General features: G+C 56.5%; 48 protein-coding genes (2 of these 48 only partly in view). 15 read left to right on the top strand and 33 right to left on the bottom strand.

The features are described 5' to 3' along the window. From FE783_RS21905 to FE783_RS21885, 5 genes are all read right to left on the bottom strand, one after another. Positions 1-946 carry the 5' portion of a sialidase family protein gene (locus FE783_RS21905; protein WP_138881523.1) on the bottom strand. Its footprint begins 329 nt before the window's first position, so only the first 946 of its 1,275 coding nucleotides appear in the window; its start codon is at positions 944-946; the stop codon falls past the left edge of the window. Between the two features lie 22 nt (positions 947-968). Beyond that, positions 969-2,285, bottom strand: a complete 1,317-nt coding sequence (locus tag FE783_RS21900) for an ABC transporter substrate-binding protein (protein WP_158301966.1) — start codon at positions 2,283-2,285, stop codon at positions 969-971. Between the two features lie 836 nt (positions 2,286-3,121). After that, on the bottom strand, positions 3,122-4,153 hold the full coding sequence (locus FE783_RS21895) for an alpha/beta hydrolase family protein (RefSeq protein ID WP_138881521.1): 1,032 nt from the start codon (positions 4,151-4,153) through the stop codon (positions 3,122-3,124). A gap of 19 nt (positions 4,154-4,172) precedes the next feature. Further along, entirely contained in the window at positions 4,173-5,516 is a 1,344-nt protein-coding gene (locus FE783_RS21890) for a CapA family protein (RefSeq protein WP_158301965.1), read from the bottom strand. A 28-nt stretch (positions 5,517-5,544) separates the two neighbouring features. Beyond that, positions 5,545-6,849, bottom strand: coding sequence for an ABC transporter substrate-binding protein (locus FE783_RS21885; RefSeq protein WP_138881519.1), 1,305 nt, complete (start codon positions 6,847-6,849; stop codon positions 5,545-5,547). 182 nt (positions 6,850-7,031) lie between these two features. Here FE783_RS21885 and FE783_RS21880 point away from each other — a divergent pair, with 182 nt between their 5' ends. Further along, complete coding sequence (locus FE783_RS21880) at positions 7,032-7,895, top strand: AraC family transcriptional regulator (RefSeq protein ID WP_138881518.1); 864 nt, start codon at positions 7,032-7,034, stop codon at positions 7,893-7,895. A gap of 244 nt (positions 7,896-8,139) precedes the next feature. On the opposite strand, the gene FE783_RS21875 is transcribed toward FE783_RS21880, so the two are convergent. The 3 genes from FE783_RS21875 to FE783_RS21865 are packed head-to-tail and all read right to left on the bottom strand — an operon-like array spanning position 8,140 to position 10,514. Beyond that, positions 8,140-9,822, bottom strand: coding sequence for a b(o/a)3-type cytochrome-c oxidase subunit 1 (locus FE783_RS21875; RefSeq protein ID WP_138881517.1), 1,683 nt, complete (start codon positions 9,820-9,822; stop codon positions 8,140-8,142). 40 nt (positions 9,823-9,862) lie between these two features. Beyond that, complete coding sequence (locus FE783_RS21870) at positions 9,863-10,333, bottom strand: cytochrome c oxidase subunit II (RefSeq protein ID WP_138881516.1); 471 nt, start codon at positions 10,331-10,333, stop codon at positions 9,863-9,865. Positions 10,334-10,355: 22 nt separating this feature from the next. After that, a complete protein-coding gene (locus FE783_RS21865) occupies positions 10,356-10,514 on the bottom strand; it encodes a cytochrome c oxidase subunit 2A (RefSeq protein WP_138881515.1) in 159 nt (52 codons plus the stop codon). 788 nt (positions 10,515-11,302) lie between these two features. Between FE783_RS21865 and FE783_RS21860 the strand changes: the two genes are divergently transcribed. The 5 genes from FE783_RS21860 to FE783_RS21840 all read left to right on the top strand — a co-directional run bounded on the left by FE783_RS21860 (position 11,303) and on the right by FE783_RS21840 (position 17,689). After that, positions 11,303-12,673: a YheC/YheD family endospore coat-associated protein gene (locus FE783_RS21860; protein WP_138881514.1), complete on the top strand. Its 1,371-nt coding sequence runs from the start codon at positions 11,303-11,305 to the stop codon at positions 12,671-12,673. Between the two features lie 14 nt (positions 12,674-12,687). Beyond that, a complete protein-coding gene (locus FE783_RS21855) occupies positions 12,688-13,824 on the top strand; it encodes a YheC/YheD family endospore coat-associated protein (protein ID WP_138881513.1) in 1,137 nt (378 codons plus the stop codon). Positions 13,825-13,901: 77 nt separating this feature from the next. Continuing rightward, a complete protein-coding gene (locus FE783_RS21850; RefSeq protein WP_138881512.1) occupies positions 13,902-15,272 on the top strand; it encodes a YheC/YheD family endospore coat-associated protein in 1,371 nt (456 codons plus the stop codon). Next, positions 15,273-16,433 carry a YheC/YheD family endospore coat-associated protein gene (locus tag FE783_RS21845; RefSeq protein ID WP_238403191.1) on the top strand — a complete coding sequence of 387 codons (1,161 nt, stop codon included), beginning with the start codon at positions 15,273-15,275 and terminating at the stop codon, positions 16,431-16,433. It abuts the gene before it with no gap. 95 nt (positions 16,434-16,528) lie between these two features. Continuing rightward, a complete protein-coding gene (locus FE783_RS21840) occupies positions 16,529-17,689 on the top strand; it encodes a YheC/YheD family endospore coat-associated protein (RefSeq protein WP_238403190.1) in 1,161 nt (386 codons plus the stop codon). 49 nt (positions 17,690-17,738) lie between these two features. On the opposite strand, the gene FE783_RS21835 is transcribed toward FE783_RS21840, so the two are convergent. Continuing rightward, positions 17,739-18,689: a D-alanyl-D-alanine carboxypeptidase family protein gene (locus tag FE783_RS21835; protein WP_138881511.1), complete on the bottom strand. Its 951-nt coding sequence runs from the start codon at positions 18,687-18,689 to the stop codon at positions 17,739-17,741. Positions 18,690-18,899: 210 nt separating this feature from the next. On the opposite strand from FE783_RS21835, the gene FE783_RS21830 reads away from it, so the two are divergent. Next, a complete protein-coding gene (locus tag FE783_RS21830) occupies positions 18,900-19,136 on the top strand; it encodes a DUF6953 family protein (RefSeq protein WP_138881510.1) in 237 nt (78 codons plus the stop codon). Positions 19,137-19,233: 97 nt separating this feature from the next. Beyond that, positions 19,234-20,361, top strand: a complete 1,128-nt coding sequence (locus FE783_RS21825; RefSeq protein ID WP_138881509.1) for a PdaC/SigV domain-containing protein — start codon at positions 19,234-19,236, stop codon at positions 20,359-20,361. Positions 20,362-20,429: 68 nt separating this feature from the next. Here FE783_RS21825 and FE783_RS38695 read toward each other — a convergent pair whose 3' ends face one another. The 8 genes from FE783_RS38695 to FE783_RS21790 all read right to left on the bottom strand — a co-directional run bounded on the left by FE783_RS38695 (position 20,430) and on the right by FE783_RS21790 (position 30,219). Continuing rightward, the gene (locus FE783_RS38695; protein WP_274381456.1) at positions 20,430-20,555 is read right to left on the bottom strand and encodes a hypothetical protein; all 126 of its coding nucleotides are present in this window, start codon (positions 20,553-20,555) and stop codon (positions 20,430-20,432) included. A gap of 401 nt (positions 20,556-20,956) precedes the next feature. Then, on the bottom strand, positions 20,957-22,189 hold the full coding sequence (gene pepT / locus FE783_RS21820) for a peptidase T (protein WP_138881508.1): 1,233 nt from the start codon (positions 22,187-22,189) through the stop codon (positions 20,957-20,959). Positions 22,190-22,275: 86 nt separating this feature from the next. Next, positions 22,276-23,130: an amidohydrolase family protein gene (locus tag FE783_RS21815; protein ID WP_138881507.1), complete on the bottom strand. Its 855-nt coding sequence runs from the start codon at positions 23,128-23,130 to the stop codon at positions 22,276-22,278. Positions 23,131-23,158: 28 nt separating this feature from the next. Next, positions 23,159-25,534 carry a TPM domain-containing protein gene (locus tag FE783_RS21810; protein WP_138881506.1) on the bottom strand — a complete coding sequence of 792 codons (2,376 nt, stop codon included), beginning with the start codon at positions 25,532-25,534 and terminating at the stop codon, positions 23,159-23,161. A 341-nt stretch (positions 25,535-25,875) separates the two neighbouring features. Beyond that, entirely contained in the window at positions 25,876-28,116 is a 2,241-nt protein-coding gene (locus FE783_RS21805; protein ID WP_138881505.1) for a hypothetical protein, read from the bottom strand. After that, positions 28,091-28,429 (bottom strand): hypothetical protein, encoded by a 339-nt coding sequence (locus FE783_RS21800; protein WP_138881504.1) that lies wholly within the window; start codon positions 28,427-28,429, stop codon positions 28,091-28,093. The genes FE783_RS21805 and FE783_RS21800 overlap by 26 nt, the downstream gene beginning before the upstream one ends. After that, positions 28,416-28,949, bottom strand: coding sequence for a sigma-70 family RNA polymerase sigma factor (locus FE783_RS21795; protein WP_238403189.1), 534 nt, complete (start codon positions 28,947-28,949; stop codon positions 28,416-28,418). The genes FE783_RS21800 and FE783_RS21795 overlap by 14 nt, the downstream gene beginning before the upstream one ends. Positions 28,950-29,088: 139 nt before the next feature. Continuing rightward, positions 29,089-30,219, bottom strand: a complete 1,131-nt coding sequence (locus tag FE783_RS21790; RefSeq protein ID WP_238403188.1) for a sensor histidine kinase — start codon at positions 30,217-30,219, stop codon at positions 29,089-29,091. A gap of 176 nt (positions 30,220-30,395) precedes the next feature. Here FE783_RS21790 and FE783_RS21785 point away from each other — a divergent pair, with 176 nt between their 5' ends. Together FE783_RS21785 and FE783_RS21780 are read left to right on the top strand one after the other, a co-directional pair. Beyond that, positions 30,396-30,722 (top strand): DUF2642 domain-containing protein, encoded by a 327-nt coding sequence (locus FE783_RS21785; RefSeq protein WP_138881502.1) that lies wholly within the window; start codon positions 30,396-30,398, stop codon positions 30,720-30,722. Between the two features lie 142 nt (positions 30,723-30,864). Continuing rightward, positions 30,865-31,149, top strand: a complete 285-nt coding sequence (locus FE783_RS21780; RefSeq protein WP_138881501.1) for a Franean1_4349 family RiPP — start codon at positions 30,865-30,867, stop codon at positions 31,147-31,149. A 112-nt stretch (positions 31,150-31,261) separates the two neighbouring features. Here the strand turns inward: FE783_RS21780 and FE783_RS21775 are convergent, their stop codons facing one another. Next, on the bottom strand, positions 31,262-31,957 hold the full coding sequence (locus FE783_RS21775; protein WP_138881500.1) for a response regulator transcription factor: 696 nt from the start codon (positions 31,955-31,957) through the stop codon (positions 31,262-31,264). Positions 31,958-32,172: 215 nt separating this feature from the next. Here FE783_RS21775 and FE783_RS21770 point away from each other — a divergent pair, with 215 nt between their 5' ends. Then, positions 32,173-33,717, top strand: a complete 1,545-nt coding sequence (locus tag FE783_RS21770) for an MDR family MFS transporter (RefSeq protein ID WP_138881499.1) — start codon at positions 32,173-32,175, stop codon at positions 33,715-33,717. Positions 33,718-33,886: 169 nt separating this feature from the next. Here FE783_RS21770 and FE783_RS21765 read toward each other — a convergent pair whose 3' ends face one another. After that, entirely contained in the window at positions 33,887-34,552 is a 666-nt protein-coding gene (locus FE783_RS21765) for an HAD family hydrolase (RefSeq protein ID WP_138881498.1), read from the bottom strand. A 217-nt stretch (positions 34,553-34,769) separates the two neighbouring features. On the opposite strand from FE783_RS21765, the gene FE783_RS21760 reads away from it, so the two are divergent. Genes FE783_RS21760 through nagA form a run of 3 tightly spaced genes read left to right on the top strand, consistent with a single transcriptional unit; the run spans position 34,770 to position 37,533 of the window. Further along, positions 34,770-35,627, top strand: a complete 858-nt coding sequence (locus FE783_RS21760; RefSeq protein WP_138881497.1) for a MurR/RpiR family transcriptional regulator — start codon at positions 34,770-34,772, stop codon at positions 35,625-35,627. A 2-nt stretch (positions 35,628-35,629) separates the two neighbouring features. Next, positions 35,630-36,361 carry a glucosamine-6-phosphate deaminase gene (gene nagB / locus FE783_RS21755; protein WP_138881496.1) on the top strand — a complete coding sequence of 244 codons (732 nt, stop codon included), beginning with the start codon at positions 35,630-35,632 and terminating at the stop codon, positions 36,359-36,361. Next, complete coding sequence (gene nagA / locus FE783_RS21750) at positions 36,358-37,533, top strand: N-acetylglucosamine-6-phosphate deacetylase (RefSeq protein ID WP_138881495.1); 1,176 nt, start codon at positions 36,358-36,360, stop codon at positions 37,531-37,533. Before nagB ends, nagA begins: the two co-directional genes overlap by 4 nt. A 175-nt stretch (positions 37,534-37,708) precedes the next feature. Here nagA and FE783_RS21745 read toward each other — a convergent pair whose 3' ends face one another. From FE783_RS21745 to FE783_RS21715, 7 genes are all read right to left on the bottom strand, one after another. Continuing rightward, positions 37,709-37,894 (bottom strand): hypothetical protein, encoded by a 186-nt coding sequence (locus tag FE783_RS21745; RefSeq protein ID WP_138881494.1) that lies wholly within the window; start codon positions 37,892-37,894, stop codon positions 37,709-37,711. 167 nt (positions 37,895-38,061) lie between these two features. Beyond that, positions 38,062-39,360 carry an FAD-dependent oxidoreductase gene (locus FE783_RS21740; RefSeq protein ID WP_138881493.1) on the bottom strand — a complete coding sequence of 433 codons (1,299 nt, stop codon included), beginning with the start codon at positions 39,358-39,360 and terminating at the stop codon, positions 38,062-38,064. Positions 39,361-39,390: 30 nt separating this feature from the next. After that, positions 39,391-40,920, bottom strand: a complete 1,530-nt coding sequence (locus FE783_RS21735; protein ID WP_202916232.1) for an extracellular solute-binding protein — start codon at positions 40,918-40,920, stop codon at positions 39,391-39,393. 25 nt (positions 40,921-40,945) lie between these two features. Further along, positions 40,946-41,806, bottom strand: coding sequence for a carbohydrate ABC transporter permease (locus tag FE783_RS21730; protein ID WP_138881492.1), 861 nt, complete (start codon positions 41,804-41,806; stop codon positions 40,946-40,948). Next, entirely contained in the window at positions 41,800-42,660 is an 861-nt protein-coding gene (locus FE783_RS21725) for an ABC transporter permease (RefSeq protein ID WP_138881540.1), read from the bottom strand. The genes FE783_RS21730 and FE783_RS21725 overlap by 7 nt, the downstream gene beginning before the upstream one ends. A gap of 249 nt (positions 42,661-42,909) precedes the next feature. Then, the gene (locus tag FE783_RS37655; protein ID WP_158301964.1) at positions 42,910-44,391 is read right to left on the bottom strand and encodes a response regulator; all 1,482 of its coding nucleotides are present in this window, start codon (positions 44,389-44,391) and stop codon (positions 42,910-42,912) included. Next, positions 44,363-46,219 (bottom strand): cache domain-containing sensor histidine kinase, encoded by a 1,857-nt coding sequence (locus FE783_RS21715; protein ID WP_138881491.1) that lies wholly within the window; start codon positions 46,217-46,219, stop codon positions 44,363-44,365. Before FE783_RS21715 ends, FE783_RS37655 begins: the two co-directional genes overlap by 29 nt. 209 nt (positions 46,220-46,428) lie before the next feature. Here FE783_RS21715 and FE783_RS21710 point away from each other — a divergent pair, with 209 nt between their 5' ends. Next, positions 46,429-47,748 carry an ABC transporter substrate-binding protein gene (locus FE783_RS21710; RefSeq protein WP_138881490.1) on the top strand — a complete coding sequence of 440 codons (1,320 nt, stop codon included), beginning with the start codon at positions 46,429-46,431 and terminating at the stop codon, positions 47,746-47,748. Between the two features lie 65 nt (positions 47,749-47,813). Here the strand turns inward: FE783_RS21710 and FE783_RS21705 are convergent, their stop codons facing one another. The 7 genes from FE783_RS21705 to FE783_RS38370 all read right to left on the bottom strand — a co-directional run. Beyond that, positions 47,814-48,707 (bottom strand): helix-turn-helix transcriptional regulator, encoded by an 894-nt coding sequence (locus tag FE783_RS21705; protein ID WP_158301963.1) that lies wholly within the window; start codon positions 48,705-48,707, stop codon positions 47,814-47,816. A 418-nt stretch (positions 48,708-49,125) separates the two neighbouring features. Further along, entirely contained in the window at positions 49,126-49,254 is a 129-nt protein-coding gene (locus tag FE783_RS38690) for a hypothetical protein (RefSeq protein WP_274381455.1), read from the bottom strand. Positions 49,255-49,305: 51 nt separating this feature from the next. Continuing rightward, complete coding sequence (locus FE783_RS21700; RefSeq protein ID WP_138881488.1) at positions 49,306-50,295, bottom strand: lipoate--protein ligase; 990 nt, start codon at positions 50,293-50,295, stop codon at positions 49,306-49,308. 120 nt (positions 50,296-50,415) lie between these two features. Continuing rightward, positions 50,416-51,774, bottom strand: coding sequence for an alpha-L-fucosidase (locus FE783_RS21695; RefSeq protein ID WP_138881487.1), 1,359 nt, complete (start codon positions 51,772-51,774; stop codon positions 50,416-50,418). 125 nt (positions 51,775-51,899) lie between these two features. Next, positions 51,900-53,249 (bottom strand): ABC transporter substrate-binding protein, encoded by a 1,350-nt coding sequence (locus FE783_RS21690; protein WP_138881486.1) that lies wholly within the window; start codon positions 53,247-53,249, stop codon positions 51,900-51,902. Between the two features lie 102 nt (positions 53,250-53,351). Beyond that, positions 53,352-54,221 (bottom strand): helix-turn-helix domain-containing protein, encoded by an 870-nt coding sequence (locus tag FE783_RS21685; RefSeq protein WP_238403198.1) that lies wholly within the window; start codon positions 54,219-54,221, stop codon positions 53,352-53,354. Between the two features lie 112 nt (positions 54,222-54,333). Then, positions 54,334-57,671, bottom strand: the 3' portion of a protein-coding gene (locus tag FE783_RS38370) for a fibronectin type III domain-containing protein (RefSeq protein WP_238403187.1). It continues 2,212 nt past the right edge of the window; 3,338 of the gene's 5,550 nt are visible here — the last part of the coding sequence; its start codon lies beyond the right edge, outside the window; its stop codon occupies positions 54,334-54,336.

Raw genomic sequence — 57,671 nt, 5'->3', positions numbered from 1 at the left:
TCTCGTCGTACAGGATGTGAAACTTCATTTGGCCGCCCGGACACGGGACGAACGCGATCGTTTTCCCCGAAGGCACCGTCTCCAGCATCGTCGAGATCGTACCGTCCTCGTTCTCCACCGCCTTCGCGACGTTGGCAAACCCGGTTCCTCCCGTATGCGCCCTCATCCATAGATGGAAGGTGCGCCCTTCCGGATCGTGAAAATAATGGTTCGGGTCGGTAAACTGTACGACGTTCGTTTCCAGCCAGCCGATACGGACGGCGGGCCGTCCCGGAGCAATGCGCGCTACCGTTCCCGGCTCGACTTTGTAGAAAGGGACTCCGAAGCCGTCCAACGCATCTTCATCGATCGCATCGCGGAAGCCGAGCGTCGAAGCGAACGTCCAGCTCTCCCGCCGGGTCAGATCGTCGCTAGCGCTTGCGCGCATCAGCACGGGGGCAAGGACGCTAATGCCCCACCCTTTGTAGGCCGGATCAGTCATTTTCTCCATGACCAAGTACACGTTGCCTTTGGCGTAATGGACATTCGCCGGCGCCTGGTGCCATTTCTCGCCTTCCGTAAGCATCACCGGCCCGCTCCATGTTTCGCCGTCGTCATCCGAGCGGATGATCGTCAAATCGTTGCAATGGCCCAATACGTATACCGATCTGCCCGCAACGAAAGGTCTTCCGTGAATGAACGGAAAATCCGTCCGATGCGTCCAAGTACGGCCTTCATCGTCCGATGTAAACACCTTGCCCTGCCAAGGCTTGCCCGGCTCAAGCTCGCCCTTGCGGCCCGGCAGCCCGGCGACGCCCGCTCCCCCCAAATCCAGCGTCGCGACGATCCTGCCGCTTGGCAGGACCGCAATACCGGGACTGTAGGCGAAGATGGCCGCCGGATCGGGCGATTCATATACTTTGACGAATTCAGGGGCCAGTTCCGTTACTTTGTAATCGATAGACAAATTCGTTCATCCTTTCGCTCTATTATTTTTTTCCTTCGGCAATGATCTTGTTGATTTCCTCATCCATCTGGCGAAGCGCCGTATTAATATCCTTCGTGCCCTTTAGCACCTCGGTGTTGTACTTGTTCATTGCCGTTCGGGCTTTACTGTCGTATGGAGTCGAGACGTGGGATTTCGCTGGCGTCGATTTATAGATGGCCTGAATGTTTTTCCCTTTCAAGTACTCTACGTTTTTCCCGAATTCTTCCCTTACTTTCGAATCTTTCAGAACGGACATTTTCGCGTTTCGCGACATGTCGAGCTGCGTTTCGTCGGAAAGCAGCGCCTCCACTACTTTATAAGCTGCGTCCTTGTTCTCGCTGATCGAGGTGACTACGATTCCGTGTCCGTCGAATTCGTGCCCGATGCCCGGCGCTTCCTTGAAGCTGGGGAAGGCGGTCATATCCCAATTCAGCTTGTCGGTTACTTTCGAGATATACGGAAGCAGGTTGATTCCCGCGAACATCGCGACGTTCCCTTTCGTAAATTCACCGTAGTTGCCCGGGCTGACGAATTTTTCTTTATATCCGGGAATGTCGAAGATCGTCTTGTACATTTCATAAATTTGCTTCCACTTCTCTTTCGTTACCGCCGATTTCTCCGTTTTCGCATCGACTATGGCCAAGCCGAGAGAGGAGGCTACGCGGAACAGATGGTCCGGATCAAGTCCGCGGTATACGTTGCCGTCCGCCGTTCTCGTTACTTTGCGGGCCAGCTCGATCGTTTCGTCCCAGGTCATGCCGTCCTTCGGATAGGCAACTCCGAATTTGTCGAACAGATCCTTGTTGTAGTAAAGCACATTGAAATGCCTCGTAAACGGAACGCCGGATAAATATTGGCCGCCGCTGGCGATCTTGAACGAATCAACCGCAACCTGCTCGATTTTACCGAGATCGATATTGTGCTTCTTCAGCATGGGCTCCATGTTGTCGGCAAGCTTAGCCGAGATCACATCGTCAAACAGCAGGTTCGCTTCGAACAGCAAGTCGAATTTCTCGCCTTTGGCAAGCAGCAGCTCGTAACGATCGACCGAATACTTCTGACGGATCAGCTCCAGCGTAATGTTCGGGTATTTCTTCTTTACCGGTTCGACCACAAAACGTTGAAATTCCTCGTCCGTCACCAGTCCGGTGTCGACGATTTTCAGTGTCACCGGCTTCGTCGCGTCGAAGCCGTCCGCCGGGGCGGTTGCCTTCGTATTGCCGGATTTGCCCGTTTCGCCCGCTCCGCCGTTTCCGCAGCCGATTGCCGATACGGATAAAATTGCTGTTAATGTTAGTGAAATCCATTTTTTGAACATACGATCTCCCCTTAAGTTTAGAGTCGTGCACTTTCTTTGAAACCGCATTCATCAAGGTTTGTACGATACAACAGGGAGTAACTTGATCACCGCAAAAGCCGTCGCTGCTGGTTCCGGATCCCGATCAGCTTCATGATTTACACCTGTCGCTCACTTGTTCTTTATTGATGAACACCGTTCCTCTAGTTAAGTATAACGCTTACCCGGAACGACTTCGTTGCATTTTTTAAGGTCGACCTCCCATTTTTTATGCTTGTGCATCTGCAAAGTACGCCCGGGAACGCAAGAAGGGCTGTCCCCATAGTCACAACCGACTAAAGGACAACCCCTTCTTCACAGAACGCGACATCCGGGTAAAAGAACGAACCAAACTTCGTAATTAGCGAACTTTATTGCGCTAATCGCTTGCTGAGTGTGCGAATTCAACGGATAATGAACCCAATTTCACTATTACTGAACTTGAGTTCACTACTAGTTACTTCAGGTTCACTATTCCATCGATACGGATAAAATGGGCCCAAACAGTGAAATGAGGTTCGCAATTAAGCAAATTCGGTTCGCTGTTCGCGAACGTGTGCGGTGACGACAACTAGCGACAAGCGACAAGCGACAAGCAACAAGCGACAAGCCACCAGCGATCAGCCACCAGCGACCAGCAACCAACTACCAGCAACCAACTACCAGCAACCAACTACCAGCAACCAACTACCAGCAACCAACTACCAGCCACGAGCAACGGCCAGCCGGCAATCAGCAACTGCCTATTGCCCAATCGCCCCATAAACCGAGGCCGCTCCGCAGAACGCCTACCCTAACCTGGCCTAGCCCGCCTCCGCTTACAAATGCTCCTTCACAAAGTCCCATACTCGCTCTTTGTAGTACCGGTGCCCCCCTTGCCCGACATACAGCTCACAGCGATCGGCGGCATTCATGCTTCGGTATATAAGCTGCAGATGGGAGAAAGCTTCGCGCGTTCCTTCGATCGGGTAGATGAAATCGTTCTGTCCATGAACGATCAGTATCGGTCTCGGAGCGATCAGGCCGGCCACGTCGTACATTTCACCAAGATTCAAGATGCCCGGCACCAGGTTGCACGCGCAGTGCCGCAAAGGGACGATCGACCGCTCGAACGTGCAGAAGTACGATCCGGGTATCGCCGCGCGAATTCGTTCATCTATGGCGGCCGCGAACAAAGACACGGTGCCTCCCCCGGAATTGCCGGTGATCGCGATGCGCGACGCATCGATCTCGCTGCGGGTGGCCGCGTAATCGATCAGTCTGCCCATATCGTGCACCCGTTCGCCGATCAGCGTACGCCCGTACATGAGGGCGCTCCGCTGCAGCGACTCGCAGGAGTTCGCTTTGCCCGAAGTCATGTCCTCCTCCTGGGCCATTTCCCAAAACCCGCGCACGTCCGGGGCGATTACCGCATATCCGGCCTCGACGGCCTGCAGGGCGATATCCCGATCCCCCTCAAGCGCGCCGCTTCGCTCCTTCTCGTCCTCGAAACGGCCGACATACACTTCCTTGCCTCTGCGGCCGTGTCCATGAGGTGCAAGCACCAGCGGAAAAGGACCCTGTTTCCCGCGGGGCAGCAATAAATAGAACGGAATCGTGATCCCCTGCTCCGTGGCTATATACCATTTCTCGAGCGTATATGTATCGTATTCCGCCGTTTCCACCTTCTCGGGATGGAGCGGTACGGTTGACGCATCGATATGCCGCATGCCGAGAAGCTCCCGCAGGCTCAGGCGAAACTCGCGCTGCCAGTCGGGCAAGCTTCCGTCGGCCAATGCCTTACGATAATCAAACCGCCTTCTGTTCGATTGCGCCATATTTGTTAAATAAGCTTCCGTATTGAAATGCATGCCGGATCACCTCTACGAATTAATTTACACCGTTCCGATGCGCTTGCTGCAGCAAGCTTTCCAAATACCCGCCGTCATGTCCAGTCTCCGTGCACAGCAGCACGCCCTCGTCGTACCGGCACTTCTGCCAATGACTCACGAGCGTTTTCGCCCATTCGGGGGAATCGCCGAGTTCTCCGCGCGAAGCCCGCTTCAGACCGTTCATGAACAACTCCCGGTGGGCCGGCGTAAAAAACAAGTTGTGCAGCCTCGCTGCACTCGTCTCGGTATTTCCCGCCATATCGGCCAGTAGAGCCTCCAGATTGCGCTTCATCCCGGTCAGGCCGACGCTGTCGACGAACGCGTTCCATACGGCACGTACCGAATGCGGATCGGCGAGCAGCTCCGATACGGTGCGCAGCGTCTGCAGAAATCCGGCTTTCAACTGCCCGGTCATTAGAGACAGGCCATTTCGCTCGATGACATACGGACTGATCTCCAGCTTGGAGATGCCCGACTTATGCACGTCAAGGTGAACCAAATAACCGGTATGCTTATAGAAAGCGTCATCGTCTTGCCAGAATACAAAGTTGCCTTGGCTGTACACGATCGGCACGCCGTTATGGATCTCGATTCCTTGTGGCACGTGCGGATGGTGGGCAATAACCGCCGATGCGCCCGCCTCGGCCATTTCCCTCAAGCCGTCCACCACATACTCGGGAGGCATCGGCGCGTATTCTCTCCCCCCGTGAAAAATGACTAGCACATGATCCGACCGCGTCTTCTCATGCCGAATTTGCCGGGTCAACTCGGGAAGCTTAAAGCCGTTGGCACCAGGACCGTTATCGATAGAGCAGCAAGCCTCGCCTTCTCCGCAATTGATAATTGCCGCGGTAATGCCTCCGATCTCGATATGCAGCGGCCTCGCCGCCTCCTCGCCGGTAAGGCCCGCGCCTACTGTCTTCAGCCCCGCTTCGCGCAGCACCTCGAGGGTCCGCCGCAAGCTTTCCGGACCGTAGTCCATAATATGGTTGTTCGCCATGCAGGCAATATGAAAGGGCACCGCCGTCAACGATCGGACGGCGCTTTCCTCGGCCCGGAAATTCGGTCCCGCCTTCGGGATCGGCTGGCCGTGGGAGCCGAGAGTCGTTTCCACGTTGATCACATTCAGATCGCTATTGCGCAGAAGCGGCAGAAGATCTCCGTATACGGATAGCGGGTCGTCCCCGCTCTTCAGTTCATAACCGCGCGATGGAAGCCAATCCGACCCGATCGTAAGACGCACCGTCTTCTCCGCGCCCTCCTTCCGGCCGTTCCCTACCGCGAGGACGTCTCCCCCACTCGTCTCCGGGGTCCACACCCCAAGGTTCCAATCCGCCTTCACTCCACTTCTCTCCTCTCGTTCCATCCGACTATTTCGCCGCTTCGGTCGCGAGAAACTGATTCAGCTTCTCGTCGGCTTCTCTTAATGCCGTGTTGACATCCTTGCCTTTGTAATAATCATAAAATGCCGTTTTAAGTAAATTGCTCGCCTCGGTCGTATACCGGGGACGTACCGGGGAGTTGATCATTTTGCTTTTGAACATCCCCGCGTGGTTTTTCCCTTTGGCAAATTCAAGGTCGGCCGCGAAGGCAACTTCGAATTTTTTATCGGAGAGAGGCGACTTCCGCGCCGTCTTTCTCACCAAATTCATTTGCGTCTCATCCGACACGAGCTCGACGAGCACCTTCATCGCTTCGTCCTTATGCTTGCTCGTACTCGTGATGAAGGTCAAATGCGCATCGATATCGTTATATACGTTAGGTCTGGAAGGCAGGCTCGGATATTGCGCCACATCCCAGTTCAGCCCGTTCTTGGTCGGCTCCTCCAGCTTCGAAGTCATGTTGTTGCCGCCGTACATGGCGGATATTCGCTTCGTGTGGAAGTTGGTGTCCGGACTGATCGAGTTTTTCAATTCGGCGTCCGTCCATTCGTTGCCGGGAATCGAAATGATCAATTTGGACAGCTCGAAGATCGATTTCCATTCCGGTGTATTCAGAGTGGCTTTATTCGTCTTGGTGTCGTAGAACGTATTGCCCAATATGCGCTGAAACCGCGTGACCGCGTAGGGATCGAGCCCGCGAATTTGCGTATCGCCCAGTTTGCGCGTCATTCTTTTGCCGAGCTCGATCGCCTCGTCCCAGGTCATGCCGTCCTTGGGATAGGCGACGCCGAACGCGTCGAACAAATCTTTGTTGTAATACAAAGCGCTGAAATTCAACGCGTACGGAACGGCGTTCAGCGCCGTCGGCCCCGTCACGGCCATTGCTTGAACGACTACCGGATCGAAGCGGCTCACGTCCAATTTGTACAGCTTCGCCAGTTCCGACAAATCGTACATCAGCTTGAGATCCTGATAAGGGCCGAAGTTTCCGTTATGGGTCGTAATGAGATCGGGCGTTTCCCCCGCCGCGATCAGGTTGTTGATATTCGTCGTAGCCGTCTTCTTCACCGTAATATGCGGGTATTTCTTCTTGATCGGGTCGACGAACATCACCTGGAAATCGGAATCGCTCAGTCCGTTTCCATCCAACATCATCAAGGTTACGGGTGCTGCGGTCTCGGCCGGGACCGCCTGCGGTCCATCCGACGCCGGCGGCTTCCCGCTGCTGCAGCCTACCCATACGGTTGCGCCCATCGCGATAAGCATAACGGACACGGTCGCTCTTCTCTTCATGTTACACCCCCCGAAGAAGATGGATTAACCTGATTATGACAGCGCTTACTCAAAAATCAGTATACCGCGAATGCACCGAACGTTCTTTCCGCTATTTTGCTATCGCTCCAAAAAAAATCGCAAATCTTGCTACTATTCCGAAAAGCGTACTGCTATGATTAAAGGTAAGGGGGGACCGTACTATGCCGGAAAGGTCGAACCATTCGCCGCAGCAAGACGGAGCGGAAAAATTCACGGAAACGTTTACAATCGCGCGCAACAAATTCAGCTCCGATCATCATATGAAGGAAGCCCATTTTCACGATGGATACGAGATTTATTACTCGATGGCGGGCGAGAAAAATTATTTTATAAAGGACAAAATGTACCGGGTGTGCAAAGGCGATCTGCTGTTTATCGACCGGTACGAGCTGCACAAGGCGACATCGACCTCCCGCCTGGAGCGGGAAAGAGTGCTCGTCTATTTCAAAACGAATTTGTTCGACGCCAGGCAGCATTTGCTTCAGGACCCGCTGTCCCCTTTCCATGCCGGCTCGCCTGTACTTTCCTTGCCCGTTCATGAACAAAAATTCGTCGAAGAGCTGTTTCATAAAATGATCGAGGAATATCGCGACCGGCGCAGAAATTATTTGCTCTGCATCGAGGCGCTGCTTGCGGAGCTGCTCGTATTCGCGATCCGCTGCAACGAGAAGCGCTTGGAGAATCCCGCTTCGGACCCTAAATCGCTCCATCCGAAAATAACCGAAGCGATGCAGTATATAACGCAGCACTATACGGAGCGGCTGACGCTCGGCATGCTGGCCGAGAAGTTTACGACGAGCCCCTACTATTTAAGCCGGTTGTTCAAAACGATGACGGGATTCTCGTTCGTCGATTACATTGCCGCCGTCAGAATTATGGAAGCGCAGAAGCTGCTCCGCGATACGAACCGGAACGTCATCCGAATCGCCGAGGAAGTCGGGTTCGACAATTTGGCGCATTTCTACAAAACGTTCAAGAAGCTGGCTTTCGCTTCCCCTTTGCAGTATCGGAAGATGCACCGATGACCGATCCCCCAGAAGTGAAGAACCGCTTCGTAGCTTATTCCGTCGGAGCAGCTTTGCTGCTCTCGCAACAATAGCTTCAACTGAAACACGAATGTACTTCGCCGAATTGCATCGATAAAAGCTATTGTTATTACTTCTGGGGGAGCCCCCGATACAAGATAGCCCCACAAAGTGAAGCTTTGCTACGAACAAAAAGGCTGTCCCGAAGTCATCCTCATGACTCGCGCGACAGCCTTATTTATCTTTACCACATCTTATACCCCGGCGAACCCGGTACATCGTTACCGATCATATCCATGATCGGGATCGTGTAAGCGACGATGATAAGTACGACGCATACGCCGATCCACACACCCCAGCGTTCAAGCAGGGCAGGCGTTTTCTCCGCCGTCTCCGCCACTTCGCCGATCGGATACTCGGTGTCGCCCTTCGGCGCGCGCAGCAAGCCTACGATGTTAGCGATCATGATGACGACCGCTACGAAAAGAATCGTTCCGCCGATCGCCATCGCCACATGGTACGGCATCCACAAGATCGCGTCCGGGTGGTCGCCGTAAGTCGTATAGGCGGTTCTGCGCGGCGAACCGAACAAGCCTACCGTATGCATCGCCCCCGACATGAAGAACATACCGACGCACCATAATATAGTTTGAACAATTCCCCATCCGTTCATGCGCTTCGTTAACGTGCGTCCGGTTATCGCCGGGATGAGCCAATACGTAATGCCGAAAAACGTAAGCGCTACGCTCGTCGCTACGGTCAAGTGAAAGTGCCCGGTTACCCAAAGCGTATTATGCACGACCGCGTTCATCTGATGGCTCGCGTTGATAATGCCGCCCGCGCCGGCCGGGATGAAGATGAGCATACCCATAAACGGTGCGAAGAAGCGGACGTCTTTCCACGGCAAATATTTAAACCAGCCGAACAACCCTTTCGCGCCCTTCGATCTGCCGTACAGCTCGAACGAAGCGAACAGCGAGAAAGCCGTCATCAGCGAAGGAACTATGACCATGAACGTAAGCACGACCTGCAAATATTTCCAGAACTGGCTGATCCCCGGCTCCATCAGCTGGTGGTGAAACCCTACCGGAATCGAGAATAAGATGAACAGCATGAACGAAAGTCTGGCCAGCGCGTCGCTGAATATTTTGCCGCCGATAATTTTCGGAATGACGACATACCAGCATATATAGGCCGGCAGCAGCCAGAAGTAGACGAGCGGATGGCCGAAATACCAGAACAGCGTACGGCTCAGCAGCACGTTGATCGTATCGACCCAGCCGAACGACCAAGGGATGAGCTGGAACAGCACTTCGATCGCTACCCCGATCGTGCATATTTGCCACATGATCATCGTCGCGACCGCCATAAAGGAGAACAGCGGCGACATTTTGCCTTTATTCGTCTTCTTCCAATACCGATAGTTGTAGAACATTCCGAGCCCGCTGATCCAGCTGCCTACGACGACATGCGCCAAGGCGATGTAGAAGAACGGGGATGCTTTGAGCGGCGCATAGAACGTGTACAGGACGCTCGCCTGATTCAGCAGAATGACGACCGTGCCGATCACGGTGCCGAGAGCCATCAGACCGAATCCGACCCAGCCCATCCGGCGGGATATCGGCAGCAGTTGTCCGCCGAGCGTCTTGGAGAGCCCCGAGTATAGAAAGCCGATAATGAAGAACGTGGTGAAAATGAGCGCCATCAGCACTCCGTGGGCGGTCAGCAGCTGGTAATAGCCGATTCCCGCGGGCAGCTCGATCATCCCGCCGCGCACGAGCCCTTGCAGAACGCCGGCGATGCCGCCCAAGAACAGCGCCGCGAAAGCGAACAAAATATGGGCGAGCACGAGAGATCCGTCCCGGCGGTCGAACCGTTCCGTTTGGGGTGTTGCCTTAGAAGCAGCCGTAATAGTAGCCGTAGTCATTCCAATCGCCGTCCTTTATACGGACACGAGAACCGGTCCGTTATTTCACAACAAGAGTCGTTTTCATAAATTCGTGCCCGGTGCCGCAATATTCGTTGCACAAGATCAAATATTCGCCGGCTTTTTTGAACGTATGCGAGATATGGTTCACTTCGCCCGGCAGCACCATCATGTTGACATTCGTTCCGGGAATTTCGAAGCCGTGCACGACGTCACTGGACGTAATCGTAAAATGAACCGTCGCACCTGCGGGCACTTCCAGCGTAGTCGGAGCGTAACCGTAAGCGAATGCGGTCATGATCGCTTCATACTCGTTGTCCCCGACCTTCTTCAGAATAGGTTTATCGAACGGTGCCGTCTCGGTCACTTTCGCGGGATCGATCGCATGGCGATGGCTGCCGGGAGTCGTAAGTCCCATCGAAAACGCCATAATGCCCAGGACGATCAAGAACACGGCAAGCATTGAAAAGCCGAACGTCAGCCAAATTTTCTCCAAGCGGTGAATATGCATGCGGGTCAACCTCTTTTCGTCATTAGTTTCTGGCCATATAAAGGACGAATACGCCGAGCCAGGATACGAGCAGGAATGCGCCTAGCAGCATGACCGCCGCAAACGTTCCTTTCAATGACGGCTCGCTCCCGTGTTCCCCGGCTCGATCTTTGTTCGTCTTGTCTGATGCCGATTTCGCCATCAGGATAACCCCCTCTCTCTCACGGCCGATAGTAAGGACATAATCCGCATGTCCGCGCGGATATTAGCGTCTTTATGCTGTTATTGTATCGGTCCGCGGCGGAAGCAACTGTGATTTAGATCACCCGGCGGCTCTGCAAACGGTGAACAATTTGTTAACGGTCCTCATCTTGCGGCATTCGTCCTTGCGCATGCGAAAAAGCCCTTCGAACGGGATCGAAGGGCTTGGATTCATGAAGCCTTTTGATCGGGGATCGAAGGACTCGCGGCTTCAACGAAGCCCTTTGATGAGGGATCGAAGGGCTGGTTGCCGGATAGGACGGCGGCTATCGATAAACAACGGAACTGCATTCCGTTATTGACCGCTAAAACAAGTACACTGCCAAAATTGCGGAACTACATTCCGTTATTCAGCTTTTTTCCCGCCATCGAATCAAAAAATGAATGGTTTTACGTACCATAGTTCCGCTATAACCGAGAAATGCCGCGAAATATCCAACTTAACGGAATACAGTTCCGCTAAAAGCGATCAGGGGAATCGTTGGAGGGAGCAGCCGCCCGTTGAAGTCGTGCTGTCCGTACTTTCCGCCTCAGTCCCCACTCCCTTTTGAGCTCCTCCGAGTTGCCTCCCCCCGCACAAGCCCGCCGCAAAAAACTGTTCGTTTCGTCTAGTCCCCTCCCGCCATTCCCCGTCCATTCATTCACCAAGGGATATATGTCCTCATATGATGTGAGTAGTCTATGGAAACACGAGAAATCGCAGGATGGCGCTTCTAAAGGAGACACACCATGACCAGTACGAAACTGACAATCCATGTGCAAGGCATGGGCGGCCTGCTTCAAGATCAAACGCTGGTGCTCGGGGAGCGTGCGGCACGATCGCACAAAATCCCGTCCGGCGGAACCGTAACGCTCCGATACGGCGCATCCAAGCATCAGGTGAAGGTCGTCTCCGCCTCTCATCTAGACGGCCTCCGCATCAGCGAATCGTTCGCGCGCAAGCTGGGTCTCCATCACGGCGCCCAAATCAGCATCCGCTATAAGGCGAGCAGCAAAACGATCGAGCTCGGTCCTCTGATCGGCGTCATGATGAGCCGCGTGTACTCCGGTTCCCCGGATCGTCCGTTCGGATCGAACACCGCCTTTTGCAAAGAGCTGGTGGACACTTGCCAATCACATGGCGCATTCGTCTATTTTTTCACTGTGGAGGATATCCCTTCCGGCCATCCGCATATCGAAGGCTGGACTTATTACGGAAGGTGGCGCAAATCCGGTTTTCCGATCCCGGACGTCGTCTACAACCGGCTCACGACCCGGAAGCTGGAGAACAATCCCAGCGTTCAGCATTTCATGAAGGATGTAAAATCCCGCTACGGGACGACCGTGTTCAACGAGAAATACTTGGACAAAACCGACGTATTCGACGCGCTCAAGCAGGATCCTTCGCTTACCCGGTACTTGCCGGAGTCATACCTGTTCAAAAATTTCCAGATGCTCAAATCGATGACGTCGCGCCACCCGGTCGTCTTCCTGAAGCCGATAACCGGCAGCCTGGGGAAGGGCATTATCCGGATCAGCCGCTCGGGCAATCAGTCGTATTCGTGCCAGACGACAAGCTTGAACGGAACGATCCGGCAATCGTTCCCTACGATCGAAGCCGTGTTCTCTTCCATCGCAAGCAAGCTGAAGCAGCGGCGGTACCAAATCCAGCAAGGGCTGCATCTGATCGAAACCGGCGGACGTCCCGTCGATTTCCGCGCGCTTGTCCAGCGGAACAATACGGGAGCGTGGAGCGTCACTTCGGTAGTGGCGCGCATTGCCGGGAGCAATCACTTTGTGTCGAACTTGGCGCGCGGCGGATCGCTCAGCCGGGTGAAAGAAGCGCTGGCCAAAACGAATTTGACCGCCGTTCAGCAGCGTTCCGCAGCCGCCCATCTGCGCAAAGCGGCTCTCGATATCGCGAAAGGTATCGAGACGCAAGTGAAGGGGCATTTCGGGGAACTGGGCGTCGACTTGGCCGTCGACACGAACGGGAAAGTATGGCTGCTTGAGGTCAATTCCAAACCGTCCAAAAACGACGGAACGCCGCTTGCCGAAGGCGCAACCCGCCCTTCCGTCAAACAAACGGTGCTGTACGCCCGTTATTTGGCCGGATTTTAACGAAGGTGAGACCGATGATAACGAGAAACGAGCGGCGGAACGCGCAAACCGTCGGCATCATGGTATGCCCGAAGGCCGGGGAACCGCCTTTTGCGGAAAAAGATTATTACCGGCGGCTGACGGGGATCGGACGGAAGCTCGGATTGGACGTATTTGTTTTTTTCCCGCACAGGCTGGATTGGGACCGCAACCGGGTGGTCGGATACGCTTATGCCGCAGCCTCGAAGCGTTGGGAAAAAGGTTTTTTCCCGTTTCCGGATGCCGTATACGACCGCTGCTTCTACTCGAACCCCGGAGTATACGCCGCTTATCGGGAACCGATCCGGCGCTTGATGGCGTCTAGCGGAACGCGCTTTCTCGGATACGGTCTGAAGGGCAAATGGAACGTCCACCAGATGATGATGCGCGATGAGGCGCTGAAGCCTCACGTCCCCGAGACGGAGCTGCTGGAGCATAAGGACGATATCGTCCGCTGGCTTGACGAGAAGGGGGAGCTGTTTCTGAAGCCGCACGGCGGCAGTCAGGGCAAAGGCGTGCTTCACCTTGCGGAAACGCCGGACGGGTTCATCGCCAAAGGACGGACGTACAGAAACGAGACCGTACGGCTCCAATTCCGCTCCAAGAGCCGTATGCTTGCATGGATCGGACAATTTACGTCAGGACGCAAATATTTGATTCAGCGGTATTTGACTCTAACTACCGAAGGTGGGGACGCATTCGATATCCGCGCACTCGTGCAAAAGAACCGCAAAGGCTGCTGGGAGCTGACCGGCATGGCGGTTCGTCAAGGCGCTCCGGGAAGCGTGACGTCCAATCTGCACGGGGGCGGTCATGCGGAAGAAACCGTACCGTTTCTGCGCGACAGGTACGGCCCGACGCAAGCTGCGGCTATTGCGGCAACGGCTCACGATATCGCCCTGCGCGTTCCCGAAGTGCTGGAACAGTACCACGGCCGTCTGGCGGAGCTGGGCGTCGATCTCGGCATCGATGCGGAAGGAAAAGTATGGGTGCTCGAAGCGAATTCGAAGCCCGGGCGGTCCGCGTTCGCGTCGCTGTCCGACGAGCGGGTCCGGCTCGCCTCGATACGCAACCCGATGCTGTACGCCAAATTTATGCTCGACAGCCGAAGCGAGCGCCTCGGCCGATTGTGAGCCGGCACGACCGGTCGCTTCACCGGACGCTTCCGATGCCATCCAAGCTTCTTGCAACCTTTTAGGAGGGTAACTTCATGAGTTTGACAATGTGTACAATCCATTTCGCGGCGCGAACCGACAGGACGGTCTACGTCAGCTCCGCGCTGATGAAGTCGTTGCAGTTGACGGGAACGAAGCCGGTGACACTCAAAATGGGAAGCAAGGCGGTATCCGCTCCGATCAAAATCGTAAAAAAACCCGGCATCCATCTGTACATTCCGGTTACCGTCAAAAACCAGCTGCTCGTGCCGCGAAGCGGAACATGCATGGCCGTATCGAACGGTCCGAGAGAAATCCAGCTGGGACCGCTCGTCGGGATATTAACCAATGCTTCTACGGCAAATGCCGCCCAGCCGTTCGGTTCGCGCTCCTCGCTGTTGAAGGATTACATTAGACCGGGCAGCAAAAAATCGTTCTTTTTCGCCTTTATGCCGTCGGACGTGAACTGGACGACGGATACCGTAGTCGGATATTTTCCGACCGAGAGCGGTTGGATCCGCAAAACCGTCCCGCTGCCCGATGTCGTCTATAACCGTCTATCCAGCCGCAAGGCGGAAAAATCGCTGTCGATCGAAAACTTCAAGGAACGGTTCGTCCGGCGCGGCATCCCGCTGTTCAACTGGAGCTTCTTCGACAAATCGGATGTTTACAACTTGCTCGACGGCGACAAGGAAGCGTTCAAGCACGTACCCGAATCGCATCTGAACCCGACGCCCGAGCGGGTGCGCGAGATGCTGGATAAACACCGGTTCGTCTATTTGAAGCCGACCGGAGGCAGTCTCGGCATCGGCATTTACCGGTTGACGTATCATCCGAAGCGCGGGTACTTCGCCCGCTTCCGCCGGGGCGGCAAAAACGTGCTGTACCGCTTCTCCCAGTTTTCCGGCTTGATGAATTTGCTGAACGCGCGAAGCGGCAGACTGCGCAATTACGTCGTGCAGCAAGGGATCCGGCTGATCGAAATCGACAACTGCCCGATCGATTTCCGCTTCCACCTGCACAAGAACGGCCAGAACCAATGGGTCGTCGCCGGAATCGGGGCGAAGAAGGCCGGGAAAGGGAGTGTAACGACGCATGTGAAGAACGGCGGGCAAATTATGACGCCGGAGCAGGTGCTCGATCGCGTTTTCGGCAGCAAGGCCGACGCGATTCTGCAAAACTCCAAGCAAGCGGCCATCAAGCTTGCCGAGTCGATCGAGAAGAACAGCCCGCACATCCTGGGCGAGCTCGGTTTCGATATCGGGATCGACCAGGATGAGCAAATCTGGATGTTCGAGGCCAATTCCAAACCGGGACGTTCCATATTCAAGCACCCCTCCTTGAAGTCCCAAGGCAAAACTTCGCTCGAACTCATATTCGAGCACAGCATGTATTTGGGGAGATTCAGAGCGAGGAGGGAGGCGTAAGTGGAGATTACCTCTTCAATGGCGTTTCACCGGCCGCTGCTCGGCATCTTGACCATGGACGATCCGGAGGAATTGTTCCGGGGCAACCGCAACAATTTCATCGACCTGATCAAGACCGGTTCGGAGATGGGCGTCTCCGTGTGCGTAGTGACGGTCAAAGATTTAAAGCCGAAGCATAAAAAAATGATCGGATATATGTACGACCCGGTGGCGAAACAATTTACTCAGCAAATCATCGGTATTCCGCACGTCCTCTACAACCGCATTCCGCTTCGCGAGGACGAAGCGCTGCCCGAGGTGCAGCATACGCTGCAGGCTATTATGAAGCATTCGCAGGTTCGGCTGTTCAACCCGACCTTCTTCAACAAGTGGTCGCTGTTCGAATGGCTGAACAAAGCGAAGACGACGGCCAAATACATTCCGGCGACTCGCAGAATGACGGCCAGCACGGAGCTCGAAGGACTGTTGAAGCTGCATTCGTCCGTCTACATGAAGCCGATCAGCGGCAAAGCGGGCAAGGGCATCATGAAGGTGGAACGGGTTTTCGGCCGGCTGGACCGGAGAACGGAGTATGCGCTCAGCATTCAGGAAACGAAAGGAAGCGTCGTCTACAAGTATCCGAAATTTTCGCTGCTATGGGCGAAAGTCAAGGAAGAAATCGGTCATGAAGACTATATCGCCCAGCAGGGCGTCACGATCGTCAAGTACAAAAAACGTCAGTTCGATCTGCGTCTGCTCGTGCAAAAAACGTACAAAGGGGAATGGGACGTTACGGGTATCGGAGCCAGGCTCGCCGGCAAGCTCAGCATCACGACGCACGTGCCGCGCGGAGGCTCGATCGACGATCCGGAGAAGCTGCTAGCGGCCGGGTTCGGCACCGAGGGGGCCAAACGGATTATGCAGCGGGCGCGCAGAGCCGCTCTTGCGATCGCCCGGCAAGTCGAGAAGAAATCGGGTTATATGCTCGGAGAAATGTCGATGGATATGGGCGTCGACATTCACGGCGGCATCTGGTTTTTCGAAGCCAATTCCAAACCTATGAAATTCGACGAACCGCACATCCGCAAAAAATCGTTGGAGCGGATCGTGCAATACTCCCTCTACTTGATCCGGACGAATCAGGCCAAAACAGGCGGAGTTCCGATAGGCTATACGAATTAGCCTAACATGCGAGGCGAATCCGGACCTAAACGTCCGGATATTCCCCATCGTCCGTTCGCAGGGCTGTAAGCTACCATAAAGCAGGTGATCCAACTTTGGCGGAACCAGCGCTCGGCATTATGACCATAGCGATTAACGATATGGAGGAGCGAAGCTACTTTCGCAAGCTGATCGTACAGGCGAACAAACTCGGTTTACGGGCGTTCGTATTCACTCCTCTCGACGTCAATGCGAAAACAAACCGCATTCACGCGCATCTATACGACACCGCCTCCGGCAAATGGACCCGGGGGTGGACCGCGTTTCCTGCGCTGATATACGACCGGTGCCGGTACAAGGAATCGGAGCTCTTCCGAGCGTTCCGCCGGTTCCGGGAAACGTACACGCGGCTTATTTATATGAATCGACCGATTTCGAACAAATGGGGCATGCATCAGTTTCTGGCGAAGTCCGCCAGCATTCGCCCCTTTTTGCCGTCCACCCGCGTATATACCGATCACGACGAGCTGCTGGAGCAGTTGCGGGTGCACCGGCGCGTCTACGTGAAGCCGATTAACGGAACGGGAGGCCGCGGCATCCTGCGGTTCGACATGCAGCGGAACGGGAAAGTGCTCGTGCAGGGCCGGGAAATGAACCGGCAAATCGTCGCTCCGAAGCTCGTATCCGCCAAGATGCTCCCGGCACTTCTTTCGAACCGGAGCTTGATCAACAAATATTTGATCCAGCAAGGCATCCGCAACAAGCTGCCGGACGGACGCGTGCACGATTACCGGCTGCTGGTTCAGAAGAACGGAAACGGGGAGTGGGAAGTGACGGGCTGTGCAGGCCGCATCGGTCCCCGAACAAGCATCACATCCAACCTGCACGGCGGCGGCCAGGCGCACCCGATGGCCGATCTGCTTCGGCGCCGGTTCTCGTCCGAAGACAAAATTGAGTCGATCCGCCAAGAAGTGTACCGTCTCGGCCTTGACGTCGCCCAAACGGTCGAGAATCATTTCGGCCGGCTGTGCGAGCTCGGCATCGACATCGCGATCGATCCGGACGGCCACCCCTGGCTGCTCGAGCTGAATCCGAAGCCGGCCCGCGAAGTGTTTTCCCGCATCGGGGAAAAAGAGACCTACGAGAAGGCGATATCCCGTCCGGTCGAGTACGCTCTGTGGCTGTATAAGCAGCACAAAAGCGGAACCGCCGAGACGAAGAAGAAAGGAAGGCGCACTTCCGTGCCGAGAAAGCGAAGAGAGCTGTCGGGACGCTAGAGCGCCGCAAGCCGGAAGAGGCATATCGCCTGCTTCCGGCTTGTCGTTTTTATCGGGGCTTGCCGGACGCCGGAGCCGCCTTCCCCAGTCCGTGCGTCAGCAGCTTGGCCGCATCGGGATACACATCCTTGCCGGTGGATTGTAGCACGACGGCAATGACTTTTTTGCCGTCCCTCGCAACGGACGAGACGAGACAATAGCCCGCCTGGTCGGTGAACCCGGTTTTGATGCCGTTCGCGCCTTTGAAATAGTTGGCGCTGTCCGGTTGAAGCAGTTGGTTCGTATTGGACAAGGACAGCTTCGCGGCTGCTCCGCCCGTGCCGTTTACCGCTACAGCCTCGTAGCCGGTTGCTTGTACCGCTTGGCGGAACCGTTCGTTTTCCATCGCCGCTTTGGCGATCAGCGCCAGATCGCGCGCCGTCGAATAATGGTCCGGGTCGTGCAGCCCGCTCGGATTCACGAAATGGGAATGGGTCGCTCCGGCCTTTTTCGCCCGCTTGTTCATCAGCTTGGCAAACTCCTCCTGCGCTTCGGCCGTGCTAAGGTTCGGGTTGCCCGCCGTCTTCCGGGCGATATGGACGGCGAGCGTCCGTGCGGCGTCGTTGCCCGAAGGCAGCAAAGCCGCCTCCACCAGATCGTAAAGCTTTAACCGCTGGCCCTGCCGCAGACCGGCCCGGCTCTCCTCCGGATCTTCCGGCCTCGCTTCCGCCCCGACGGTTACAAGCTCGTCCGGCTTGCCTATCTCCAGTGCGATAAGAGCGGTCAATATTTTCGTCGTGCTGGCCGGGTATGCCCGCTCCCTGTCGTTTTTGGCGAACAGGACCGTTCCCGTGGCCGCATCGATAACAAGCGCATGCGTGGCCTGAATATCTAGGCCCGCTCCGCCGAAGGAGCGGCTGACCCGGCTCCAGACGGTCGAGGCTATCGATTTTCCTGCCGGAGTGACGGCGGCGGCGAAGCAAAGGGCGATGCAGAGCGCTCCAATAACGAATCGTTTCATTCCGTTACGATCCTTTCCTGCGGTATCGGTTAGCCCATTGTAAGGGACAATGTTTAACCGTAAGGAAAGAAATCGTTAACTTTTTCTTAACGTTCCCTAAAGTTATCTCAAGCCGCAGCATGGAGACGATGCTCTTGTGTCGCACATCCTCCCGTTTTACAATAAAGGAATGATCGAGCGGAGCTTAACTGAAGAAGGAGCGATTAATACATGGAAGTTACGGCACAGGAAGTTGCCGAATGGATGGTGAAAGAGATTAAATTTAGAGGCATTTTATACCAGAGCGAAGCGATCGCCCACGTTCGCGCCCATTTTGGAGAAGCCTTTGTCTATGTAAACGAGAATGGAAATCCGTCCTTGTCCAAAGAAGTGAAGAAAGCGTTCCGGAAGCTGCATAACGGCAAAATCGCTTGGGACCGGGACGGCTTCTTCTGGGGATGGACTTGAGAATCGGGCGGATCGAACCGGAGCTGCTTGAGGTACGTCTATTTGGGGTAAATGGAAGTATGGGGCGTTTGGTCCGTACGGGTAAGGAGGAGAACAGATGAAGCTGAAAAGAAGCTTGACCCATGCGGCGCAGCGGACTAGACGCGGCGCGCTGCTCGCTTTTTGTGCGGGGGTTATGATCGTCACCGCTCCGGCCGCCGTCGGGCTATCGCCTGTCCGTGTGCAGGCGGAAGCGTACAGCCCGCTCGCGATCGTCTCGCAAACGATAGTCATCGACGGAAAATCGGCCGCGCTTCCGACCGCCAACGTTGACGGCGATACTTACATCGGATTGCGTTCGTTAAACGAGGGACTCGGCCTCACGACCGGATGGAACGCGGAGACGCGTACGGTTACCGCGAGCGGACGGGGACGAACTTTGACTGTGGAAGCGGACACCGGCACGTATTCGATGAACGGGCAACTGCTCCATGGACTGCCGGCCATCTTGCAGGACGGTTCCGTCTATATGCCGTTAAGATTTTTGCTGGAATTAATGGGCTACGGCATTTCCTATGATCCCGCATCGCGCGTGATCGGCATCGAGACGATCAAGGAGAACGCTCTTACGATTGAGACGGGTACGATCGCGGAAGAAGGGGACAAGCTGTCGCTGAAGGTCCACTACCCGCAACTCGCCGGGTATGCCGATGCGGACGTGCAGCGGAGGATAAACGCTTTTCTGAAAGAAGAGGCCGAAACCCACGCCAAATGGGGCAAAGGCGAGCTGGTCGGAGCGGCCGCCGCCAATGCGGAAGCCGAAGCCGAAGCAGGCGACAAGCGGCTGTCGATTCCGCCGGTTAGCTACGAAGGTACTTATACGATCACTTACAACGATAAAGATCGGCTCAGCCTTTACGTCGATTATTATATCTATACGGGCGGAGCTCACGGATTGACGATTCGGCAGCCTTACACGTTCGACTTATTGACGGGTAAGCAGCTGTCCCTGAAGGAAGTCTCGAAAGGCAAAGCCGACTATGTGGCGATCATCAACGACGTGATTCGCACGCACATCCGCGAACTGGATTTGCCGATGCTCACGCCGTTCGAGTCGATCGAGCCGGAGCGGGCGTTTTTTCTAAAAAACGACGCGGTCGTCATTTATTTTGAACAGTACGAGTACACGCCTTATGCGGCGGGAATGCCTGAGTTTGAAGTACCTTTTGATGCGTTTGGAAAGTAGGGAGAACATAGAACACCCGGACCTTGGAGGTTCGGGTGTTGTTTTGCAAGCAGAGCCGCTGTATCGGATTAGGGTAGGAACGTTTCCGTGAAGCTTTGGATGATCAGAAAGGGCAACGCACCGATCGAAACAAGCGCCATCATCATTCCAAACAATAAGGACTTTACTGCCTGAAGCGGTTTTAGTGCTTTCATAGAAGCTCATCTCCCGTTTTGGAATAATCACATTATAAAGCTTATGTAACCCCCGATCCTTAAAGTAACCTTAAGTGCACATTAATTTTGGTTCGCACAACCTGAGTCTCGGTGTATAACGGAAAAAAATGTCCTTATCTGAGCCATAATTGACGTTGGTACAAAAATAGCGGAAGAAATTGTACTTATTTCCGCCACTATGGTCGTTATACGGCGCTGAAAGCCGGATAAACCCCCAAATAAGGTCGATTTTTTCCGCTATTATTTGGAAAAGGGCTCAAACTAGCGAGATAACGTCGAAAATTTCCGCTAAATCTCGCCGCACGCCAATAAAATAACACCCGAACCCCTTGTAGAGGTCCGGGTGTTATTCTATGTACCGCTTCCCGAAAGCCCGGTGGTTAAGCCCGACTCTCGAACAGCTTAACCATCTCCAAAATAACCTGAGTCGCCTTCACCATGTTGTCTACGGAGACGTACTCGTACCGGCCGTGGTAGTTCTCGCCGCCGGTAAACAGGTTGGGCGTCGGCAGGCCCATGTAGGACAGCTGCGAGCCGTCCGTTCCGCCGCGGATCGGCCGGATGACCGGCTCGATGCCCAGGCTCTCCATCGCCTGCCGGGCGATATCGACGATTTCCATGACGGGCTCGATTTTCTCGCGCATGTTGTAGAATTGATCCTTGATTTCAAGCTGGATGCGCTCTTCCCCGTAGACCGCCCGGAGCTCCCGCACGATGCTTTCCAGTTCCGCCTTCCTTGCCGCAAACCGCTCGCGGTCGAAGTCCCGGATCAGGTAATGCAGCTTCGTTTCTTCAACGTCCCCTTTAATGGAAATCAGGTGAAAAAAGCCTTCGTATCCTTCCGTATGCTCGGGAGCTTCCTCGGCGGGCAGTCTCCGGTTAAGCTCCATCGCGATCTTTGCGGCATTGACCATTTTGCCTTTGGCCGTACCGGGATGAACGATTTTGCCCTTGCACGTAATGCGCGCGGCGGCCGCATTGAAGCTCTCGTATTGCAGCTCGCCGAGCGGCCCGCCGTCCATCGTATAAGCGTATTCCGCGCCGAAGGCGGATACATCGAAGCGATGGGGCCCTCTGCCGATCTCCTCGTCCGGCGTAAACGCGACACGGACTTTGCCGTGCTTGATTTCCGGATGCCGGATCAAATAAGCCATGGCGGTCATAATCTCGGTCATGCCGGCTTTGTCGTCGGCTCCGAGCAGCGTCGTGCCGTCCGTCGTGACGAGCGTATGGCCCGCATACCCGGCAAGCTCCGGGAAGTCGCGCGGGGACAGTACGATCGACAACGCTTCGTTCAGCACAATGTCGCCTCCGTCGTACCGATCGACGACCTGCGGCATGACGCCCGCTCCGGTAAAGTCGGTAGCCGTGTCAAGATGGGCAAGAAACCCGATCGTCGGCACGGGCTTGTCCGTATTGGCGGGCAAGGTAGCCATGACGTAGCCGTTCCCGTCCATCGTCACTTCCTCCATGCCGATCCCCTTCAGCTCCTCGACCAGCATCCGGGCCAGCGTCAATTGCCCGGGCGTGGATGGACACGTCGCACTTCCGTCATCGGACTGGGTGTCCACCTGCACGTAGGAAACAAATCTCGCTATGATCTCGTCTTTCACGTCGCTCAGCTCCTTCTACGACCATTGTACTTCAATGCGCGACGCTTGGGAAATCGAGTCCCACCGGCTTCGGCGTCCGCTGTCTGTCAAGGAACGAGAGCAAGCGAGTTACGGAAATATATCTTATCCATCACATCGGACGGAAGCTCCAGCGTCTGAAGAAACTGCTGCAGCTTGTTATCCCAAATATCTCTGCCGTACAGGACACGGTCCTGGAATTCGAGCAGAAATTCCTTCGTAAAAGACGCATCCCGGGTCAGCGCGTTCAGCCCCGAGCCGGCCGACAAATCGCAGTACAGATTGTCGCAGGCGCGCATCAGCTCCGTCACTTTGCCGCCCGGCACAATCGGCCCCGTCGGGTAGCTGTGCTGCGCATACAGATCGTCGCCGGATATATGCGCCCAGAAGCCGGGACCATGTCCGAGGAACACCGTATCCGGACATTGCCGGATCGCCCGCTCGAACGCTTCGATGCCTCCGCCGTACCAGTAGCCCGGAGCCGCGTAAGGTCCGCCTCCGCCATGCCCGTAATTGACTTCGACGATTACGGGCAGCCCTCTTGTGCCGCAATACCGGAAAACCGCAACCGCGTCCGGGTTGTCGTACATCATCCGCAGCATCACTTCGCCGTAGACGCGGACGCCGTACATTTCGATCGCCGCCTCCAGCTTGCCCAGCGCATGCGGCTTCCTCGGATCCGGCGCGTAGCCGAGCACGAATTTGTCCGGGTGCTTCTGCACGCAGGCCAGGCAATTGTCGAACGGAATCGGCCCGTCTCCGTTCCCCCATGTCATGCGGTGGTAGCCCGGCGAGTATTCGAACTCCGGCGTTTCCAGCGTAAGCAGCCAAGTCCGGTCGATATTGTGCATCCGCATGTTGTCCAATATCGCATCGCAGTTCATATTCAAATAGTTCGGATGATTGTGCGAATCGATGATCATATTCCCGCTCGCTCCTCTCGTTAATCCGCTACCACTTCGAAGATCCTGACGATTTCCCGCCGCCTGACGAGCCGCCGCCCCAGCCGGCGCTGCCGGAAGAACGCCCGCCGCCGCCCGAGGAGCCTCCTCCGCCCGTGTTGTTCCGGCGTCGCTCCTCTTCCATATGCCTCAAATAATCCTGCTCCATTTGGGCGATGATGCCCCGCCCCTCGGTAATGCGCCGGGCCGCCTCCTCGAACAGCCCCGTCGCGATGAGCCGTTCGACCTCGCCCTTCAGTCCGGCATAAGCCGCCGTATAGCCGGTCATATTGATCGTTTTGCCATACCGGTCGAATCGTATCGTGTAGTCAGCGTGCAGTTGGCTGTAAAGCCGCATGGACTCGGCCTTCTCCCTGGCAAGGCGTTCCACCAGAGAGGACAAGCTGTCCGCCAGCGCAACGAACGATTGCAACCTTTCCTCCAGCCGATACAAGTCGACAGTCCGGCTATGCACGCCGCCCTCGATAACCCGAATCGCCGTCTCGCCATCCGCGATCATCTTATCCGGAGAATCGATCCGGACTTGAAGCTGTTGGAAATCGGCGGCCGCTTGATGGAAACGGCGCTTGCCTTCGCCAAAACGATCGATCGCGGTACGAAGCGCATCTTCCAGACTTTCGCGGTAACCGAGACATTGCTCCCGAACATTCCGCGCCTCCGAGAGCACCCGGTTCGCCCGCTCGCTGCGGTCACGGGCAAGCCGGTACGACTGCACGCCCGGATCAAGCGCGCTTCGGACTTCCGCGAGCAGACGATCCAGCTCTTCGTTCGCCTGCTTGATCTGCGTCCGTCTTGCACTCTGTTCCCCGAGGTGAACGTCGGCAAACCGCTCCGCGAGCTTCGACTGCTCCGACTCGAACTTGGCTTCGAACTCCATTGCTTCGCCAAGAAAATGCTCCATATCGCGCACCACGTCGGCGGAATAATCCCGGTTCGCGATCATCTCCGCCACCACGTCGATCGCCTCTTGCAAGCCGGACTCGACCGCATCCGAGCACGACTTCGCCCCCGCTGCATCACCCGCCTCGATAAACGCCGCGAGCCCGGGCAGTTCCGATTCCGCCCTCCGGAGAATCCGGAACGGATCGGCGTCGCTGAGCAGCAGACGTTCGCGCTGCACCGTATGGCGCAGCTCTTCCTCGCGCGACCTAAGCCGCGGAATATATTCCGGGTAACGCTTTGCAAGCGTCCTCAGCAGCTCCACGGCAGCCTGAAGCTCATCGAACAGGCCCTGCGCCTTCTGTGCGAGAGCGTCGGCCTGCACGAAGTCGAACTCATCCAAATTATCGGCTTCCGCCAATGTCGTTCCCGCTTGCTCCAATTGCCGCTTCAGAACGGATAGAGGGTAGGACGTTTCCTTCCCCAGCGTTTCCACGGCAAGGCCCGCTTCGCCGGCTTTTTCCTTTACCCGTCCTACGGAATGTCTCGCTTCCGACGATAGCTTCTGCAGCTCCTCCAGCCGTGCGCGGGCTTGCCCGGCCCGTTCGGCATGCGCTTGAATGTCGTTGCGGACCGTTCTGGCGCCGCGTTCGTTTTTGCCTGCGGTCATGAGGGCGACTCGCTGCTGCTCCAGCCGTTCCTGCAGCTCCTGGGACTGCTTCTGCAACTCGAGCGCCTCCAGCTCCAGGGCAGCGACCCGCGTCTTCGTCTCCCCCTGCATGAAGCCCATCTCCAATTCCTTGAGCAGATCCGACACGATCAGACCGCTTATGGCGGACTCCGCTTCCGCAAGCACCCGTTTTCCCTCGCCAAGCAGCTTTCTCGCCCTTGCCATGCAAAGCAGCTGCCTGACCATTAGCAGCACGAGCAGCACAACAAGGATACCGATTGCAATGCCTGCCACCGTCTTGGCAGACATTCCCTTGCTCCCCGTTCCGGACGACGGGGCTGGCGAAGACAGATCATTGACATAGTTTCCGACGGCGATAACGCCTTCGGCCACTTTACCGCTGCCCGCGAGCGGTACGAAGGCTCGCTCGACGATGCCTTTCGCATTGCGTGCGGCGCTCGACGACACCCGGCTTTCCAGAGCCGCATTCTCGTACACGAGATGGACGAAGTTCGGCTCGACCGTCACAACCAGCATCAGCTGGTTCGGCTTCAGCTTCCAGCCGTCGTATGCGTCGTTCGCCAGCTGCTCCCCCGCCTTCTCGGTTAATCCTCTCGCGGTAAGCACATTCACTTCATAGCCGCGGTTTTTCATGCTATCCGCGATTTTCTTCGCATCCCCCGGCGTAAAAAGACCGATCGGATCGGTTACAATCCCGGTCTGCTTGGGCAATGCCGCCGCATAAGCCGTCAAATGGGCAAGCGTCACCGTCAGCAGCAGCATGAAAACAATTCCCAACGTTCTGACTTTACTCATCTCATTCCCCTTTCGTACGCTTTCCTGCCTAAATTATAACAAAGAAAGTTCTTCCAGTGATGTGCAAATCCTGCAGACGATCGAGACTTCGGGTCCGCCGAAATGGAAAATAGGCAGGTAATATCGGCCGTAACAAGCGCAAACGAAAACTATACTGGAAAACATGTATGTAATTCCGCTGCAATCGGGCGATTTCGGCAAAAGTTTAGAAAAAAGATGGAACTTTTCCAGTTAACAACGGGAGAATCGAGAAAAACGTCTCCTTTAACTGTACTTTTTCCATTTCGTGCGAAAAATTGAAAGGCGCCGCCGTTTCCCGGCGACGCCTCATCTAGTACAAGCTAGTGCACTCCCATGACGGCTTGGATGAACGCTTTCATGGCAGCCTTGTCGGTGGACGCCAGCCACGAGCGCAGATCGTCCGTTTGCCCCCGGAAATGCAAGTCCAGCTTCCCGTTCAATTCCTCGAAGTACGAGGCGGCCCCATCGGCTTCCGCTCGAAGCGACGCCACCAGCTGCCGCCAATCCCGGGTCGGCGGTCCGAACGAGCGCTCGGGATAAGCTTCGGCCATCTGCAGGGCGGATTCCGCCGACCGTTCCACATAGAGCAGCGCCGATATATAGTTGCCGATAAACCGGTGACTGCCGTCCGCTTTCAACGCCTTCTCGAACGGGATTAACGCCTCCGCATACTTCCCTTGCTTCATCAATGCGGTAGCGTAAATCGAAGTTTCGTAGGAGGAGAGAGGCTGCTCCGACAGCCGGGTGTACAGGGCGTACATGCCGTTAAATGCAGACCAGTCCCGTTTCTCGTAATAATAATGCATAAGCTGGCTTGCATAACCGGGACGAGGATACAGCTCGGCCAGCTTGGCCAAATAAGGGTGCGCCTCGTCCGCGAACGATCGGTCACCCGTTACCGCCGCTTTCGCAAACAGCAGCCGGCTCGTCATGCGCAAAGCGTGAATATCGCCCGGATCGTCCGCAAACGCTTTCCTATACGCCGCAAGGGCCTCTTCGAATCGCCCTTCCGCCGTCAACTTGTCGGCATCCGTCATCGTTCGCTGCCGCACGAAGAAAAACGGAAGATTGCCGATGGAATCGTCGTCCAGCCGGTAGCCGTTGCTTCTCGTAATGAGCTTGTCATTCCCGTCGTAAGCTTCGACGCTCCAGAAGAAACGGGTGCCGGGATCGGCAAAACCGAGTATCGTTGCCGGATCGATCGTTGACCACTCCCCGGCTTTCTCGTAAGAAAGCCCGAACTGCTGGTCGTACAGTTGCTCGACCGGAATGCGAAGACGGTTCTCCGTAACATGCGTACGCAGCGAAGTGCTGCCGGTACCCTGCCTGATCTCGATGCCGACGTTCACATTATAGTAGGCGGCGCCCTCTACTTTCCGCCATTGGAAGTCTATCGTCGGTCCGGTTACGGTCGTCTGGTTGACCGGTGACTGCTGCTCGATCAGAGGCTGCAGCGAGACCGGCAGCTCCACGTCGTTCCGGCCGTCCACATCGATCCAGTCATCCAAGCCAACGGGCCATGTCCAGCCGCTGATCTGGTCGAAATCGAGTCCCAAATAAAGCTGGTAGCTGCCCGGGACGACGCTGTCGAACGCAAAGCGCCCGTTCTCGTCCGTCACGGCTTGATAAGGATCGTTCTCGGAAACGCTCTGATTCACGATGCGTGCTTCCCGCAAATAAACGCCCGTTCGGGAAAGCGGAGTACCGTCGCTGCGCTTGACCGCTCCCGAAACCGAGGACGCCGAAGCCGCTTGCCGGTCCGCCTCCAGCACCAGCCGCTCCCGCAGCCGGATCGATTGCTCCAGACGAATCCGATCGCCTTGGGAGGACTGCCGCTTCTGCATTTCGTCCAGCTCGGCTTGCACGCGCTTAAGCGATTGTTGCAAATCGCCGCCGCGAACGATCAGCCGGGCTCTCAGCTCCGCGATTTTATCGTTCCATTGCGTCTCGCCGCCGCCGAGCCGCGATGTCAGCTCAGCAAGCATCGTTTCCGCCTTTTCCAGACGCCCGGCGTCCCCGGCAATTTCGGCCGCCCTCATAGCCAGCTCATGATGCATATTGGCGTACCGCTCCCCGGATAACCGTTTTGCCGCTTGCTCCAGGGCGGCGATCGCCCGTTCCGTCTCGCCTCCGAGCATATAGCAGTAAGCGAGATGCTTCGCGGCCCCGAGCCAATACCCGTCCACCGGGGCCCGGGCCACATAGCTTTCCAAGTACGGGATCTTCTCGGCGCTGCCGAACAGGTTCTCTTTCCCGTTATGATGCATTTGGGTGAAGCCCGGTCCTGCGTACAGATCGAAATCGGAGGCGCGCGGCTTGTCGGGCGTGTAATCGATCATGTAATCGCGAATAAGCCGCCATTTCTGCTTATCCGTAATCCATGAGCCGTCAATCGCCTCCCGGATCGCCTCCCGGCCCCTGAAGTCTTCGGCCGCGGCTTGCTTGCGCGTGAGGTACAGTTCCGACTGCGGGACGATGACGCCCGTCAGCAGCGGAACGAAAGCGCCGGCCGCAGCTATAGACAACACAAGGTGCTTAACCTTTAGTCTGATTTTCAGCATTCGCCACCGCCTTCTCGAAGTCATCCTTCCAATACGTATTGCCCCCTGCTTCGACAAGCTGACGGTTTCTCGGCACGGCGCTCTCTTGATCCGGGGTCGCGGCATGATGGATGGCGAGCATCGCAAGCAGAACGGTTACGGCCGCCCCGCTCGGTACGACGGGAATCTCGATGTCTTTGTTCCAAATCGCGCGAATGTGCTCGGCCCATGTACGAGGATGCGTGCGGGCGAGCACGCCGTCGGTTTTCGTAAACTGCAGGCTGCCGAGCTCTTCGTCCAATCGTTTTTTTACCGTTTCCTTAGGAGTCTCCACTGTAGTCCGCCCCCTCCTCCAAAATCCGCTTCAAGCGGGCTCTTCCTCTTGCGAGACGCGCCTTGACCGTGTTCTTGTTGCATCCGAGCTGCTCCGATATTTCCTCAATGTTCATTTCGTTAAAGTAGTACAGCGTGATCGCTTCCCGGTATGGATACGCAAGCTGCTGAATCGCGTCGGTCAGTCGTTCGCTGCGCAGCCCCTGCAGCAGCCGTTCCTCCGGACCGGGCTCCGAACCGTCTTCGAGAAGCTGCTCCATCCGGGGAAAGGCAAACAACCGCCTCCAATCCCAAGTCCGCTGCCGCATCCGGCACCGGTTGACGACGATTCGGGTCAGCCAGCTTCTCAGCTTAAGCGGGTTCTGCAGCTGCCCGATTTTGTAATACGCGGTCACGAACGTGTCCTGCACCGCTTCTTCCGCCGCATGACGGTCCTTGACGAGCAGAAAGGCCGTTCTGAGCAAATAATCGCCGTACTGCTCCATAAGCGCCTGCAGCGCCGCTTCGTCCTGCCGCTTCAATTGCCCGACGACGTCCAGTCCGCTCCCCCCTCTCCCCTAAACAAGATGCGGCTTCCCATAATCCGGTTGCAGGAATCGTGAAAAGTTACAAAAAAAATAATAAAACCTCCGGAAGCTGCTCCCGAAGGTTTCCTTCACATTATTTGCCCGGGCTCGCCGCACCGAGCGGCAGTTTGATTTCGAACACGGTCCGGCTCCGGTCGCTCTCGGCCCGTATCGACCCGCCGTGCAGCTCGATGATTTGCTTGGCAATCGCGAGGCCGAGACCGGAGCCGCCCGTATCCTCCGATCTGGACTTTTCCACGCGGTAAAACCGGTCGAAGATGTGCGGCAAGTCCTGCGGCGGAATCGGATAGCCGTAGTTGACCACCTCGGCGACGGCCTCTTTGTCGTGAATCCGGACGGTTACGTCGATATAGACGCCTTCCTTGCCGTAATTGACCGCGTTGGCCAGCAGGTTGTCCAATACCCGCGCCAGCTTGTCCCCGTCGGCTTGGATCATGACCTTGTGCTTCGGGAACGAAAGCCGGATCTCCATGCCGGCCTGCCGCATTTCGTACTGAAATTGGGCGGTCAGCTGCCCGATCATCTCGACCAGATCGAGGTCCGACTTCTTTAACGACAGACCGCCTCCGGTCAGGCGGGTATATTCGAACAGGTCGTCGATGAGCGCCTGCAGCCGTTTCGATTTCTCATAGGCGATATGGACGTAATGACGCAGCTCCACCTCGTCCCGGTAACGGTCTTGCTCGATCAGCCCGAGATAACCGGCAATGGAAGTGAGCGGCGTCCGCAAATCGTGGGATACGTTCGTGATCAGCTCGCTCTTCGTCCGCTCGGCGCGGCGTTCGTCTTCGATCGATGTTTTCAACTGCTCGGACATTTTGTTCAAATTGCTGGCCAGCTCGCCCATCTCATCGTTATACCGTACCGGGATGCGCTCGTCGAAATGCCCGTTCGCGATGCGCTGCACCGCTTTCGTGATGCGCACGAGGTACAGGATGCGCCTCCGGCTCAGCACGAAAATGTAGATGACGAAAAAGAAAATGCCCGCCACGACGATGACAACCGGCGCTCCGAACATGCTATCCAGCTCTCGGGCAATTTGGAACAAGATGCGGATATTCAGCTCGTTCAAGATGAATATGACGAAGAACACCCCGACCAGGCTTAAGGCCGAAAAGGCCAGGCTCATCACGAACAGAGCGATAATTTTCCAGCGGAGGCTGTAAAACAATTTACCGATCAAATTCTCTCGACCAACTCTCACGGGACCGACATGACTCATAGCCCATTATGCCACAACGTTTTTTAGAGTTCCAATGAATCATGTATATTGCCGACAGGGTGACAGAAACACCGTAACTGATCATTTGTCACAAGAAATGGGTATTTATCATATCGTGTAGAAGAGTTTACCACCTATGGCAAAGGAGCAACAATAACGTGAACAGATCCTTGTATTACGGCTATTCTCAGGCTTATGCCCCTATTCCCAATCAACCCTATTACCGAAACGAGCCCGAGCAGCCGAGAGATAGTGGCGCATTACCTAAAAATGTTATGTATATTACAAGTGTAGAACCGAAAATGATCGAGCATCTGACGATGCACAAAGGACAAAAGGTCTGCATTGTAACAACCGCCGGCAAGCTCGAAGGCATGCTAGAAGATGTATTCATCGATCATGTAACACTGGAGTCCCATGGAAAAAAGCTTCACATTCGGCTGGGCGAAATCGTGTATTTCGAGAAAGCCGAATCAAAAAAATAAGAAGCCGGGCCGGATTCCATGTCCGGCTCTTTTTTGTTCATTATTATCAAATGATTCCTTAAGCCACCCTTACTGTAAAGTTTCTGTAAGATCCGCTTAGTAAGATGATTACGATTTTATCCAATTATAAGGAGGTTTTCCCATGGCCGTACAAGATTTGACGAAGCTGGTCGCGCATGCGCTGAAGGACGACCAGTTCCGCCAACAGTTAATCGCAAATCCGGAAGAAGCTATCCAATCGGCAGGATTCCAGTTGTCGGAAGAGGAACTCGAGGCCGTCAAGAACGTCGACCTCGGACTCAGCGAAGAAGAGCTTGAAGAGCGGGTGAGCAAAATGTGGGGTGCTCCGAGCACTATCGGCTCGGCAATCATGCCCAATAACATGATGGACAGTGCGGGACTAAAGACCGTCTCCGCTTTCCGTTAATCGTTTGCGGTACTGACGGACCTCCATTATCGGAGGTCTTTCTATATAGGCTGTGAGCGAGTCGAAGACAGACGTCTTTCGGCTATTTTGTTGTCTTCTTGGCATACGCTGCTTACCGGTCAAACTTATAGCCTACCCCCCACACCGTATGAATCCATTTCTGCCCCGAATCCTTCTCCAGCTTGTCCCTCAGCTTGCTGATATGAACCATGACCGTCGTAAAGGTGGGAGAATACGGCTCGTTCCACACGTGCTCGTAGATGAGCTCGGCGCTGAATACGCGTCCGGGCTGGCTCGCCAGCATGTAGAGGATGCCGAATTCGATCGAGGTGAGATGGATCGGCTTGCCGTCCATCGTTACGCTGTGGGTCGCCTTATCGATCTCGAGAGAGTCGAACGACATAACGTTCGCGCTGCGCGCTTTATTCGCTCTTACATTCAGCCCGTAGGCGCGGCGTATGAGAGAACGCACCCGGGCGAGCAGCTCCAGCGGATTGAACGGCTTCGCCATGTAGTCGTCCGCACCGCTCATCAGACCCATAATTTTATCCATATCTTCGGTTTTCGCGCTAAGCATCAAAATCGGAACGGTCTGATCCGCCCGAATTTGCCGGCATACCTCCAACCCGTCCAGACCGGGCATCATAATGTCCAGAATGACGAGCCGCGGATCTTTGCGCTTCAGCAGATCGAGCGCTTCCCGGCCGTTGCAGGCTTTAATGACCTCGTAGCCTTCGTTGAGCAAATAAATCTCTATCAGATTGGCTATCGCCTGATCGTCGTCGACAATAAGAATCGTTTCGTTCACTCCGCTTGCCTTCCTTTCCGCTCAATGCCCCCCTGCTATCATAATCCATAAATATTGCCAGCGGCAACCGCACTTCGATTCGGCTTGCCTGCCGGACGCGCAAGCGGGTAATTTTTTATTTTAACGGAAATTTATATGGATTCCGGGCAACAATTGAATTATAGTAAGAGTTCGAACCGTTTTTTGAATTCCTTTTAATTCCAAGAGGTGAATGTATGGACCGCAATCAAACGAAAATCAACTGGGTCGTGGCCGGCCTGCTCCTCGGCATGTTCGTCGGGGCGCTCGACCAGACGATCGTCTCCACGGCAATGCCTACGGTCATTACGGAGCTCGGCGGCTTCGAGCATTACGTGTGGGTGTTCTCCGCCTACATGATCGCTACCGTCGTGGCCACGCCCATATTCGGCAAGCTATCCGACATTTATGGCCGGAAATTGTTTTTTCAGCTCGGGCTTGTTCTGTTCCTGATCGGTTCGGTGCTTTGCGGCATCGCCGGCAGCATGACGGAGCTGATCGTTTACCGGGCGATTCAGGGGATCGGCGGCGGCGCTTTGATGCCGATCGCTTTCGCCGTCATCTTCGATATTTTCCCGCCGGAGAAGCGCGGCAAGATGAACGGCTTGTTCGGTGCCGTCTTCGGGCTGTCCAGCGTGTTCGGCCCTGCACTGGGCGCTTACATTACCGACTATATCGATTGGCGCTGGGTGTTCTACATCAATTTGCCTATCGGCCTGGTCGCCATTGCGCTCATGCATTTCGGCTATCGCGAGAAAGCCGCCCACCGCAAGCAGAAGATCGATTGGGCCGGCGCCACTACGCTCGTCACCGCCATACTCAGCTTCATGTTCGCAATCGAGCTCGCCGGCTCGGACACGTACGCTTGGGGATCGTGGCAAATTATCGGCCTGTTCGCCCTATTCGTCGTCTGTTTCGCGCTGTTCCTTGCGGCCGAACGCAAGACGGCCGATCCGATCGTCGAACTGAAGCTGTTCAAAAACCGGCTGTTCACGGCCAGTCAGGCAATCGGCTTTCTGTACGGCATTATTATGGTGTCCGGAGCGACGTATATTCCGCTATTCATTCAGGGCGTCTACGGCGAATCCGCGAGCGCGGCCGGCCAGACGCTGACCCCGATGATGCTTGCGGTTGTCGCGAGTAGCGTGCTCGGCGGTCCGATGGTCAACAAAATGTCGTATCGGAACATTATGCTGATCTCGACGATCATTTTGGCCGGAGCGATGGCGCTGCTCGGGACGATGACCGTGGACACGCCCCGCTGGACCGTTACGCTCTACATGGTGCTCGTCGGACTCGGCATCGGCGTCAACTTCGTCGTGCTGAACATTTCCGTGCTGCACGGATTGCCCGGACAATATAAAGGGGCGGCCATCTCGCTCATTACGTTCTTCCGGACGATCGGCTCGGCGCTCGGCGTCACCGTGCTCGGGGTACTGCAGAAGGTCGACTATAAGTCGCGGATCGAGTCGGTGTTCCCAGACCCGGCGCAAGCCGCACAATTTTCCGATCCGAAGGCGCTGCTCATTCCGCAAGTACGAAACACGCTGCCGCCGGAAGTCGTTCAAAGCGCCACAAAGGCTTTGGCCGGTTCGATTTCGTATTTATTCCTGGCGTCCATCCTGATCATCGCCGTCGGCCTCGTCTTCGTCTTGATGCTCGGCAAGGCGAGAATGGAGCTTCCGTCCAAAACCGCTAAGGAAAACGGAAACCTGGAGCCGGGCCCTGTGGGTCATATGTAACGTAATAATAATGACAGCCTGTGCGAGAGCGAGATGCTCACTCACAGGCTGTTTTTTTGCTAAGAGTTGGCATACGCTGTTATTTTCTTCTATAGGGCATTAAACGCTTAACGCATACGAAAAGGGCATCCGAAGATGCCCCTTTCGTCATTGTTACGATAACTTTCCCCTACTCCACCAGCTCGAGTATTTGCGCAAAATCCGTAATGATCATATCCGCGCCTTCCAGCTCGCTGTCCTTGCCGAATTGGGCGTACTTGCAGCCTACGACGGGCAGGCCGTTGCCTTTGCCCGCCTCGACGTCGGACGAGCGGTCGCCGACCATCCACGCCGACTTGATCCCGTGATGCTCGAGCAGCAGCTTGACCAGATCGACTTTGGAGCGGGTTTGGTATTCTCCCGCACTGTACAGTCCGGTAAACAGCTCACCCAACCCTTTCAGCCCGATAACATCCTTTACATATTGTTCGAGCCCATTGCTCGCCACAAACAATTTGACCCCTTTTGCATGAAGCGCCCGCAGCGTTTGTTGCACCCCGGGGTAAAACGTTCCGTCCCCCCGCTTCAACCCTTCCACCTGATGATGCAGCAGCAGCTCGTCCGCACGGCGGCGTACTTGTTCATCGGCATCCGGGAGCACCCTTGCCCAAATGTGCTCGAGCAGCATGCCGAGACTGCTCAGGATGAGCTCCTTCGGCGGCGTTCCTTTGGTGTAGCTTCCTTCCCGGTTCATTTGCTCGAACGCAGCGTCGTAGGCGGGAAGCAGCAGCGTTTCCGTCTGGAACAACGTTCCGTCGAGATCGAACAGCATCGCTTCCGGACAAGCTCGTTTCATGGTTGACAGTCTCCTTTTGCAATCGTCTATTTAAGGAAATAATAACTATCAAAGCATGATCGGGGCGTTATGTCAATGCAGTCGTACCCGATTGCCGGGCGGGTGCCGGTCTTTCCGCGGCCGTATCGTTCCCTACTAGCAAAGAAAATCATTTTCATGTAGAATAAAAATATACAAAAATTATTTTCGTCGGCAAAAGAGGTGAGGAGCCGCCGTCATGTCCGATTTATTGAGATCGATCCGCGAGCAAATGCCGAACTTGAACCCGAAGGAGCAGGCGCTTGCCGCTTTTATAGCCGATCATCCGCAGCTCGTCGTGCGCCTCGGCATAACGGAGCTGGCCGACCAATCCCAGACGAGCGCCGCGACCGTGTCCCGGTTCTGCAAAAACTTTCACGCCGGGGGCTTCTCGGGCTTGAAAATGCAGCTGGCTACCGAGCTCGCCCTGCAGCCGACGGCCGAGTCGTACCAGGACATCGTCGCCGGCAACACGCTGGAAAGCATAGTCGCCGCCATGGAAGCGAACCATATCCGCTCCATATCCGATACATCCCGCCTGCTCGATCCGAAGCAGCTCGAGCAAGCTCTCGGCGCGCTTCGCGGCGCCGGTCAAATTGATATTTACGGAGTGGCCACCTCCGGTGTAGTGGCGCAGGACTTCTACCAGAAGCTGATCCGGATCGGCAAGAAAGCGACCGCCTTCTCCGACCCGCATATGCAGATTACTTCGGCCTCGGGCCTAAGTGAAGGAGATACCGCCTTCGCCATCTCCTATTCGGGCGAAACGCCGGAAACGATCGATGCGCTGCGGTGCGCCAAGGAGCGCGGAGCGACGACCGTGTCGCTGACCAAGTTCGGACCGAACACGCTTTCCGCCCTCGCGGACATCCCGCTGTACACTTCGTCGCTCGAGGAGGGCATGCGCCGCGGCGATATGGCGTCGCGGATCGCGCAGCTGCACGTCATCGACATTTTGTTTACCGGCCTTATCAGCGAATCGTTCGACGACTACGTGCCGAAGCTGGAGCTTTCCTACCAGATGGTCAAAAAATACCGCAAAGAAAAAGGGAGATAGTCATGAACATTTTAACATTCCGCTCCAATGAAGAATTGAACGAAGCGGGCGCCGGCATCATTACCGGGCTCGTACAGACGAATCCGAGAGCCGTGCTCGGCTTGGCCACGGGAGGAACCCCGGTCGGCATTTACGAAGAAATCGTCAAAACGTACCGCAAAGGAATGGTCAGCTTCAAATCGGTTACGACGTTCAATCTGGACGAGTATGTCGGCATTCCGGAAGATCACCCGGAGAGCTATCACGCTTACATGAAGCACCATCTGTTCGGGCATGTCGACTTGTCACCCGAGCGTACGCACATTCCGAACGGCAACGCCGCCGATTTGGAGCAGGAGTGCGCCAAATACAATCAGCATCTGGAAGACGCCAAGCAAATCGACCTGCAGCTGCTCGGCCTCGGCCATAACGGCCATATCGGCTTCAACGAGCCGGACCACGCGCTCGTCAGCGGCACGCACATCGTCAAGCTGAAGGACGAAACGCGCGAAGCGAACGCCCGCTTCTTCGATTCGATCGACGAAGTGCCGACGCATGCGCTCACGATGGGCGTAGGCACGATCTTGAAAGCCAAAATGATTCTGCTCGTCGTGCGCGGCGCGGACAAAGCGGAAATCGTGCATAAGGCTCTTACCGGTCCGATCACGACCGAATGCCCGGCATCCCTGCTGCAAACCCATCCACACGTCGTCGTCTTGCTGGACACCGCATCCGGGAGGCTCTTAAACGCATGAACGGAAAAGTAATCATAACGAATGCAAACATCGTAACCGAAAACGAAGTGATCGAAGGCGGCTTCATCGTTCTTGCCGGTGGAAAAATCGAGTCGATCGGCCGTACAGCGTCCGAAATCGAGGCGACAAGTGCGGAGACGATCGACGCCAAAGGCGGCTGGGTGTTGCCCGGCTTCGTCGATGTGCACGTGCATGGCGGATACGGGGCCGACTTCATGGATGCGAGCCGGGAATCGCTCGATACGATTACGAAGTTCCACGCCGGACACGGAACCACGTCGATCGTGGCAACGACGCTGACCGGACCGAAGGATCATTTGGCGAAAGTATTGGACGTCGTGGACGATTACCGTGCGGGCGCCATGCCATACGCGCAAGTGGTCGGCGTCCATCTGGAAGGGCCTTTCATCAACGTAAAATATAAAGGCGCGCAAAACCCGGCCTACATCGTGCCTCCGCAAAAAGAATGGCTCGAGGAATGGGTTGCGAAGCATCCCGGCCTGATCCTTCAGCTGTCGCTCGCCCCCGAGACGGAAGGCGCTCTCGAGCTCATATCCTGGCTCCGCCAAAACGGCATCAATGCCGCCGCGGCCCATACGGACGCTACCTATGATCAGGTGATCGCCGCCGCCGATGCGGGACTCAACCAAGCGGTGCATACGTTCAATGCGATGACCGGACTGCATCACCGCAATCCCGGCACCGTGGGCGCCGTCATGAGCGACGACCGCATCCGCGCGGAAATTATTGCGGACGGCCATCATGTGCATCCGGCCTGCATCCGTCTGTTGACGAAGACGAAGACGGAAGACAATCTGATCATGATTACCGACGCCATGTCGGCCGCAGGCTTGGAAGACGGCATCTATGATTTGGGCGGCTTGGCGGTCAACGTGAGCGGCGGCGTCGCCACGCTGAAGGAAGGCAACAGCTTGGCCGGCAGCACGCTGACGATGATCGGCGCGCTCCGCTACGTCACGGACAAGGTCGGCGTAACCGTACCGCAAGCCAGCCGCTATATGAGCGGCAACCCGGCCCGCCAGCTCGGCATTTTCGAGAGGACGGGCAGTCTCGAAGCCGGCAAGCAGGCCGATGTTTTGCTTGTCAGCCCCGACCTTGCGCTGCAGCGCATCTGGGTGCTCGGCAACGAAATCGAGCCGTTCCGGGGATAATCCACCCGGAAGAGCCTGTAAGGACCGAAGCCATAACGGCTCTCGGTCCTTCTTTTCTTTTACTATTCCCCGCCAGATATGAAAATAACAGGATCGGCGAAAAGAAAAGACGACCGGATGGATGATTCCATTCGGCCGCCTTTCTATGTTGTCACTATGGTCGACTACATCTACATTACTTGCCCCACAACGTTTTGATGCCTTTGTAAATAAGCGTGCCCGAGAACAGGATCATAGAAAGAACGCCTACGCCGTCAATGATTTGTTCAACGCCGGACAAGAACGTGCCGCTTAAGGGCAATTCCGTAAGCACATATCCGCCCAGAATGCCTCCGACGTAAGAAAGGAGCTGTTTGTCCATGGATCTCCACCTCCCGTCCGTTAGATACTGCCAGTGTATGCAGGTTCGTCGTCGGATGCTTGGACATAAAGACCCATCATATCGCCCTCTCATTCCCAAATCTCGCAACTAAAAGAAAGAGACCGCCACGAAGAATCGCATACGGGCAGTCCCTGTCGTTTCTTCTATTATCCCGCCGCTCCGGGGACAGCGTCTCCGGATAAACCGAGCACCGCACCCTGCCGGGTGAGCGCCTCCTGCACCTGGCGGACATCGAGCTCGCGCGGCTTCACTTGCCCGGTCGCGCACAGCGCCGCAGCCGTACCGGCCGCTTGCCCGATCGCCATCGCGATCGGCTGCACCCGGATCGCCGAATGCGCTTCATGCGTGGCCGAGATCGGACGGCCGCCGATGAGCAAGTTCTCGATTTTCTTCGGCACGAGCGCCCGGAACGGGATGTCGTACCATTCCCCTTGCGGCAAATGCTTCAATATCGTGCCCTCGCCGTCCGGGTTGTGAATATCGACCGGGTAAGAGCCCCGGGCGATGACGTCTTCGAAGCGGCACGAGGCGAGCAGTTCTTCCGCGGTCAGTCTGTATTCGCCGACGACCCGGCGGGATTCCCGCACCCCGATCTGGGGAGCGGTCGTCTGCAAATATGCCTCCTCGAAGCCCGCCACCTCGGCCTTCAGGAAGGCGACAAGCTGCTGCACCTGGCGCCGCCCTTCGATCTCCGCTTCCGTCAGCTCCCACGGATTCGTCGCGTCCTTGCGGACGACCCGGGTCGTATTGAAATGGATGACGCCGGGCTGGTTCGCGTAAAACCACAGCACGTCCTCGCGCGGGCATTGGATGTCGCCCCGCCGCTTCGCTTCCTTGTACAGCTCGGTAATCGCCGCCCGCGACGGCAGACGGTCCACGTCGACGTTCGCCATCCGGAAGTTAAGCGTCATCGGCTGGCTCAGGCTGTCGACCTCACGCCCCTTCTCGACTTCGGCCCCGGCGAGTGCGGCCAGGTCGGCATCGCCGGTCGCATCGACGTATAGATTCGCCTTCATCTCGACGAGTCCGGCTTTGTTGGCGAACTTGACCGCAGCGATCCGCGTCCCCGACTCCTCCATGACCGCTTCGCCGAGGAAGGAGTGGTACAGCAGCTTGACGCCCGCCTCCCGGCACAGCTGCTCCGCCGCAACCTTCAACGCTTCCGGGTCGAACGCGGTTCGCTGCTTCGGATGGCCATACATCCCCATCTCGGTCATCCGGTCGATCAGCTCCTGCAGCACGCCGAATATGAGCTGTACGTTGCTGCCGCCGGAGGCCCAATAAGACATCCACGGATTCACCATCATCGCCGTTCCCGCACCGCCCAGAAAACCGTACCGCTCGACCAGAAGCGTATCCGCCCCGAGCCTTGCCGCCGCTACTGCAGCCGCGATGCCGCTCGGACCGCCGCCGGCCACAAGGACGTCATAAGTTTGCTTGCCCATTCGATCTCCTCCCGATATAGCTTCGCCCGGTTACTTCACGAAGCCTTGCTCTTTGATTTGTTTCGCACCCTCGTCGACATACGTTTTGTATTTGAACGTCGTTTCCAACGTCTTGAGGAAATCGCCGTATTCGCCGATCGGACGTTTGCCCGTCACGAACTTGATCATTTCTTCTTCCGCGAACCGGTCGGCGTCCGCTTTGTTGAAGCCGGTCGGCGGAATGACCGAGCTGTCGAAGGAAGAGATACGCGGAGTTTTGATCGCGAACTCGGTAGCGGCGGCCTGGTTCGGGAATTTGATCGCCAAATATTCTTTGTTCGGACGGCCGGTAATTTGATACAGGTTGAAGTAGTTGCCTTCCTTCGCCATCAGCTCGGTCGGCTCGAGCTTGCCGTTCTTCATGTTGTAGTGCTTGTTCTCGAGCCCGTACATGACGAGCGTGTTGCCTTCCTTGCCGGACACGTAGTTGATCAGGTCGAACACCTTTTGCAGCTTCGCCTTATCTTTCTCGAGCGCCTTCGGAATGACCCAGTAGCGGGACGGACGATCGTAGTCGTAGGAGCCGTCATATTGGCCGCCCGGTCCTTTCACCGGGTTCATCTGCACCCAATCCGCCTTCGGATTGATCGCCTTGTACTGCGCGACGAATTCGTCCTTGGCGATATCGGTCCAGCCTTTGAAGATGAGGCCGGCTTTGCCCTGAAACGCCTTCTGCACTTCGACGTTGCCTTTGTTCGTCATAATCTCGGGATCGACTACGCCCGCATCGAACAGCGATTTGATATATTTGAGCGCTTCCGGCATGGCGGGATCGTAATAAGCATTCATCACCTTGCCGTCCTTCTGGTAGAACGTGCCGGGAAGGCCGACGCCGTACGAGCCGAAAATCGTGGCGAAGCCGTCAAGCTTGGCGCCCGTAATGCCGTACGTGTCCTTCTTGCCGTTGCCGTCCGGATCTTGTTCGGTGAACGCTTTCGCGACCGCCATAAATTCGTCCAGATTGGTCGGCACCTTCAAGCTAAGCTTATCCAGCCAATCTTTGCGCACCCACATCGAGGAGAACGGAACGTCGCCGGTACGCGGAACCGCATACATTTTGCCGTTCACGGTCACCTTCTTCAATATATTCGGCGACTGTCCGACTACAAAGTCTTTCGCGCCTTTCAATTCCTTATCCATGTACGGCGTCAGATCGAGCAGCAGCCCCTTGTCGGCGAATTCCTTCACATCGGAGAAATCGACCGAGAATAGATCAGGAAAGTTACCCCCGGACAGGCGAACCCGGATCTGGCTCTTGTAATCGTCGCCTGATGCGATTGCGGTCAGCTGAAGATCGACGTTCAGCTTCTTGTCGATCGTCTTCTTGATATCGTCGGCATCCGGTGCGGGCAGTCCGGACGCGGCCATCGCCATCTGCAGCTTGACCGGCGCCCCTCCCGAGGCGGCATCGCCCTTCCCGCTTCCGTTCGATGCGTTGTCCGAACCGCAGCCGGACAAAACCGAGCCGGCCAACAGCACAGTCGTCATTCCAAGCGGAACCCAAAGCTTTCTTCCGTTCATACCGTTCCCCTTCTTTCTCATGGTATCAACCTTTAATCGAGCCGAGCAGCATGCCTTTCGTAAAATGCTTCTGCAAAAACGGATAAATGACAAGCACCGGCAAGCTGGCAAAAACGACGGCGGCCATCTGCATCGTGACGGTCGGAACCTGGTCCTCCGCGTTCTCGAGGGGTTGCTGTGTCAGCATCAATATTTCGCGGACGACAACCTGCAGCGGAAACAGCGAGCGGTCGGTCACATACATGATCGCGCTGAAGAAGGAGTTCCAATGGCCTACCGCGTAGAACAGTCCGACCGTAATCATGACGGGCAGCGACAGCGGTACGACGAGCCGGAACAGGATGAGGAATTCTTTGGCTCCGTCGATTCGCGCCGATTCGAACAGCTCTTCGGGCAGCTGCTCGAAGAAGCTTTTCATAATCAGCACGTTGAAGCTCGAGACGGCGGTCGGCAAAATGAGCGCCCATAAGCTGTCGATCAGCCCCGTCGCCTTGACGACCAGGTACGTCGGTATGATGCCGCCGCTGAACAGCAGCGTGAATACGACCATCAGCAGGAAGAAGCGTCTTCCCGGCAGCTGCTTGCGGCTGAGCGGGTATGCGATCAGCGACGTCAGGATCAGGTTGATCGTCGTCCCGACTACGGTAATGTATACGGTGACGAGCAGCGAGCGCGGAATCGTGGACGTGCCGATCAGCTTCTTGTAGGCATTGAACGTCAGCTCTTTCGGGATGAGCACGTAGCCGCCGTGCTTGAGCACTTCCGCGAAAGGGGTCAGCGAAACCGAGAACACATACAGGAGAGGAACGACCGCCGCCAGGCCGACAAGCGCCAGCAGCGCGTAGCTCGAACCGACAAACCATTTGTCCCCGGCGTTTCTCACCATATGCTCTCCCCCCATCGCTTCGCCAACGTATTGGAAATGTAGACTAGGACTAGTCCTATCATCGATTTGAACAAGCCGACCGCGGAAGCGAGACTATAGTTCCATTGCTGGAGCCCGGTCCGGAACACCCAAGTATCGAGAATATCGGCGACCGGATACACGTGAACGTTGTACAAAATGTAAATTTGCTCGAAGCCCGCATCCAGCATATGGCCGAGCCGCAGGATCAGGAGCAGGACGATCACGTGGCGGATGCCCGGCAGCGTAATATGCCACACCATGCTGAGCCGGCTAGCGCCGTCGACCTTCCCCGCTTCGTAGAGCGTCGGATCGATGCCCGCTATCGCGGCCAAGTAGATGATTGCCCCCCACCCGAGGTTTTGCCATATTTCCGAACCGACCAGGACGCTGCGGAACCATTCGGTCGAGGTGAGAAACGGCACCGCCTTGAAGCCGGAATCGACAAGCCAGCGGTTGACGATACCCGAATCCTGCGACAGGAACATGAGCAGGATGCCGTATATGATGACCCAGGACAAAAAATGCGGCATGTAGCTCAGCGTCTGGATCAGCGACCGGAACCAGCGTACTTTGCACTCGTTCAGCAGGATCGCCAGAAGGATCGGCGGCACCATGCCGAAAATGAGCTTGTATACGCTGATAAGGAATGTGTTGGTCAACAGCTGGGCAAAGTACGGCGACTCGTAAAACTGCTGAAAATATTTGAACCACGGATCGGCCCAAGGGCTGCCGAGAATGCCTTCCATCATGTCGTAATCTTTGAACGCGATCACGACCCCGTACATCGGCACGTATTTGTACACCAAGTAATACAGGACGCCGGGCAGCAGCATCAAATAAAATTCTTTGTACGCCCAAAACGCTCTTAACCGCCTCTGCAGCCGTACGCGAGCTGCCGGCGAAACGGACCGTTCCGCATCCAAGGATTGTGGCTGCACTTGTTCTCACATCCTCTCCTCCGAGTTTGTAACCGCTTACTGAATTCGGCCGTACTACAACGATACCACCCCGGAGCTGTCCATATAAGGAACATATTTGGTGATGTGATAGAACAAATTTTTGTTCTCGGGAGGGGGCGGCTTCTACCGCCCGCCGGTCCGGTATTCGTTCGGCGTCCGTCCCGTCCACCTCTTGAAAATTTTGATGAAATAGTTTGTATTGGGGAAGCCGACTCTCTCGCCCACCTCGCCGATCGCAAGCTCCGTCTGCTCGAGCAGTCCTTTGGCCTGATTGATCCTCACCTGCTGGACGTAATGGATGAGCGTAACGCCGGTCTTCTTCTTGAACAACCCGCTGAAGTACGCTTCATCCATCGCGACCAGCGCGGCGACCGACTTCAGCGTCACATCCTCGTGCGAATGCCGGTGAATATGGCCGAGCGCTTTGTCGATCTCGGGATGGCCGGTAATCGGGTGCGCATGGGAAGCCCATCGCTCGGCATACCGGTCGGCGTTGGACAGAAGCAGCCGGGCAAGCCCCTCATGGGATGTGCATGCGGCCAGCTCCTCGTCGGCCGTGCCGTTTAGGCCGGTAATACGCGACAGGATCCGGTCGATCCGGATCGCCGTCTCCTTCACGACCGCCATCGGCGTACGGCGTTTCGCGATAACGTTCCAGCCGTCGCGCAGCCGGTCGCGGAATTCGTCCAGTCTTCGCTGCTCGAAGCTGTGTATCCATTCCCTCTCGGTTCTCCATGTCAACGAATCGGGCTCGCCGGCATATGGTTCGGCCGTGCCGCCGATCGGAATAACGCCGGATCGGCCTTCGTACCAGGCAAGGTCCAAAGCCCGCAGCACTCGGCTCCAAACGGAGCGCATTTCCCGGCTGTCTACAACACCGGAGAACGACGCCGGCCATGGCGGCGATCCGTCCGCCTTATTCCACGCCCGGTCGTCTGCCGGATTCCAGACGAATACGGTCGTTTGTCCGAAATAAGTGAAGCAGTGCATCACGGTCCCGCTGCCCGGAGTCGCCGGAACGAAATGCTGGATATCGTCAACGGCAAACCGGTCCGGGCCGTGCAGAAACGATCCGATCCAAACGGTCGCAAACCCCTCGTCTGGCCCTGCGGCATCGAAGCCGCCCGCTTCCCCTCCCCCGGGCGCGCCGCCGAATATGGATTGCCACGTATCGCGGTACAGGCGCTGGAACGGCGGCGATACCCGTTGCGATCTCGCCTGCATGTTCCGCGTCAGCTCCTTCTTCACTTTGGACAACGCTTCCGCGAGCGATTGCACGTTCATCGACAGCTTGAGCAAATAGCCGGAAGCTCCGAGCTCCAGAGCTTGGCGGGCATACTCGAATTCGTTCATGCAGGTCAGGACGACGAATGCGGATTCCACCCCTTCGGCCCGCGCCTGCTTCATCAGCTCGATCCCGTCCATGACCGGCATCATAATATCCGCTATGACAAGGTCCGGCTGTCGGTTCCGCATCATCTCGAGCGCTTCCCGGCCGTCGCCGGCCTCCCCCGAAATCGTGAAGCCCATATCTTCCCAGCGGATCAACTGCTTGAGCGAACGCCGAACGAATGCTTCATCCTCCACGAGCAGCACTTTCCACATCGCTATCCCCTCCATCGGAATATGGCGCCGCGACGAGCAGCGGAAATAAGAGGCGGACCCGCGTTCCTTCGGCAAGCGGATGAATTTCCAAAGCCGCTTCCTGCTTGAACAGAAGCTCCAGCCGTTCCTTGACGTTTCTCAGTCCGATGCTTTTCCTTTTGCGTGCCGCACTCTGAGATGCCGCCGGGTTCCATCCGACGCCGTTGTCCTCCACCTCCAGGCAGCAGCGTCCGCCTTCGGCATACGCCCTGATCCAGATCGCGCCTTCGCGTTCTTTTTGCGACAAGCCGTGAAAAATCGCGTTTTCCACAAGCGGCTGCAGACTGAGCTTCGGAACGAGCGCATAGTCGAGATGTTCGTCGCACTCCCAGCGGATCTCGAACTTCTGATCGTAGCGGAACGACTGAATCGACACGTACGCCTCCGTAAGCTCTCTCTCCTCCTGCAGATGGATCAGATCGGTCTCCTCGTTCAAGCTTGTTTCCAGCAGCTTGCCGAGCGATACGCATAGCGCGGCCGTCTGCTCGTCCCCTTTGCCGAGAACGTTCCATTTCACCACATTTAGCGTGTTGAGCAGAAAATGGGGATTCATCTGGGACAGCAGCATCTGGAAGCGGACCGCTTCCTTCTGCCGTTCCTCGGCCTTCAGCCGGCGAAGCAGCGCGTGCAGATCGCTGACCATCTGATTAAACGCCTTCGCCAAGGCGAGCACCTCGCCTTTGTACGATCCGGTCGACAGGTGGATCATCAACTGCTTATCCGCAACCTCGGACATTTTTTTCTGCAGCAGCCTGAGCGGCCGGGTCAGCGTAGACAAGATCAAGAAGGTGATGATGACGAACAGGAGCGTGAACGCAAGAAACGTCGTAAACACGCGCTGCTTCACCTCCGCGATATCTCCGAAAAACAGATGGAGCGGAAAACGGCTCGCAAGCGTCCAGCCCATTGCCGGAATCGGCATCGAATTGTACAAGTAGGAGCCTTCGATCCGGTGCGAGCTTTCCGCGTAGCCCGCTTCGCCGCGGCTCTCCGATAGAAGCGCCGGTTCCGTCGGAGAGCCGGTCCCGCCGAGTATCCCGCCGGCATCGTCCAGCAAATAAAAATCTTGCGTGATCGGAAAGCTTCTCGCCATGGACGAAAGCCATGCCTGGAAATCGATGCTGATGCGGATCAATCCGATTGGTTCCCCGCCGCCGCCGCGGAAGGAGGAGTATAGCGTAAGCAGACGGGGGCTTTTGCTGACCTCCGGCTGCAGATCGGACTCCTCCTTCGGCGTCCACAGGTACGATAGTTTGCCGGCCTTCAGCTCCGCGAGCTCCGGCTTGGCCAACTGAAGCTCGTAGCTGAGCGGTTTGTTCGGGGCATACGACGTATAGGCCATCCCGTTCCGATCCATGATGGAGTAATAGACGAAAGGAGACGGGAGCGTATTGCTCCGGATCCCGTTCCACAAGTCTTCCATCCGTTTGTGCCGCTCCTCAGCTCCGAGAGACGTATTTCCGATCAGAAGATCGGCGACGGCCGGATCTTTTTCCAGCCGGAGGGCGATCCGAAACGCGGTGATGCGCATATCTTCGAACGCGAGCTTCAGCTGCTCGAGCTGATCCGTGTTTTGGCGGATGATTTGCTGGGTGAAGGAAGTTTCGATCCGGGAGACGCTCTGGAAATGAAGAAACGAATAAGGCAGCAGAATAAGCAGCAGAAATACGAGAAACAGCCGGTTTTTTAGCGAGGAGAAAGCAAAGAAGCCGATTGTGTCTTTCATGAAGCGCACCTCCGTCGTCTTCAAGGCGTCGTTTGTGAAAGCGTAACCAAAAGTAGTTCCCATTATAAGCCGCCTGGAAAGAAAAAAATACCGGAATTTATTGAAAAATTGCAATATTTTTTCGAAGCGATCCGCCGATTGTTAAATGATCCTGTTTTAAACTGGTATAAATATGACCCAAAGCCAATAAATAATGTCGCACATTTTGGCCGCGCTTCAGGTAAAGTTATTACAAGCAATCTTATATATCGATACAGAAAGGTTGGGGGCGAATGGCTGCAAAAAAATGGTTGACCTCCGCATTGCTGCTCGCGGCGAGCGCAAGCTTGGCCGCATGCGGATCGGGGGACGGCGCCGGCAAAAAAGAAGAGGGGAAAGCCGCAGACGCACCGAAGGAGCCGGTTACGCTCACGTTCTACGATCCGAGCGCGAAGCAAGATCCGGCCATCTTCATGGAGCAGTTCGGCAACGCGATTCAGAAAAAATATCCGCACATTACGATCAAGTATGTCTCCTCGCCGGATACGAATCCGGAAGCCCATATCGCCGGCATGATCGCCGCCGGAGAGCCGATCGACGTCATGCTGAATGCGGACATCAATCATTATCGGCTTATTACGCCGTTCAAGTTCGAAACCGACCTGACCGGAATGATCAAGAGCCGCGGCTTCGATATGTCCCGCCTGGACCCTGGCAGCGTTAAAGCGGTGCAGGTGCTTTCCAAAGGGGCCATCTATGCGCTGCCGTACAAAAAATCGGTCATGGGCTTGCTATACAACAAAGATTTGTTCGACAAATTCGGCAGACCGTATCCGAAGGACGGCATGACATGGGATGAAGTGTACGATCTGGCCAAAGTGATGACCCGCTCCGAAGGGGGCACGCAGTACAGAGGCTTCATTACGCAGTTTTACAATTCGGCATGGCTGAACCAGCTGTCGCTCGGCTTCGTCGATCCGAAGACCGACAAGTCTTTGTATAATACCGACGAGCGCTGGGGGCGTTTGGTCCGAAACTTGACCCGCTTCTATGAAATTCCCGGCAACGAGTCGAAAGAGGGCAGCTTCGGCGGAGTCAGCAATTTGTTCCTGAAAGACAAAATAGCGGCCATGTACGCCTACATTCCGCCTACAACGCCGCAGGACGTCAATTGGGACGTCGTCACGTACCCGGAATTCAGCGATCGCCGCGGCGTAGGTCCGCAATCGCTGCTGACGCTCGCCTATGTGACGAGCACGAGCAAGCATAAGGAAGCCGCATTCGACGCGATCGCCCACCTGACCAGCGACGAGGTGCAGCTCAGCATGTCGAAGCAGGCGCTCGCATTCCCCGTGACGAACACCCAGTCGGTCAAAGACGCTTACGGCCAAGATACGCCGTTCCTGCAAGGGAAAAACGTCCGCGCCCTGCTGAAAAGCAAGCCGGCCGACCCGTTCGAGGCTTCGCCTTACCACCGTACGGCCGGGGTCGTTCTGGAAAGAACGATGTACCAGCTGACGAAGGGCAGTACGGACATCAATACAGCCCTGAGAACGATGGCCGAGGAAGCCGATAAAGAAATCGAGAAAGCCAAAGCCGCAGCCGGCAAATAACCGACCGCGCGCAAGAGGCGATGAAAGCCGCAGACCGTGAGCAGGATCACGATTTGCGGCTTCTCCTATTTGATCTTCATTAACCGGTATTCGCTGGCGGACTTGCCTTTAAGCTCCCGGAATACGCGGGAGAACGTCCGCGAGTTGTCGAACCCGACATCGAACGCGATCTCGTGGATCGACATATCCGTATTGAGCAGCATGCTGGATGCGCGCTCGATCCGCAGCATGTGCAAGTACTCGACGAACCCCATGCCGACATGCATTTTAAAAAAACGGCTCATATACGGCGCGCTCATATAAAAACGGTCGGACAGCTCCTTCAAATTCAGCTTCTCGTGAAAGTGGGTATGCACGTATTGCAGAAGCGGCCACAACAGCCGGGATTTATCTTCGGCCGCAGGGGACGAAGAACGGCCTTCGGCGCGGACCGCCAATCCTTTGCGGATGAACAGCAGCAGCGCTTCGTTCAGCTTCGCCCGGATCAGCTGCGGTCTTCCCGGATTGTCGGCATCCTCGTATTCCTGCAGCAAATGCTCGAATACGCCTTGAATCCGCTCGATCTCGCACTCTCCGAATTCGACGGACGACGGAATCTGCTTGCCGACTCCGTACAGCATGCTGGAATACCAGCGATCCTCCAACAGCTCGGACAGCAGCTGAATATCGAACATGCAGCAATATTTGCGCAGCTTCCGTTCGGGATCGGTTTTTATAATATGCATCTGATATGGGAGGACGAACGAGACGGAGCCCGGTACGAGACGATGGCTGAGCCCGTTGATCGTCTCGCTCCCGCATCCCTCGAAGAAGAACGACAATTCCGCGTAATTGTGATGATGCAAGTAAGTATGCCGCGAAAGCCTGACATCGATATAAAACCGCTGCGTGCCCACCAAGTAAGGCGGTGCCGCACTGCCAACGAAATCTTCGTAAATGGGCATTTTCCGCTCGGCCATCGTTTGTCCTCCATTCATCTGAAATCGCTTACACAACGCGTCCGCCTGACAACATACAAGGTCAAGCAGCCTACCTTATCTTCTTCGATACCGGGAGCGGATTGTCCTGCTTGACAGGGCGACAAGTTTGCAGATAAGAGCTTCGATCGTATGCTTCCGAATCGCTTAATTAGCGGAACTGTATTCCTCTATCGACCGTAAAAATGCGTATGCCGCCAAATTAACGGAACTATATTCCGTAAATCAACTCTTTTGCCGTCAGCGAATCCATTATTGAATGGTTTAACGTATTACAGTTCCGTTATAAATAAGAAATTCGGTGAAATATCCGATTTAGCGGAACACAATTCCGCTATGTAAGAAAGGACCAGCCGCGGTATCGCACCGCCTGCTGGTCCTCCCGATCTTACCTGCCCCGTTATGGGCTCGCCGCTTCGTGCAGCTCCAAATCGTCAATCCAGGCGTAGCCGTTGGCGGTCTGGCTCATCGACCCGTAAATGCCGATCGCGACCGCGTTCGAAGCCGCTGTAAAGGACAGCTCGACCAATAAACCTCCGACACGTACTGCAACGGGGGTCTCGCCTCTATTTTGCTCCGTTCAAATGAGCAGCTCGAGCCACTGCTCCTTCGTAATCCGGCCGAAATAATAGGTCAAATCGACGTCCTCCAGCCGCTCGCGCAATGCCCCTTCGTCGTACTTGACGCCAACCAGCTTGTCCGCAAGCTCACCAGCCTCGCCGACTCCGAAGAAATCGCCGTATATGGCGGCTCCGGCTATTTTGCCGCCCTCGACGTTCAGCCGGACGTCGAACGTGCCGACGCCCTCCAGCCGCTTCGTCTTCCGCACGTTGAACGACGGCGACTTGCCGTAGTTCCAATCCCAGCTCCGGTACCGCTCGTCGGCCAGCTTGCGCACGGCTGCCCAGTCGGCTTCGGACAGCTTGTACTCGGGTACGACCGCTCCGCCGAATATCGACTCCAGCAGCTTCCGTCTGAAGTCGGCTACCGAGATCGGCTCCGCCAAAAACTCGGAAATGTTCGCCACCCGGCTGCGGATCGACTTCACGCCCTTCGACTGGATCTTCTCCAAATTGACGTTAAGCGCCGATACGACGTTGTCGATCTCCGAGTCGAACATGAGCGTGCCATGGCTGAACATGCGGCCCTTCGTGGAATATTGCGCGTTGCCGGATATTTTCCGCTCGCCTACTTGAATGTCGTTGCGCCCGGTCAGCTCCGCCTCGACGCCGAGCTTGCGCAGCGCCTGAACGACCGGCTCCGTAAACTTGCGGTAGTTGTGGAACGATTTGCCGTCGTCGTTCGTAATGAAGCTGAAATTGAGGTTGCCGAGATCGTGGTATACCGCGCCTCCGCCGGACAGCCGGCGAACGACGTGAATGCCGTTCTCCTTCACGTAGGCGGCGTTGATCTCTTCCACCGTATTCTGGTTTTTCCCGATGATGATCGACGGCTCGTTTATATAGAACAGCAAATAGTCCTCATCGGATGGAAATGTTTTGAGCGCGTATTCCTCCAACGCCAGATTGAGCGTCGGATCCGTAATGCCGCGATTGTCGATGAACAGCATGGCGTCGTCTCCTTGTTCGGTAACGTATCGGACCGCCGCAGACGGTCGTCAACTTCACTATACCTTATCGGAACGCCATGTTCCACTTGGTGAGGCTTTAGGCTATCGAGCCATCATATGCTAGCGCCTGCCCGCCTTCACGGACGTTCCGCGCGTTCTCGCCCAGTCGGCGATTCTCGCCGGGTCTCCGGCCCACAGCCGCTGCTTGCCCCACGAATTCGTCGCGGGTCTGCCCTCGCATTCCACCTTGATAACCGGGAACAGCCGGGTCGGCCGCTCCGCAGGCAAGCCCCGGATGAGCAGGTCGTCGCCTTGCCGTTCGAACGCAAGACGCTGGCCGGTCGTCAGCAGCGTGACGGTGCGCACGGGAGTCGTCAAATCCGCCAATCTCAGCTCCGGCTGACCGTCCCAGAACCGGATAATCAAATACAGGCAATTTCCCTTCATCGTCTGCCGGCCGCGGGTGACGAAGTCCGTCAAAGCACCGCCATCCGTACCGTATATCGCTTCCCCGTGCACCTCAAGCCATCTGCCTACCTCGAGCGCGCGCTCCACGAATTCGGGGGGAAGCTGTCCGTCTGGCTGCGGCCCCACGTTCAGCAGAAGATTGCCGCCTCCGCCGCTGCCGGTCTCCGCGCACTCGCACAGCAGATCGAGCCAATAATCGGCCGGCCGCCAACGCTCGCCGCTCGCGTATCCCCACAGCCGCCACGTCGTCACTTGGCACGATTCCCAGAGACGTTCCGGGTCGGCGACGATCCGATGCTCGGGCGTGCCGAAGTCCCCCATATCCGCTCTTTCCCCGGCTCCTTGTCCGCCGTCGGCATGATCCGTCCGCCCGGGGCCCGCCGCACCGAGCCGGTTATTGATCAGAATATGCGGCTGCAGCTCGCGCATCCTTCTTACCAGTTCGGAGCTGCCCAGCTCGGCATGGGTGCGGGGCCAAGCCCCGTCGAAGAAAAAGTGATCGATCCGCCCGTAGCTCGTCAACAGCTCCACTACCTGATCGTGCATGTACTGCCGCATTGTCTCCCATCCGTCCGGGTCTTTCTCCGGTCCGTCGAAAAAAGCCGGGACGCGCCAATCCGCCCATGAGTAATAGAAGCCGATGCGCAGCCCTTCCGCCCGGAAAGCGTCTGTGAACTCCTTCACATAATCGCGTCCGGGCGCTTGCCGTGCGCTGGAATAATCGGTGTACCGCGTATCCCACAAGCAGTAACCGTCGTGATGCCGGGTCGTGAAGCAGGCGTATTTCATCCCGGCCTTCCGTATGACGTACGCCCACTGCTCCGGATCGAACCGTCGCGGGTTCCAGCGGCACGCCCTCTCCTCGTAGACCCGTTGATCCATATGCTCCCTGAACAGCACCTGCTCGCCCCGGCCGTACTCGGCATAAGGCCCCCAATGGATAAACGCCCCGTATCGGCCTTCCGTAAACCACTCCCAGTAGTCCGGAACGGACCGTCTGTTCGAATTCATCCCCATGTTCCGCCTCTCGTCGCCTCAAATGCTCGGGGCGGCCGTAGACCGACCGCCCTGCCCTACCCTGTAAATTCGCTGAATTTGCGGTTATTCCGCAAGCAGTCCTCGCGGATATAAGCATCTTATTTTTTCTGCTCTTCCTGAATCGCCTTATTCGCCGTCTCCTGCGCCTCCCTGAGCGCGGTGTTGACATCTTTCTGCCCTTTGCCGACCGCTTGTATGGCTGCGCCGAAGAACGGCTTCTGCGAAACGGTTTCCAGCAGCGGATCCACGATCGGCAGCGGCGTAATTTTATTGTAAAATACCGACGATACGCGGATGTCCTCCATGCCGGCCAGCTCTTTGCCGAACTGCTCCTTGGCGCTTGGCAAGTTGATCGCCGGGGCGAAACCGATCCGGCTGTTCGCTGTCTCCACCTCGTCGGAAGTCAGAAACTTCAAAATTTCGAATGCTTCCTCCTTAAACTTGCTCGTCCCCGTCAATGTGAGCGATGCTCCCACGCTCGCGCTTCCTTGACCTTTCGCGTCAGGCCAAGTCGGCAGCGAGACGATGTTGAAGTTCAAGCCCTCCTTGCGAGCGTCGAGAAAAGGCTGGAAATATGCGGCCCACGGCAGCATCGCCACGTTTTTGTCTTTCATGAAGCCGCTTCGGTCCGCCCCTATCGCCTTATCGGCCGGGTAATTGCCGGGAAGCTGGTACGACTGCTGCAAAAATTCGAGAATCGTCTTCCACTTCGGATTCGTCGTAAAGCTGGCCTGGTTCGTCTTGGCGTCATAGGCGGAGATGCCGTACTCCTCCTGAAAATGGTTGTACAACCCTGGATCGAAGCCCCTGTATTGGATGCCGTCCATCCGGGTAAGCGTTTTACCCAGCTCGAGCGTTTCCGGCCAAGTCATGCCGTCCTTCGGATACGTGACGCCGAATTTGTCGAAGATGTCTTTGTTGTAAAACATCGCGGCCGGCCCGGATTGCCACGGAAGCGCATACATTTCGCCTTTGGCGCCTTGGTTTTTCACGTTCTCGAGCAGAGCCGCATCGAAGCGCAGCAGGTCGAATTTGTGCTTCTTGATCAGCTCGTTCAGATCGTATTCGATCCCGAGCTTCTTGATCGTCTGGACGGAAGCAGCGTTCGGAAGCCATATGAGATCGGGCACCGTTCCGGCCGTTATGAGCTCGGTCAGGCTGTCTTGGAGCGACTTTTTGCCGGGATCCATCAGCTCGACCGTCACGTTCGGGTATTTCTGCTTGATCCTGTTCCCGACCTCTTGATCGAAAATCGTTTTTCCCGGATTCGCCCAAAATCGGAGCGTAACAGGTTTGTTCATATCGACGATTTGCGCCTGCGCTTGCCCAGCCGCTCCTTCCTTAATCGCGCCTTTCGCGGCATCCCCTCCGCCGCCGCAGCCGGCCGTCGATACCGCAACCGCGATCATCGCCCCAATAGCACCCGATTTGTGGTATAGCGCTTTCATTCCGATTCCCCCTTCATATCGCCTTCTCTATAAAGGTAGCGCATCCGCGGCATGATTCAAACGGGCCAAAGCGACCTGCCATAGCACCATATCGACTTCCTCCTAGACATATCCCCGCCCCGACAAACGGTACCGGACCGGGGTAGTGCCCGTCATCTCCTTGAACAGCCGGACAAAGTAGTTGACATCACGAATACCGATTTTCTCGCCGATGTCGGCAAGCGGAAGATCGGTGCGGTGCAGCAGCGTTTTCGCCTCCTCGATGCGAAGGTGCTGGACATATTTGGCCGGCGTCATCCCCGTATATTTCTTGAAGCATCGCGTCATGTAGTCGTAATCGAAATGCAGCTCCCGCTCCATCCGCTCCGCGCGGAACGGCTCTCTCATCGTCCGTTTCAAAAATTCGATTGCCAGCTCGGAGATCGCGCGCGTCTGCGGGGCCAGCTGACGGCACATCGAATGCTGCAGGAGTGAGAAAATTTGAATGGTCAAAAAGTGGATTTCCAGCGAGTGCTCCAGCGTAAGCATCTGCTGCAGCTCGACCAGCCGCTCAAGCGGCGATTGGAACAGCTTGAAATCGACCGGAGCATGCTTAGGCAAAATCATTACGTGGATGGGAGGCGCAACGTCCTGGCTCGTCCCCGGCTGAAGCACCGTCTTCCACGGAATATCGCGGCTATCGACGATACGCGCGGGAGGGCTGTGGACAAAATGGAACCAAAACATTTCGGTCGGCTCTTCGGAAGCTTTGTGGCCGTAATGAACCAGACCCGGCTCAAGCACGAGCACTTCGCCGGACTTCGCTTCGTAAGGGATGCCGTCCTCGGTTATATACAGGTTTCCCGACTTAACGAAGACGACGTCGTATACGCCGAAGCTTCTCTCGAAATGCTTCGTCCCGGGCGGCCACAACGTATGACCGGCCATGACGAGCTGAGGCAGTACGGGAATGGTAAGCTCCAGACATTTCATCGCTGTCACCTCTGCCCTCATTATATTTCATAGGTACTACCCTAAACAAAAAAAAGGGTGCCCGACAACGTTCCCCGTCATCGGACAACCCTCTTTTAAATTGTGACTATAGTTAAATCAGTTCGGATTTTTGAAGCAGTCTTTGCACGATAACCGCTACCTCGGCTCTCGTAATGGAAGCTTTCGGAGCAAGCTCAGAGCCGCTTCTCCCCGATACGATGCCCGCCTGCAGGCAGTCGGCCAAACCGTTCTTCGCCCAGACGGATATGTCCGCCGCATCCAGGTACGAACGAAATGCCGCGTCTGCCGCTTGGACCGGAAGCTTCGCTTTCAGTCCGGTGATCGCCATCGCTTTGGCGATAATCGCCATTGCTTGTTCCCGGGTAATTGTGTCATTCGGACGGAATGTACCGTCTTCGAAGCCGTCGATCAGTTGATGCGAATATGCCGTTTTCACCGCGCTGGCGTACCAGTCGGCCGCCTTTACGTCCGCGAATGGCGCCGTTCCTTGCTCCAGCTTCAGTCCAAGCCCGCGTACGATAATCGCCGCAAACTCGGCGCGGGTAATGTCGCGGTCCGGATGGAACATCCCGTTCCCCGTACCTTCGATGACCATGCGCGAACCCATATCGTTGACGGCGCGTTTGGCCCAGTGGTCCGCCGCATCGCCGAATTCGAGCGGATGCCACACAACCGTGTAGGTGCTGTTGCTCAAGCTGTTGATTTTCGCGTAATACTTGCCGTCGATCACTACGATCTTGGTCGGTACATGGCGCACCGTTCCGTCCGGATCGACGATAACTCCCGTAGTAATATTGTTCGGATTGACTCCGTCAGGAATTGCAATAGTGCGTTCCACGTACGCGTTGAACCGTTCCACTTCGAATACGGTGTCCCCATATATCCCTTTAACGGTGAAATCGAGCGGCGGAACGACGATGGAGAACTTCCCTTTTTCCGCCGTATTCTCGACGACTTTTACGGTCCCGGCTGTCGGCGCGGCGATCTCTATCCGCACCTTGATATCTTGAAGCGCCACTGTTTTTCCAATTTGTTCCGAGATGGCGTTAATGTTGATTTGCGCCGCCGGTAGCTTATATGTCGCCGTATCGGTCTTGATTTCCAATACCGCCTGCTTGTCTTCCATGTTTTTGACCATCTGGCCGTTCAGTTCTCCGATCACGATGTCGGACTTGGCGTTCGCCGCAATCGTCACGACCGCATTCCGGCCTTCCAGTGCAAGCTTATCCTCCAGCTTTTTCTGATCGACGGTCAAGGTGGTGACCGTTTGGCCGTCCACTTTGGTTGTCGTTGCCGTTCCCGCATATTCCACTTTGCCGTTGACCAGTATTTCCACGCCAGTGTTGGAAGTCTCCGGGGCGTTCGAAGGCGTCGTAGAAGGCGCAGCAGGCTGGGATGGCGTACTGCCGCCGCCGTCATCGCTTCCACCACTGCCGCCGCCGCTGGATGGCGACGACGGGGTAACGGCGTTGGACTCGACGGAAGGCGCGCTGCTTCCAGCATTATTGATTGCTTTTACGGTAAATGTGTAGCTTATCCCGTTGGTCAAACCGGTAACGGTTATCGGGCTTGCGGTTCCCGATGCGGAAATATTGCCTTGCGCTGTCGTTACCACATACCCCGTTATCGAGCTTCCTCCGTTATTCGCCGGAGCGGTGAATGTTACGGTCGCCTGTCCGTTTCCGGCAACGGCTGCCACATTCGTCGGCGCCGATGGAACGGTTATCGGGATGGCGCTTACTGTATTCGAGGCCGCACTATCGATCCCGGCGTTGGTCGCCTTCACTACGAAGTAGTACGTCGTACCGTTAACGAGGCCCGTCGCATTGTAGCCGTAAACCGAGCCGCTGACGGTCGCTATTTCGGTTCCATAAGTTCCGGAGGTGACGCTTTGGTACACTTTATATCCGGTCGAACCGGCCACGGCATTCCAGACAAGCTGTACTCGAGCATCGCCGACCCCCGCAAGTTGCAAGATCGGAGCACCCGGCTCGCCAGCGGGGGCAGTCGGCGTTACGCTCGCCGATGGCGCCGATGGCACAGACGGGCCCACGCCGTTCGTAGCCACGACCGTAAACGTATACGCCGTGCCGTAAGTCAAACCGGTGACCGTGATCGGACTCCCGCTTCCCGACGCTGTCAAGCCTCCCGGATTGGAAGTTACCGTATAGCCCGTTATCGCGCTCCCTCCGTCACTCGATGGAGCCGTGAAGCTGATTGTCGCCTGGCCGCTGCCCGCGACTGCCGTTACCCCCGTCGGAGCGCCCGGCACGGTTGCAGCAGCAATCGGCGTTACGCTCGTCGATGGTGCCGACGGCACAGATTGGCCTACGCCATTCGTGGCGACAACCGTGAACGTATACGCCGTGCCGTTCGTCAAACCGGTCATCGTAATCGGACTGCCGCTTCCTGTCGCGGTCCTTCCTCCCGGGCTTGCGGTAACTGTATAACTCGTTATCGCGCTCCCACCGTCGCTCGCCGGGGCCGTGAAGCTGATCGTCGCCTGACCGTTGCCTGCGACTGCAGTTACTCCTGTTGGTGCGCTCGGTACGGTAGCCGCAGCGGTCGGCGTTACTGCAGCCGATGGCGCCGATGGCACCGAAGGACCTACGTCATTCGTGGCGACGACCGTGAACGTATACGCCGTGCCGTTCGTCAAGCCGGTGACCGTGATCGGGCTGCCGCTTCCCGTTGCTGTCAAGCCTCCTGGGCTAGAAGTTACTGTGTAACTCGTTATCGCGCTGCCTCCGTCGCTCCCCGGTGCCGTGAAGCTGACGGTCGCCTGGCCGTTGCCCGCAACTGCCGTTACTCCTGTCGGAGCTCCCGGTACGGTAGCCGAAGCGCTCGGCGTTACAGCGGCCGACGACGCCGACGGCAACGAAGGACCTACGCCATTCGTGGCGACGACCGTGAACGTATACGCCGTGCCATTCGTCAAACCGGTCATCGTGATCGGACTGCCGTTTCCTGTCGCAGTCCTTCCTCCCGGGCTTGCGGTGGCCGTGTAGCCCGTTATCGCGCTTCCTCCGTCGCTCGCCGGAGCCGTGAAGCTGATCGTGGCCTGGCCGTCTCCGGCTGCTGCCGTAACGCCGGTTGGCGCGTTCGGCTCGCCGACCGGCGTTACGCTCGCCGATGGCGCGGAAGACACCGACGGGCCCACGCCATTTGTGGCGACTACCGTGAACGTATACGCCGTGCCATTCGTCAAACCGGTCATCGTGATCGGACTGCCGCTTCCCGTTGCCGTCAAGCCTCCCGGGTTGGACGTTACCGTGTAACCCGTTATCGCGCTCCCTCCGTCATTCGCCGGAGCCGTGAAGCTGATCATCGCCTGGCCATTGCCCGCAGTTGCAGCCACCCCTGTCGGTGCGTTCGGCGCCGCAGCCGGCGTGACGCTCGCCGATGGCGCGGAAGGCGCCGAATTGCCGA

Origin of the sequence: Paenibacillus mesophilus, assembly GCF_005938385.1 — a bacterium.
In the GTDB taxonomy this organism is placed as follows: domain Bacteria; phylum Bacillota; class Bacilli; order Paenibacillales; family NBRC-103111; genus Paenibacillus_AB; species Paenibacillus_AB mesophilus.
This window is presented reverse-complemented; position numbering and strand designations above follow the sequence as displayed.

What these genes read in the sequence shown, in the direction of transcription:
- FE783_RS21900 (WP_158301966.1), bottom strand. Translation starts at nt 2,285, where the DNA reads ATGTTCAAAAAATGGATTTCACTAACATTAACAGCAATTTTATCCGTA.
- FE783_RS21895 (WP_138881521.1), bottom strand. Translation starts at nt 4,153, where the DNA reads ATGCATTTCAATACGGAAGCTTATTTAACAAATATGGCGCAATCGAAC.
- FE783_RS21885 (WP_138881519.1), bottom strand. Translation starts at nt 6,849, where the DNA reads ATGAAGAGAAGAGCGACCGTGTCCGTTATGCTTATCGCGATGGGCGCA.
- FE783_RS21880 (WP_138881518.1), top strand. Translation starts at nt 7,032, where the DNA reads ATGCCGGAAAGGTCGAACCATTCGCCGCAGCAAGACGGAGCGGAAAAA.
- FE783_RS21875 (WP_138881517.1), bottom strand. Translation starts at nt 9,822, where the DNA reads ATGACTACGGCTACTATTACGGCTGCTTCTAAGGCAACACCCCAAACG.
- FE783_RS21870 (WP_138881516.1), bottom strand. Translation starts at nt 10,333, where the DNA reads ATGCATATTCACCGCTTGGAGAAAATTTGGCTGACGTTCGGCTTTTCA.
- FE783_RS21865 (WP_138881515.1), bottom strand. Translation starts at nt 10,514, where the DNA reads ATGGCGAAATCGGCATCAGACAAGACGAACAAAGATCGAGCCGGGGAA.
- FE783_RS21860 (WP_138881514.1), top strand. Translation starts at nt 11,303, where the DNA reads ATGACCAGTACGAAACTGACAATCCATGTGCAAGGCATGGGCGGCCTG.
- FE783_RS21855 (WP_138881513.1), top strand. Translation starts at nt 12,688, where the DNA reads ATGATAACGAGAAACGAGCGGCGGAACGCGCAAACCGTCGGCATCATG.
- FE783_RS21850 (WP_138881512.1), top strand. Translation starts at nt 13,902, where the DNA reads ATGAGTTTGACAATGTGTACAATCCATTTCGCGGCGCGAACCGACAGG.
- FE783_RS21835 (WP_138881511.1), bottom strand. Translation starts at nt 18,689, where the DNA reads ATGAAACGATTCGTTATTGGAGCGCTCTGCATCGCCCTTTGCTTCGCC.
- FE783_RS21830 (WP_138881510.1), top strand. Translation starts at nt 18,900, where the DNA reads ATGGAAGTTACGGCACAGGAAGTTGCCGAATGGATGGTGAAAGAGATT.
- FE783_RS21825 (WP_138881509.1), top strand. Translation starts at nt 19,234, where the DNA reads ATGAAGCTGAAAAGAAGCTTGACCCATGCGGCGCAGCGGACTAGACGC.
- FE783_RS38695 (WP_274381456.1), bottom strand. Translation starts at nt 20,555, where the DNA reads ATGAAAGCACTAAAACCGCTTCAGGCAGTAAAGTCCTTATTGTTTGGA.
- FE783_RS21815 (WP_138881507.1), bottom strand. Translation starts at nt 23,130, where the DNA reads ATGATCATCGATTCGCACAATCATCCGAACTATTTGAATATGAACTGC.
- FE783_RS21810 (WP_138881506.1), bottom strand. Translation starts at nt 25,534, where the DNA reads ATGAGTAAAGTCAGAACGTTGGGAATTGTTTTCATGCTGCTGCTGACG.
- FE783_RS21805 (WP_138881505.1), bottom strand. Translation starts at nt 28,116, where the DNA reads ATGCTGAAAATCAGACTAAAGGTTAAGCACCTTGTGTTGTCTATAGCT.
- FE783_RS21780 (WP_138881501.1), top strand. Translation starts at nt 30,865, where the DNA reads ATGGCCGTACAAGATTTGACGAAGCTGGTCGCGCATGCGCTGAAGGAC.
- FE783_RS21770 (WP_138881499.1), top strand. Translation starts at nt 32,173, where the DNA reads ATGGACCGCAATCAAACGAAAATCAACTGGGTCGTGGCCGGCCTGCTC.
- FE783_RS21765 (WP_138881498.1), bottom strand. Translation starts at nt 34,552, where the DNA reads ATGAAACGAGCTTGTCCGGAAGCGATGCTGTTCGATCTCGACGGAACG.
- FE783_RS21760 (WP_138881497.1), top strand. Translation starts at nt 34,770, where the DNA reads ATGTCCGATTTATTGAGATCGATCCGCGAGCAAATGCCGAACTTGAAC.
- nagB (WP_138881496.1), top strand. Translation starts at nt 35,630, where the DNA reads ATGAACATTTTAACATTCCGCTCCAATGAAGAATTGAACGAAGCGGGC.
- nagA (WP_138881495.1), top strand. Translation starts at nt 36,358, where the DNA reads ATGAACGGAAAAGTAATCATAACGAATGCAAACATCGTAACCGAAAAC.
- FE783_RS21745 (WP_138881494.1), bottom strand. Translation starts at nt 37,894, where the DNA reads ATGGACAAACAGCTCCTTTCTTACGTCGGAGGCATTCTGGGCGGATAT.
- FE783_RS21740 (WP_138881493.1), bottom strand. Translation starts at nt 39,360, where the DNA reads ATGGGCAAGCAAACTTATGACGTCCTTGTGGCCGGCGGCGGTCCGAGC.
- FE783_RS21735 (WP_202916232.1), bottom strand. Translation starts at nt 40,920, where the DNA reads ATGAACGGAAGAAAGCTTTGGGTTCCGCTTGGAATGACGACTGTGCTG.
- FE783_RS21730 (WP_138881492.1), bottom strand. Translation starts at nt 41,806, where the DNA reads ATGGTGAGAAACGCCGGGGACAAATGGTTTGTCGGTTCGAGCTACGCG.
- FE783_RS21725 (WP_138881540.1), bottom strand. Translation starts at nt 42,660, where the DNA reads ATGCTGCTGCCCGGCGTCCTGTATTACTTGGTGTACAAATACGTGCCG.
- FE783_RS37655 (WP_158301964.1), bottom strand. Translation starts at nt 44,391, where the DNA reads ATGTGGAAAGTGCTGCTCGTGGAGGATGAAGCATTCGTTCGGCGTTCG.
- FE783_RS21715 (WP_138881491.1), bottom strand. Translation starts at nt 46,219, where the DNA reads ATGGGAACTACTTTTGGTTACGCTTTCACAAACGACGCCTTGAAGACG.
- FE783_RS21710 (WP_138881490.1), top strand. Translation starts at nt 46,429, where the DNA reads ATGGCTGCAAAAAAATGGTTGACCTCCGCATTGCTGCTCGCGGCGAGC.
- FE783_RS21705 (WP_158301963.1), bottom strand. Translation starts at nt 48,707, where the DNA reads ATGGCCGAGCGGAAAATGCCCATTTACGAAGATTTCGTTGGCAGTGCG.
- FE783_RS21700 (WP_138881488.1), bottom strand. Translation starts at nt 50,295, where the DNA reads ATGCTGTTCATCGACAATCGCGGCATTACGGATCCGACGCTCAATCTG.
- FE783_RS21695 (WP_138881487.1), bottom strand. Translation starts at nt 51,774, where the DNA reads ATGAATTCGAACAGACGGTCCGTTCCGGACTACTGGGAGTGGTTTACG.
- FE783_RS21690 (WP_138881486.1), bottom strand. Translation starts at nt 53,249, where the DNA reads ATGAAAGCGCTATACCACAAATCGGGTGCTATTGGGGCGATGATCGCG.
- FE783_RS21685 (WP_238403198.1), bottom strand. Translation starts at nt 54,221, where the DNA reads ATGAAATGTCTGGAGCTTACCATTCCCGTACTGCCTCAGCTCGTCATG.